The sequence below is a fragment of the Natrinema pallidum genome (assembly GCF_005890195.1).
In the GTDB taxonomy this organism is placed as follows: Archaea; Halobacteriota; Halobacteria; order Halobacteriales; family Natrialbaceae; genus Natrinema; species Natrinema pallidum.
Window position 1 is genome coordinate 845792 of sequence record NZ_CP040637.1, and the last position, 56005, is coordinate 901796.

Annotated in this window: 57 protein-coding genes (2 of these 57 cut by a window edge); 24 read left to right on the plus strand and 33 right to left on the minus strand. The window is 65.0% G+C overall.

Annotated features, from left to right (window positions below; all coding sequences use genetic code 11):
• On the minus strand, positions 1–229 hold the 5' end (the start) of the coding sequence (locus tag FGF80_RS04130; protein ID WP_138652360.1) for an alpha/beta hydrolase family protein. It extends 506 nt beyond the left edge of the window; 229 of the gene's 735 nt are visible here — the first part of the coding sequence; the start codon lies at positions 227–229; its stop codon lies beyond the left edge, outside the window.
• A 309-nt stretch (positions 230–538) separates the two neighbouring features.
• Here FGF80_RS04130 and FGF80_RS19015 point away from each other — a divergent pair, with 309 nt between their 5' ends.
• The 3 genes from FGF80_RS19015 (at position 539) to FGF80_RS04140 (ending at position 3363) form a co-directional block, all read left to right on the plus strand.
• Entirely contained in the window at positions 539–703 is a 165-nt protein-coding gene (locus tag FGF80_RS19015) for a hypothetical protein (protein WP_006184487.1), read from the plus strand.
• Positions 704–951: 248 nt separating this feature from the next.
• Complete coding sequence (locus tag FGF80_RS04135; RefSeq protein ID WP_138652362.1) at positions 952–2022, plus strand: glycerophosphodiester phosphodiesterase; 1071 nt, start codon at positions 952–954, stop codon at positions 2020–2022.
• A 222-nt stretch (positions 2023–2244) separates the two neighbouring features.
• Positions 2245–3363 (plus strand): tyrosine-type recombinase/integrase, encoded by a 1119-nt coding sequence (locus FGF80_RS04140; protein WP_138652364.1) that lies wholly within the window; start codon positions 2245–2247, stop codon positions 3361–3363.
• Positions 3364–3405: 42 nt separating this feature from the next.
• Here the strand turns inward: FGF80_RS04140 and FGF80_RS04145 are convergent, their stop codons facing one another.
• The 9 genes from FGF80_RS04145 to FGF80_RS04185 are packed head-to-tail and all read right to left on the minus strand — an operon-like array spanning position 3406 to position 11843.
• Positions 3406–5244, minus strand: a complete 1839-nt coding sequence (locus tag FGF80_RS04145) for a Na(+)/H(+) antiporter subunit D (protein ID WP_138652366.1) — start codon at positions 5242–5244, stop codon at positions 3406–3408.
• A complete protein-coding gene (locus tag FGF80_RS04150) occupies positions 5244–7148 on the minus strand; it encodes a proton-conducting transporter transmembrane domain-containing protein (RefSeq protein WP_138652368.1) in 1905 nt (634 codons plus the stop codon). Before FGF80_RS04150 ends, FGF80_RS04145 begins: the two co-directional genes overlap by 1 nt.
• Entirely contained in the window at positions 7148–8743 is a 1596-nt protein-coding gene (locus FGF80_RS04155) for a proton-conducting transporter transmembrane domain-containing protein (RefSeq protein ID WP_138652370.1), read from the minus strand. Before FGF80_RS04155 ends, FGF80_RS04150 begins: the two co-directional genes overlap by 1 nt.
• A complete protein-coding gene (locus FGF80_RS04160; protein WP_138652372.1) occupies positions 8736–9113 on the minus strand; it encodes a cation:proton antiporter subunit C in 378 nt (125 codons plus the stop codon). Before FGF80_RS04160 ends, FGF80_RS04155 begins: the two co-directional genes overlap by 8 nt.
• Complete coding sequence (locus tag FGF80_RS04165; protein WP_138652374.1) at positions 9106–9633, minus strand: MnhB domain-containing protein; 528 nt, start codon at positions 9631–9633, stop codon at positions 9106–9108. Before FGF80_RS04165 ends, FGF80_RS04160 begins: the two co-directional genes overlap by 8 nt.
• On the minus strand, positions 9633–10172 hold the full coding sequence (locus FGF80_RS04170; RefSeq protein ID WP_138652376.1) for a DUF4040 domain-containing protein: 540 nt from the start codon (positions 10170–10172) through the stop codon (positions 9633–9635). The genes FGF80_RS04165 and FGF80_RS04170 overlap by 1 nt, the downstream gene beginning before the upstream one ends.
• Positions 10169–10534: a monovalent cation/H(+) antiporter subunit G gene (mnhG, locus tag FGF80_RS04175; protein WP_006184478.1), complete on the minus strand. Its 366-nt coding sequence runs from the start codon at positions 10532–10534 to the stop codon at positions 10169–10171. The genes FGF80_RS04170 and mnhG overlap by 4 nt, the downstream gene beginning before the upstream one ends.
• The gene (locus FGF80_RS04180; protein WP_006184477.1) at positions 10531–10809 is read right to left on the minus strand and encodes a cation:proton antiporter; all 279 of its coding nucleotides are present in this window, start codon (positions 10807–10809) and stop codon (positions 10531–10533) included. The genes mnhG and FGF80_RS04180 overlap by 4 nt, the downstream gene beginning before the upstream one ends.
• A complete protein-coding gene (locus tag FGF80_RS04185; protein WP_006184476.1) occupies positions 10809–11843 on the minus strand; it encodes a monovalent cation/H+ antiporter subunit E in 1035 nt (344 codons plus the stop codon). Before FGF80_RS04185 ends, FGF80_RS04180 begins: the two co-directional genes overlap by 1 nt.
• 246 nt (positions 11844–12089) lie before the next feature.
• On the opposite strand from FGF80_RS04185, the gene FGF80_RS04190 reads away from it, so the two are divergent.
• The 4 genes from FGF80_RS04190 to FGF80_RS04205 all read left to right on the plus strand — a co-directional run bounded on the left by FGF80_RS04190 (position 12090) and on the right by FGF80_RS04205 (position 14544).
• Positions 12090–12275, plus strand: coding sequence for a CbtB domain-containing protein (locus FGF80_RS04190; protein ID WP_006184475.1), 186 nt, complete (start codon positions 12090–12092; stop codon positions 12273–12275).
• The gene (locus FGF80_RS04195) at positions 12275–13057 is read left to right on the plus strand and encodes a CbtA family protein (protein ID WP_006184474.1); all 783 of its coding nucleotides are present in this window, start codon (positions 12275–12277) and stop codon (positions 13055–13057) included. The genes FGF80_RS04190 and FGF80_RS04195 overlap by 1 nt, the downstream gene beginning before the upstream one ends.
• Entirely contained in the window at positions 13054–13386 is a 333-nt protein-coding gene (locus tag FGF80_RS04200) for a (2Fe-2S) ferredoxin domain-containing protein (RefSeq protein WP_006184473.1), read from the plus strand. The genes FGF80_RS04195 and FGF80_RS04200 overlap by 4 nt, the downstream gene beginning before the upstream one ends.
• 87 nt (positions 13387–13473) lie before the next feature.
• Entirely contained in the window at positions 13474–14544 is a 1071-nt protein-coding gene (locus FGF80_RS04205; protein WP_006184472.1) for a quinone-dependent dihydroorotate dehydrogenase, read from the plus strand.
• A 38-nt stretch (positions 14545–14582) separates the two neighbouring features.
• On the opposite strand, the gene FGF80_RS04210 is transcribed toward FGF80_RS04205, so the two are convergent.
• From FGF80_RS04210 to FGF80_RS04240, 8 genes are all read right to left on the minus strand, one after another.
• Entirely contained in the window at positions 14583–16190 is a 1608-nt protein-coding gene (locus tag FGF80_RS04210; protein WP_238705343.1) for a hypothetical protein, read from the minus strand.
• Positions 16191–16192: 2 nt separating this feature from the next.
• Positions 16193–16951, minus strand: coding sequence for an ABC transporter ATP-binding protein (locus FGF80_RS04215; protein WP_138652380.1), 759 nt, complete (start codon positions 16949–16951; stop codon positions 16193–16195).
• Between the two features lie 142 nt (positions 16952–17093).
• Positions 17094–17978, minus strand: coding sequence for a hypothetical protein (locus FGF80_RS04220; protein WP_175416977.1), 885 nt, complete (start codon positions 17976–17978; stop codon positions 17094–17096).
• The gene (locus tag FGF80_RS04225; RefSeq protein ID WP_138652384.1) at positions 17975–18715 is read right to left on the minus strand and encodes a hypothetical protein; all 741 of its coding nucleotides are present in this window, start codon (positions 18713–18715) and stop codon (positions 17975–17977) included. The genes FGF80_RS04220 and FGF80_RS04225 overlap by 4 nt, the downstream gene beginning before the upstream one ends.
• Positions 18712–19572: a hypothetical protein gene (locus FGF80_RS04230; RefSeq protein WP_138652386.1), complete on the minus strand. Its 861-nt coding sequence runs from the start codon at positions 19570–19572 to the stop codon at positions 18712–18714. The genes FGF80_RS04225 and FGF80_RS04230 overlap by 4 nt, the downstream gene beginning before the upstream one ends.
• A 15-nt stretch (positions 19573–19587) precedes the next feature.
• Positions 19588–19719 carry a hypothetical protein gene (locus FGF80_RS19745; RefSeq protein ID WP_269150343.1) on the minus strand — a complete coding sequence of 44 codons (132 nt, stop codon included), beginning with the start codon at positions 19717–19719 and terminating at the stop codon, positions 19588–19590.
• The gene (locus FGF80_RS04235; protein WP_138652388.1) at positions 19709–20164 is read right to left on the minus strand and encodes a hypothetical protein; all 456 of its coding nucleotides are present in this window, start codon (positions 20162–20164) and stop codon (positions 19709–19711) included. Before FGF80_RS04235 ends, FGF80_RS19745 begins: the two co-directional genes overlap by 11 nt.
• Positions 20164–20568 (minus strand): hypothetical protein, encoded by a 405-nt coding sequence (locus tag FGF80_RS04240; RefSeq protein ID WP_238705344.1) that lies wholly within the window; start codon positions 20566–20568, stop codon positions 20164–20166. Before FGF80_RS04240 ends, FGF80_RS04235 begins: the two co-directional genes overlap by 1 nt.
• A 112-nt stretch (positions 20569–20680) precedes the next feature.
• On the opposite strand from FGF80_RS04240, the gene FGF80_RS04245 reads away from it, so the two are divergent.
• Both FGF80_RS04245 and FGF80_RS04250 read left to right on the plus strand, forming a co-directional pair.
• Positions 20681–20884, plus strand: a complete 204-nt coding sequence (locus tag FGF80_RS04245; RefSeq protein WP_138652390.1) for a hypothetical protein — start codon at positions 20681–20683, stop codon at positions 20882–20884.
• 15 nt (positions 20885–20899) lie between these two features.
• On the plus strand, positions 20900–22750 hold the full coding sequence (locus FGF80_RS04250) for a DUF4365 domain-containing protein (protein ID WP_138652392.1): 1851 nt from the start codon (positions 20900–20902) through the stop codon (positions 22748–22750).
• 455 nt (positions 22751–23205) lie between these two features.
• Here FGF80_RS04250 and FGF80_RS04255 read toward each other — a convergent pair whose 3' ends face one another.
• From FGF80_RS04255 to FGF80_RS04265, 3 genes are all read right to left on the minus strand, one after another.
• On the minus strand, positions 23206–23445 hold the full coding sequence (locus tag FGF80_RS04255; protein ID WP_006184468.1) for a hypothetical protein: 240 nt from the start codon (positions 23443–23445) through the stop codon (positions 23206–23208).
• A gap of 180 nt (positions 23446–23625) precedes the next feature.
• On the minus strand, positions 23626–24993 hold the full coding sequence (gene allB / locus FGF80_RS04260; protein WP_138652394.1) for an allantoinase AllB: 1368 nt from the start codon (positions 24991–24993) through the stop codon (positions 23626–23628).
• A gap of 136 nt (positions 24994–25129) precedes the next feature.
• Positions 25130–25510: a hypothetical protein gene (locus FGF80_RS04265; protein WP_138652396.1), complete on the minus strand. Its 381-nt coding sequence runs from the start codon at positions 25508–25510 to the stop codon at positions 25130–25132.
• A gap of 149 nt (positions 25511–25659) precedes the next feature.
• Between FGF80_RS04265 and FGF80_RS04270 the strand changes: the two genes are divergently transcribed.
• The 3 genes from FGF80_RS04270 (at position 25660) to FGF80_RS04280 (ending at position 29772) form a co-directional block, all read left to right on the plus strand.
• Complete coding sequence (locus FGF80_RS04270) at positions 25660–26649, plus strand: NAD-dependent epimerase/dehydratase family protein (RefSeq protein ID WP_138652398.1); 990 nt, start codon at positions 25660–25662, stop codon at positions 26647–26649.
• Between the two features lie 491 nt (positions 26650–27140).
• On the plus strand, positions 27141–27638 hold the full coding sequence (locus FGF80_RS04275; protein WP_138652400.1) for a helix-turn-helix transcriptional regulator: 498 nt from the start codon (positions 27141–27143) through the stop codon (positions 27636–27638).
• A gap of 226 nt (positions 27639–27864) precedes the next feature.
• Positions 27865–29772 (plus strand): DUF7282 domain-containing protein, encoded by a 1908-nt coding sequence (locus FGF80_RS04280; RefSeq protein ID WP_138652402.1) that lies wholly within the window; start codon positions 27865–27867, stop codon positions 29770–29772.
• Between the two features lie 152 nt (positions 29773–29924).
• Here the strand turns inward: FGF80_RS04280 and FGF80_RS04285 are convergent, their stop codons facing one another.
• Entirely contained in the window at positions 29925–30428 is a 504-nt protein-coding gene (locus FGF80_RS04285) for a DUF7344 domain-containing protein (RefSeq protein WP_006184461.1), read from the minus strand.
• 348 nt (positions 30429–30776) lie between these two features.
• Positions 30777–30938 (minus strand): DUF7563 family protein, encoded by a 162-nt coding sequence (locus tag FGF80_RS19970; RefSeq protein ID WP_007109247.1) that lies wholly within the window; start codon positions 30936–30938, stop codon positions 30777–30779.
• A gap of 603 nt (positions 30939–31541) precedes the next feature.
• Between FGF80_RS19970 and FGF80_RS04295 the strand changes: the two genes are divergently transcribed.
• The 3 genes from FGF80_RS04295 to FGF80_RS04305 all read left to right on the plus strand — a co-directional run bounded on the left by FGF80_RS04295 (position 31542) and on the right by FGF80_RS04305 (position 33558).
• Positions 31542–31874: a winged helix-turn-helix domain-containing protein gene (locus FGF80_RS04295; protein ID WP_138652404.1), complete on the plus strand. Its 333-nt coding sequence runs from the start codon at positions 31542–31544 to the stop codon at positions 31872–31874.
• A gap of 220 nt (positions 31875–32094) precedes the next feature.
• A complete protein-coding gene (locus FGF80_RS04300) occupies positions 32095–32370 on the plus strand; it encodes a PadR family transcriptional regulator (protein WP_006184458.1) in 276 nt (91 codons plus the stop codon).
• Positions 32371–33558 carry a DUF1616 domain-containing protein gene (locus FGF80_RS04305; protein WP_138652406.1) on the plus strand — a complete coding sequence of 396 codons (1188 nt, stop codon included), beginning with the start codon at positions 32371–32373 and terminating at the stop codon, positions 33556–33558.
• Between the two features lie 216 nt (positions 33559–33774).
• Here the strand turns inward: FGF80_RS04305 and FGF80_RS04310 are convergent, their stop codons facing one another.
• The gene (locus tag FGF80_RS04310; RefSeq protein ID WP_006184456.1) at positions 33775–34311 is read right to left on the minus strand and encodes a DUF7344 domain-containing protein; all 537 of its coding nucleotides are present in this window, start codon (positions 34309–34311) and stop codon (positions 33775–33777) included.
• Positions 34312–34781: 470 nt separating this feature from the next.
• On the opposite strand from FGF80_RS04310, the gene FGF80_RS04315 reads away from it, so the two are divergent.
• Genes FGF80_RS04315 through FGF80_RS04335 form a run of 5 tightly spaced genes read left to right on the plus strand, consistent with a single transcriptional unit; the run spans position 34782 to position 40176 of the window.
• The gene (locus FGF80_RS04315) at positions 34782–35372 is read left to right on the plus strand and encodes an acyltransferase (RefSeq protein WP_138652408.1); all 591 of its coding nucleotides are present in this window, start codon (positions 34782–34784) and stop codon (positions 35370–35372) included.
• Complete coding sequence (locus tag FGF80_RS04320; RefSeq protein WP_138652410.1) at positions 35369–36592, plus strand: DegT/DnrJ/EryC1/StrS family aminotransferase; 1224 nt, start codon at positions 35369–35371, stop codon at positions 36590–36592. The genes FGF80_RS04315 and FGF80_RS04320 overlap by 4 nt, the downstream gene beginning before the upstream one ends.
• On the plus strand, positions 36589–37614 hold the full coding sequence (locus tag FGF80_RS04325; RefSeq protein WP_138652412.1) for a Gfo/Idh/MocA family protein: 1026 nt from the start codon (positions 36589–36591) through the stop codon (positions 37612–37614). Before FGF80_RS04320 ends, FGF80_RS04325 begins: the two co-directional genes overlap by 4 nt.
• A complete protein-coding gene (locus FGF80_RS04330) occupies positions 37614–39104 on the plus strand; it encodes a nucleotide sugar dehydrogenase (protein ID WP_138652414.1) in 1491 nt (496 codons plus the stop codon). The genes FGF80_RS04325 and FGF80_RS04330 overlap by 1 nt, the downstream gene beginning before the upstream one ends.
• A complete protein-coding gene (locus FGF80_RS04335) occupies positions 39097–40176 on the plus strand; it encodes a glycosyltransferase family 2 protein (RefSeq protein WP_006184451.1) in 1080 nt (359 codons plus the stop codon). The genes FGF80_RS04330 and FGF80_RS04335 overlap by 8 nt, the downstream gene beginning before the upstream one ends.
• A gap of 97 nt (positions 40177–40273) precedes the next feature.
• On the opposite strand, the gene FGF80_RS04340 is transcribed toward FGF80_RS04335, so the two are convergent.
• Positions 40274–40480, minus strand: coding sequence for a hypothetical protein (locus FGF80_RS04340; RefSeq protein ID WP_006184450.1), 207 nt, complete (start codon positions 40478–40480; stop codon positions 40274–40276).
• A gap of 107 nt (positions 40481–40587) precedes the next feature.
• Positions 40588–41688, minus strand: coding sequence for a DUF354 domain-containing protein (locus tag FGF80_RS04345; protein ID WP_006184449.1), 1101 nt, complete (start codon positions 41686–41688; stop codon positions 40588–40590).
• A gap of 162 nt (positions 41689–41850) precedes the next feature.
• On the opposite strand from FGF80_RS04345, the gene FGF80_RS04350 reads away from it, so the two are divergent.
• Complete coding sequence (locus FGF80_RS04350; protein WP_138652416.1) at positions 41851–42843, plus strand: glycosyltransferase; 993 nt, start codon at positions 41851–41853, stop codon at positions 42841–42843.
• Positions 42844–42931: 88 nt separating this feature from the next.
• Here FGF80_RS04350 and FGF80_RS04355 read toward each other — a convergent pair whose 3' ends face one another.
• The 4 genes from FGF80_RS04355 to FGF80_RS04370 form a co-directional block, all read right to left on the minus strand.
• Positions 42932–43912 carry an NAD-dependent epimerase/dehydratase family protein gene (locus FGF80_RS04355; protein WP_006184447.1) on the minus strand — a complete coding sequence of 327 codons (981 nt, stop codon included), beginning with the start codon at positions 43910–43912 and terminating at the stop codon, positions 42932–42934.
• The gene (locus tag FGF80_RS04360) at positions 43909–44838 is read right to left on the minus strand and encodes a DUF362 domain-containing protein (protein ID WP_138652418.1); all 930 of its coding nucleotides are present in this window, start codon (positions 44836–44838) and stop codon (positions 43909–43911) included. Before FGF80_RS04360 ends, FGF80_RS04355 begins: the two co-directional genes overlap by 4 nt.
• On the minus strand, positions 44835–45950 hold the full coding sequence (locus FGF80_RS04365) for a Gfo/Idh/MocA family protein (RefSeq protein ID WP_138652420.1): 1116 nt from the start codon (positions 45948–45950) through the stop codon (positions 44835–44837). Before FGF80_RS04365 ends, FGF80_RS04360 begins: the two co-directional genes overlap by 4 nt.
• A 109-nt stretch (positions 45951–46059) precedes the next feature.
• A complete protein-coding gene (locus FGF80_RS04370) occupies positions 46060–46992 on the minus strand; it encodes a polysaccharide deacetylase family protein (protein ID WP_049907900.1) in 933 nt (310 codons plus the stop codon).
• Positions 46993–47261: 269 nt separating this feature from the next.
• Between FGF80_RS04370 and FGF80_RS04375 the strand changes: the two genes are divergently transcribed.
• Positions 47262–48854 carry an alkaline phosphatase family protein gene (locus FGF80_RS04375; RefSeq protein WP_138652422.1) on the plus strand — a complete coding sequence of 531 codons (1593 nt, stop codon included), beginning with the start codon at positions 47262–47264 and terminating at the stop codon, positions 48852–48854.
• Here FGF80_RS04375 and FGF80_RS04380 read toward each other — a convergent pair whose 3' ends face one another.
• On the minus strand, positions 48855–50249 hold the full coding sequence (locus FGF80_RS04380) for a PAS domain-containing sensor histidine kinase (RefSeq protein ID WP_138652424.1): 1395 nt from the start codon (positions 50247–50249) through the stop codon (positions 48855–48857).
• A gap of 116 nt (positions 50250–50365) precedes the next feature.
• The gene (locus FGF80_RS04385) at positions 50366–51673 is read right to left on the minus strand and encodes a hypothetical protein (protein WP_138652426.1); all 1308 of its coding nucleotides are present in this window, start codon (positions 51671–51673) and stop codon (positions 50366–50368) included.
• Positions 51674–52032: 359 nt separating this feature from the next.
• Between FGF80_RS04385 and FGF80_RS04390 the strand changes: the two genes are divergently transcribed.
• The gene (locus FGF80_RS04390) at positions 52033–53826 is read left to right on the plus strand and encodes a hypothetical protein (protein WP_006184440.1); all 1794 of its coding nucleotides are present in this window, start codon (positions 52033–52035) and stop codon (positions 53824–53826) included.
• A gap of 559 nt (positions 53827–54385) precedes the next feature.
• Positions 54386–55336, plus strand: coding sequence for a hypothetical protein (locus FGF80_RS04395; RefSeq protein ID WP_138652428.1), 951 nt, complete (start codon positions 54386–54388; stop codon positions 55334–55336).
• Between the two features lie 614 nt (positions 55337–55950).
• Here the strand turns inward: FGF80_RS04395 and FGF80_RS04405 are convergent.
• Positions 55951–56005: the 3' end of a right-handed parallel beta-helix repeat-containing protein gene (locus FGF80_RS04405; protein WP_138652430.1), read on the minus strand. Its footprint extends 2015 nt past the window's final position; 55 of the gene's 2070 nt are visible here — the last part of the coding sequence; the start codon falls outside the window, past its right edge; its stop codon occupies positions 55951–55953.

Below are 56005 nucleotides of genomic sequence, written 5' to 3' on the forward strand. Positions count from 1 at the left end.
CGAACTGGCCGTCGGACTCGCCACAGCCCCTGGCATCGAATCGGACGGCGTTGTACCCCGCTTCGCTGGCCCGGCGACACCGAGCCTCGTAACTCCCGGATTTGTCGCTGCGCAGGCCATGGCACCAGACGAGCCAGTCGTCGGAGTCTGCCTCGTGGTGGACGGCGGCGACGGTCGGAGCGGCGTCCGTCGTCGCGTTGCCGACCGGAATACGGTGTGCCTCGGGCATCTCGTATCCCGGCAGACGCCTGCCGGGGCCTTGATAGCTGCGTCCCGACGGTTGCTCGAGGCCGGTCCATCGTCGACGCCGAAATACCGCGGCGGTCGGTCCGAAGCGATCCCGGGATGTCCTCATGAACGGACAGCCCCCCGGTAGGTGGGTCAAGACCCGTTCGACGGGCTTCGCGGCATCTGGACGAACGATTCCGGAAGGAGACGACAGAGTCGGTCCCGGCGCGCTGTCACACTCGAGGCCACGGACCTGCGACCGGTGTCCTCCGGCGAACCGTTTATCGCTCACCGGCGGGTTGGGTCGTGCATGACCCGCACGACCTATCGGTGTCCGTGTGGCGCACGCATCGAGTTCAAACAGGACCTCGAGAAGGAACCCGGCGTCCCGACGCCGGACTGGAAGTGCAAGGACTGCGGGACGCCGGTCCCGGGAATGACGGCCGAGAAGATCAGGCATCAACATCCCTCCTGAATCGCCGCGCTGAAATCGTGCCCGACGCTGCTGCAGTATATATCAAATAGCGGTATATGAAATAACAGCACGGGAACTAGCGACTCCGAACGGCGCATCGCTCTCGAGAACTGTCGCCGACGGCCAGCCGGACGGAGCGGCCGTGTAGAGACGTATGCTGCGAACCGTTTGCACGGATAGTCGGCCACCGTACTATACAGAGGTATTATAATTCGTTTTCCCAGTCGTCCCGCTCTGCCGACCTGTAGATGTCCGAGACACACGACGACGACGAGCGACGAACCGACCACCCGGACACGTCCAGCGGCGCGCTTCGCCGCCGATCGTTTATCGTCGCGGCCGGCGCATCGGCGACCGGAATCGGCGGCGCTGCGGGGGCAACACCCGGTCGCGGGAGCGATGACGACGCTCCCGATAACCGCCGACACGACGAGTCGAAACGGAGCCACTCCATCGGTCGCGACGGCGATCCGGACCTGATCGCCCACCGTGGCTTCGCCGGCCTCTATCCCGAGAACACCGTCGGCGCGGTCGACGCGGCTTCCCGCGGCGGACAGTCCGCCATCGCCCCCTCACGCGGTGCCGACATGATCGAAATCGACGTCGTTCCGACCGCGGAAAACGACGTCGTCGTGTTCCACGATAGCCGACTCGCCGGTCGCGACGACGGCGAGCGCGGCCTCACCGACACCGAGGGCGTTGTCTGGGAGACCGACACGGCGACCGTCACGAACGCCGAGGTCCTCGCAAGCGGCGAAACCGTCCCCCGGTTGCGGTCCGTCCTCGAGGCGATTCCGCCCCACGTCGGCGTCAACGTCGAACTGAAGAACCCGGGGTCGTTCGACGTGGCCTTCGCCGAATCGCTGCCGCGGGCGGAACTCGAGGACCGGAAGCAACGCTGGCAGCCCTTCGTCGCGCGGGTGCTCGACGTGGTCGACGACTTCCACCACGAGTACCTCTTCTCGTCGTTTTACGAGGCGGCGCTGGCGACGACCCGCGACGCGTCCGACTACGCCGTCGCGCCGCTGCTCTGGAACTCCGTTCGGGACGGTGTCGAAATCGCGCGACGCTACGACTCCGAGGCGATTCACCCGCCCTACCACATGATTCAGGGAACGCCGTTTTACGCTGATCAGCGCTACGAGGACGGAGCCGGCTGGTCTGACATCGATCTCCTCGCCGTCGCACACGAGGAGGGTCGAGACGTGAACGTCTTCACCCTCGCGACGTGGTACCAGGGCGAACAGCTCGCAGCGGCCGGCGTCGACGGACTCATCAGCGACCACGCGGACGTGCTCCGGTTCGGCGCGACGCGGTAACCCGAGAGACACGGACGCTTCGGATCGGATCGCGGCCGGGTCACACTTTTCCGATCCGTGAGACCGAAACACGGATTTAGGATCGTGGAACAGTATCCAACGAGTAATGATCCGTGGCGTTCCCCGCACGATCCGTTCTTGCCGCGGTGATACCCGCCACGAGCGGCGACGCGGAGGCTCGCGATCGCGTCTCCGTCCGATACCGGGGCGGGTGATCGCGTCGTGACCGAAGTGGCGATCGCCGACGCGGTCGACGCCTATCTCCAGCGAAAGGCCGTCGGCGACCCCGACGGCTCGGGCGCGGGAGCCTACGCGTCCAACGCGGAATCGATCCTCCGGCGGTGGGCCACCTGGCTCGAGGAAGAGCACGATCGCACGTCGCTGTTCGCGCTCGAGGTCGACCACATGCGCGCTTACGCCGAGGAACTCCGCCGACGGACGGAGCGCGGGGAGTACACTGCCTCGACCGCTGGCACCTACTACGCGGTGGTCCGCGCGTTCCTCTCGTGGTGTGTTCGCGGCGGCGTCCTCGAGCGAAACCCCGCGGCGACCGACCGCGCCGAAGCCGCATTGCCGACCGCCGACACGCGGCCATCCGACGACTCCTGGACGGCCGATCAGCGGCGCGCACTCGAGCGCCACGTCCGCGAGCGGGTGCTCGAGGCCGACGCCCAGTCGACGAGCGAGCGCCGCACTCGGCTGCGCGAGTACGCGATGGTCGCCGTCCTCGCTCACTCGACGGTCCGCGGCGCGGAGCTGTTCCGGGTCCCGGAGGACGACCGTCGTACGGGTGCGACCTGGGACGACGTCGACTTCTACACCGGGACGATCCGCGTGCTGGGGAAGTCCCAGCGCCTCGAAGACGTACCGCTTCCCGCCCGTGCGCGGACGCCGTTGCGGCGCTATCGAGTCGTGCTCGATCCGCCGTCGAACGACTGGCCGCTGTTTCCGACGGGGCATGCGCCGTCGATCGCCGCGCGAGTCCGGTCGGTGCTGGACGATCGCGGCCACGACGAGCGCGAGATCGAGGCGCTGCTCGAGGACGCGACGGCGATGGAACTCGCACGCGAGCGGTCGATCGCCCCGCCGGCGATCACTACTGAGGGCGCGCGGTCGATCCTGAAGCGACTCTGCGAGGCAGCCGTCGTCGATGTCGACGGGAACTACCTGACGCCGCGGGGTGTCCGCCGAGAGCACGACGACGTGTACCGACGCGAAGCGACGGCGTCGAAACCGACCCTGCGGGCGTCGGTCCTCGAGCAATCGATCGTGGTACAGGAAACGCAGCGGTCGCCCGAGACGGACGCGAAGCGGCGCGACGAGCAGTCGAAGACGGAGTAAACGCGCGGATTGTCCAGGTGACGGTCGATCCTCCGACGACGCTCAGACGACGAGGAGCCACAGGACCACCGTCAGGACGAGCGTCAACAGCAGGACGGTGGTCCCGATGCCGGTCCGGAGGTGGATCGTCGACGGGCGGCCGCCGTCGGTCGGCTGCCGTTCGTCGACGGCGACCAACCAGTCGGGCAACTGCCCCGCCGCCGCGTCGACGGCGAGAACGGGGTTGTTCCCGATCCAGTAACAGCGTTTGACCGCACCGACGACGGTCCGGTCGACGGCGGCGTAGGTTCCGGTGACGCCGAGCATCGTCCAGCGACTGACGGCGTAGGTCGCAGGGTAGACGACCATCGCCGGATCGCCGAGGTCGAGTTTCGAGAGCGGCTTCCGGACGACGACGAAGGTGGCGGCCGCGACGCCGGTCAGTACCCCCGCCGTCTGCAGGTGGCCCGAACTGTAGGGGTGGAGATGGCTGTGCCCGCCGTAATACTCGAACTCGAGGCCGTGGATCGTCGGCGCGAGGTCGGCCAGTCCCTGCCACCAGACGCCGAAGAGGAGACAGGCCCCGCCTAGCCCGAGCATCGCGACGGTCTGGCCGGGTTTGGCGTCCGCGACCTCGAGATCGCTCTCGCCGTGGAAGAAGACGTAGTAGCCGAGCTTGATAAAGGACAGCAGCGTCCCGATCGCGCCGAGCCAGAGCAGCCAGTACAGCGCCTGATACTCAGGCTGGCCGTAGTAGTGGGGGTCGGCTGCATCGAAGAGCATCCCTTTGCTGACGTATCCGTTGAAGCCCGGAATCGCGGTGATCGAGAGTGCGCCGAACCCGAACCCGATCGCGGTCAGGGGCATCTCGCGCCAGAGGCCGCCTAGCTTGTACAAGTCCTCCTCGCCGGTGCGATAGATGACGACGCCGACGGCCATGAACAGCAGGCTCTTGAACAGCACGTTGTTGAACAGGTGGCTCATCGCGCCGGCGGCGGCGAGATCCGACCCCATCGTGGCCATACCGATCCCGGCGACGATATAGCCCAGTTGGGCCTGAATGTGATAGGAGAGGAGCGCCCGCATGTCGTGTTGCAACAGGGCAAAGGTCGCGCCGTAGACGGCCATCAGCCCGCCCATGTACGCGATGTAAATGCCCAGATCGCTCCCGGCATCGACCGGGAACGCCCGGTAGAGGACGAACGCGCTCGTCTTCGTCGTGTACACCGAGAGGAAGACGGAGGCCGCGATGTGGGGTCGCGGGTAGGTGTCGGGGAGCCAGGTGTGGACCCCGATAAATGCGACGTTGACCCCCATCCCCAGCACCGCGAGCAGCGCCGGAATCCCGTTTGCGATCCCGGCCCCGTCGTAGACGAAGGTACCGGTCTGGACGTAGTGAACCGCGACTGCCATCATCACGAGCACGCCGCCGGTGCCGTGGAACAGCGCGTATCGGAAGCCAGCCCGAACCGCCTCGCCGCCGTAGTGCCAGACCACGAGCGTGCTGGTGACGGCCATCAACTCCCACATGAACAGGAGCACGAGCCAGTCGCCGGCGAAGGCCGCCCCGATCGACGAGGAGACGTAGACGAGCGCGAACGCGACCAGCGTCTTACTGGCCTCGCTCGAGTAGGCGTAGATGACGCTACAGACCCCGAGGAAGCCGAGGCCCAGCCCGACCATTCGGGAGAAGTCGTCGACGTAGAACGGGACGACATCGAACCCGAGGAAGGTCCCCGCGAGGTGCTGGCCCTCGGGCGCCACCAGCGAGATCGCAAGCACGGCTGCGAGACTGAGCGCGCCGACGGCGAAGCCGGCGATCCGCGGCAGGACGAGCACGAGCAGCGCCGCCGCGAAGACGATGAGCGGCGGGTAGGCCATCGACAGGAACTCGAGTGTCATCAGGTGGACACCTCCGTCACGAGTCGGTCGAACGGAACGGCAGTCAGCTCCTCGAAGGGCAGTCCGAAGACGCCCCCGACGATCTGTCTCGCCAGGTCGAGGAAGACGGCGTAGTCGGGGCCGACCCCGAGGATGACCGCGCCGGTCGCGATCACGGCGATGGGCGCGAGCATCAGCCACGTGGTCTCGGTACCCGGCGACCGACGCGGCCAGCCGTCGGCCGGCGGTCCGCCGGTCAGGTGGTCGTCGAAATCGCCGTGGTGGTCGACGGAACTGACTTGCTCTCCGCCGGGAACCTCGGCGTCACTCGGGTATTCGTCGACGGCGTACTCGTCGGTCCCGTCCTCGTCCGCGTCGGCTCGCTCCGGATCGGATCGGTCGGCTTCGCCATCGGTCGGCTGCCCGCCGTCGGCGGCGACATCCGCGTCGGACCGGTCGGCGTACGATTCGACCAGCCCGCCCCGTGGGAACTCGAGGAGGGGTTTGGCGTCGTGGCGATCCTCGCTCTCGAAGAACGCGGTGTAGACGACCGGCCAGAAGTACGCGACGTTGAGGACGGCCGAGAGCAACAGTGCGGCGGCGAACAGCCAGTATTCGCCGCCCATGGAGCCGGCACCGAGCAGCATGTAGAACTTGCTGACGAAGCCGGCGACCGGCGGGAGACCGGCCATGCCGGCCGCACCGACCGTGAAAGCGGTCATCGTTAGCGGCATCCGCTTGCCGATGCCGGCCATCTCGCTGATGTAGTCGGTGTGGGTCTCGACGTGGATCGATCCCGCACAGAAGAACAGCGTGAGCTTCGCGAACGCGTGGGCGGGAATGTGAAACAGCGCGCCGACCATCGCGTACGGATGCAGCATCGAGAGCCCGAGCACGATGTAGGACAGCTGTGCCGTCGTCGAGTACGCCAGCCGGCGCTTGAGGTGGTCCTTCCGCATCGCGATGATGCTCGCCGCGGTCAGCGTGAACGCGGCGACGATGGCAACGGGGATGTTCAATCCGACGGTGCCGATGCCGGGCACGTCAAGCGGTAGGTCGTGGATCAGCCCGGGACCGTAGACCTCGAGAATGACCCGGGCGATGCCGAACGCACCGGATTTGACGACCGCCACGGCGTGGAGCAATCCGGAAACGGGCGTCGGGGCGACCATCGCGTCGGCGAGCCAGGAGTGAAGCGGCATCAAGGCGGCCTTGACGCCGAAGCCGGCGATGAGCAGGAAGAAGGCGGCCTGCGCGTAGACCGGCTCGGCCTGTGCGGCCGCGGCGAGCGCGTCCATCCCGCCCGCTTCGAAGGCGAGCGTCGGCCCGCTGCGGACCAGACTCGTCAACCAGTAGATCATGGCGGTCCCGGCGAGCAGAAAGACGCCGCCGCCGAAGAAGGTGTACGTGATGTACTTTCGGCCGGCGATTCGCGCCTCGGAGTCCTCGTTGTGGGCGACTAGCGGGTACGTGACAAGCGAGAGCAGTTCGTAGAAGACGAAGATCGTCACCAGATTCGCCGCAAAGGCGATCCCGACGGCGGCTGAAAGGCTGGCCGCGAAGGAGGCGAAAAAGCGCGTCTGGGAGTGCTCGTCGAGCCCGCGCATGTAGCCGATGGCGTAAAAGGACGTGAAGATCCAGAGGAAACTCGCGAGGAGGGCAAAGAAGATTCCCAGGGGATCGGCTCGAAGGGCGAAATCGATACCCGAGAGGAACTGAATCCCGGTGCTCTCTCGGAGGCTCCACGCGAAGACGGTCCCGTCCATAACCGCGGGAAGCATGCTGACGATGATTCCGAACTTCGCGAGGGCGGCGACGACCGACCAGCCTTCGCGGAGGTTCGGACGACGATGCGACGCGACGATCAGGACGATGGCGACCGCTGACACCAACACGGCGGCGAGCGGTCGAATATCTGCAACCATTAGTTGATCACCTCGGTGAGGAACGGATCGAGTAGTTCGGCGATCGTTCCCCCCGCGAAGCCGAGGGCAACGGCGCCGAGCGCGGCGAGGACGACGATCGCGACCATGCCGGTCGAAACGGGAGCCTCCGATCGGTCGCCGCGAATGGCGGCGATGGCGGCTCCGGGTTCGTCACGTGCGGGTTCGGCACCGGAATCGTCGGGTCCGGCATCACCGCCGTCCGTCGCGACCGGAGCCGGCGCGTGGGGCCGTTCGGCCGTCGCGGACGGCGTGAAGTACATCTTCTCGAGCAGGCGAGCGGCGTAGGCGAGGGTGAGCATGGTACTGAGGAAGATCACGGCGGCGACGGGCCACAGTTCGGACTGGACGGCACCGAGCGCGATGTACCACTTTCCGACGAAACCGACGCCCGGTGGGACGCCGACGAGCGAGAGCAAGAGCACGGCGATCGCGCCGGCGGCGATCGGTCGCGATTTGGCGAGGCCGGCATACTCGTCGACGGTGCGGGCGTCGTAACTCCGCGCGACGAGTGCAACCCCCAGGAAGAGACCGGCCTTCACCAGACCGTGACCGACGAGATGGATCGCGGCACCGATGAAAGCCGTTTCGGAGCGCCCGGCGATGACGACGCCGTAGGCGGCGATCACGAGTCCGAACTGCGAGACCGACGAGTACGCGAGCATCCGCTTGACCTCGGTCTGGATGACAGCCAGTATCGTTCCTGCGAGGACGCTCACGCAGCCGATGGTGAGGACGACCGCAGCCGCGTTCGGCATCGCGGTGAGGTACTCGACGCCGAAGACGGTCACGATCAGCCGGCCGAACGCGTACGCGGAGGCAGTTGAGACGAGCGCGGCGATCAGCGGCGTCACGCCGTCGGGAGCCTGCTGGTAGGCGCTCGGTTGCCAGGTGTGCAGCGGCCACTGAGCGACCTTCACGGCGAAGCCGACGACGATGAACGCGACGCCGGTATGGATCAGCGTCTGACTCTCCGCGGCGGGAATCGCGTCGGCGAGTTCGAGCATGTTCAGCGTCCCCGTCGCCATGAAGACGAACGCGACGCCGATCAGGTACATCGACGCGGCGATCGTGCCCAGGATCAGGTACTTCAGGGAGGCGACCGCCGCTTCGGGACCGTCGCCGCTGGCGACCAGCGCGTAGGTCGCCAGGCTCGTGATCTCGAGGAAGACGAACAGGTTGAACACGTCGCCGGTCAGCGAGATGCCGAGCAGCCCGGCGGTCAGCAGCAGGTAGGCGGTGTAGAACGTGTTTCCGCGCGGGCCGCCCCGGCGCGTGTACGCGAGGACGCCGGTGGCGACGGCGGTCACGAGCAGGACGATCAGCATCGAGAACTGATCGGCGACGAGTTCGATCCCAAACTCGCGGGAGTAGCCGCCGAGCGTGTGGGTGACGTCCGCGCCGCGAGTGTAGACGATGCTCGCGAGAGCGGTCGCCCCGATGAAGAGCGCGCTCGTCGTGAGTGTGGCGACAGTCCAGCCCGTTCGGTCGAGCCACAGGCCCAGCGCGATCGGGAGCGTCGCCGCGAGGATCGGTACGGCGATCAGCAGCGGAAGGAGCAGATCGACGCTACTCATCGGCACGCACCTCCCGAAGCGTGTCCTCGCGGAGCGTCCCGTACTCCGCGTAGATGCGGATGATCAGCGCCAGTCCGACCGCCGTCAGCGCGATCCCGACGACGATAGCGGTCAGCACGATCACCTGGGGCAGCGGGCTCGCAACCATGACGTTCAGGGGAACGCCGCCTTCGGGGACGATCGGTGCCGACGCACCCTCGGCGTCGATATAGGCCATCGAGATGAAAAACAGGAAGATAGCCGTCTGGAAGAGGTTCACCCCGATCAGTTTCTTCACGAGGTTCTCGCTGGCGATCACCATGTAGATCCCGATACCCAGCAGAACGAACACCAGCACGTACGTATAGTGGCTAAAGATGGACTCAATCATCGTCACTCACCACCTCATCCGCCGACTCGCCGCGCTCGTTGCGCTCGTTGCGGCCGCCGGTCCCGCTCGGTCGCTCGGGCGAGAACCCGGCTGCCATCGTAAAGAAGAGACTAATGATGGTTCCCGTGACGATCAGCGAGATGCCGCCGATCTCGATGGCCTCGAGTCCCCACTTCGGCTTGATGTGGAACACCTCCTTGAGCATGGTGAACTCGAGGAAGTGCCCGCCCAGTGCGATCATCGCGAGGCCGATAGCCCCGAAGATGACGACGCCGCCGGTGATGATACCGACGAGGAAGGAATTACGAAGCCACCGGCGGGTCGGCTCGATGCCGAACGCGAAGGCGAGCATGAGGACGGTGACGCCGACGACGGTCCCTCCCTGGAACCCCCCGCCGGGGGCGTCGCCCCCATGGAAGGTCATGAACAGCCCGTACGTGAGCGTAAACGGTGCGATGATCTTGACGGCGGTCATGATCACCTGACTCTCGGTGTAGGTATCGTCGACGGATTGCGACATTAGGCGAACACCTCGCGTTTCAGGACGAGCAGGGTCGAGACGCCGGCGGCGAAGACGACGACCGCCTCGCCGAAGGTGTCGAACCCACGGTAGGCGGCGAGCACGGCTGTGACCGCGTTCTTGACGCCAGTTTCGTGATACGTCTCGGTGATGTAGTGTTGGGTGACCTCGAGATTCGACCAGACGGGCGTGTCCGTGCCACCGACTGCGTACATTTCGGGCAGAACGACGCTACAGAGCAGGAGTACGAACGCACCGACGACGACGACCGCCGGGACGTGAATCCGTTCGCTAAGCCGGTCGGTCGACGGGCGCGTCGTCCGTGCGATCGTCAGCAACAGCAACAGCGTCGTGACGCCGGCCCCGATGGCGGCCTCGGTCATCGCCACGTCGGGAGCCAACAGGAACGTATAGAGGATCGCCATGCCGAGGCTGTAGGCCCCGAAGACGATGATCACGGACAGAATATCGCGAAACAGCGCCGTCGCGAGGGCCGTCGCGAGAATAAACGCCACGAGGGTGTACGCGAACAGACTCATCGCGACTCACCGTCCGTCTCGGCGTCGCGATCGGTTTCGTCCCCGTCTTCGCCCTCCTCGGCGAGGACCGGCGCGACCCCCGTCTCGGCCGCCGATCGGGAGATCGCGTGGGCCGCCGTCGGATTCGTGATGAACACGAAAAACAGCAGGAGGACAGTGTAGACCGCCGCGTGCTGCCAGCCGAACGCGACCGCGACGCCGGCGAGCGCAAAGCCCGCCCCGAGCGTGTCGGTCTGGGAGGCGGTGTGGGCCCGCGAGTAGACGTCCGGCAGACGGATAACGCCGACCGTCGAGACGAACGTAAAGAGCACGCCCAACCCCAGCAGGGCGACGATCACCCAAAAGCGGAGCGTCTCGATCACAGCACACCACCTCGCTCGACGGTGAACTTCGAGATGGCGATCGACATCAGGAAGTTCAACAGGGCATAGATCAGCGCCACGTCGAGGAACCACGACTGGTCGAGCCCCGCCGCGAGCAGGGCGAGGATGACGACCGTGTTCGTCCCCAGTACGTTGACTGCCAGCAGGCGGTCCTGCGTCGTCGGCCCGACGACGGCGCGATAGAACATCATGATCGCGAGAATGACGAACAGCGCCGCCGCAGCGAGGAACACGTCCTTGAGCGGGACCGGCATCACAGCTCGTCACCCCCGACGATTTCGGCGTCGTCGCGTTCGCGCGGCGAGGCGATCGCCGCCGACTTGCGGCCGTAAAAGACGAAGCGAATCCCTCGCTCGAGGCCGCCGTCGAAGAGGTCGTCGCGGGCACCCGGGATCAGCGTGTGAACGAGCAGTTGCTGGTTGTTGGCTCGGACCGTTAGCGTCCCCGGCGTGAGCGTGATACTGTTCGCCAGCGCGGTCAGCGGCAGGCCGCTTCGGACGCGGGAGTTGACCCGCGTTAGCGTCGGCTCGATCGGCATCGACGGCCGGAGGATGACGAGCGAGACCGCGATATTGGCCTTGACGATCTCCCAGAGTAGATACGGGATGTAGAGGGCAAACCGGACGACTCGGAGCGGCGACTGCACGCGATCGAGCGGGACGGTAAACGTCACCTGCGCGAGCGAGACGGCGACGATACCGGCGACCGCCGCGCCGGTAACGAGATCGAACCAGTAGGTCGGATCCCCGAGGAGGAGATAGAAACCGTAGGAGATCAGAAAGGTCGCGAACAGGCGGTCGAAGCCCTCCGCACCGCCGTCGAGACGGCCGCGTCGGGCCGGCCGATCGACGGGCGCTTCGTCGTAGGCCAGCCCGATGCGATCGAGTTCGCGCTCGAGGGGCTGGAGCAACTGTGCGGTGACGCCGGGCTGATACTCGGGATCGAGGACGACGCGATCGATCCCGTGTTCGTCGGCGTAGGCGTCGAAGATTTCGGCGTAGTCGCGGGGGCCGAACAGGTACTCGTCGGCACCGAGCGTTGTCGTCTCGATCGTCACGTCGGCCCCGCCGGCGTCTTCTTCGACCCAGTTTTGTGCCCGCGAGAGCAGCCTCTCGGCGTCATCGCTGTACCGATCGCTCTCCGGGACATCGGCGTCGTATGGCATCGCGACGACGAGATGACACTCGAGCGAGTCGGCTGCCTCGAGACCGGACTGGACGGCGTAGCCAACCGTCTGTCGAACGGTCACCGTGTCCGACAGCGGAACGAGCAGGCGTTCAACCGCCACGGCGTCTCCCCCCTGGCGACCGTCGTTGGATACTCATGACTCTCGTTGTTAGTCGAACCAAGCGGTAGCCGTAGGAAAACGATTTCGTTATTCAGTAGCAACCGTCCGTTCCGACGGGTATATCCCAGTTATTCGTGATATTTATCCTGCGTGCTTCCCGAGCCGTCGGGAGGAGTGGCGCTCGTGGCCGCCGCGGGACGATCGGTAGTTTTACAATTGCAGTTTCAGTAGGGAAAACTGACTTGCATGACGACGACTGAAACCGTTCACGATCGGATCGGGACCGCACGCGACGAACTCACAACTGGCCAGTTGCTGGCCGTCTTCGCGTTCGTCGCAGCACTGACGTTCGTGCTGCTGTTCCTCCAGGAGCCGCTGGCCCACGACTCGATGCACAACTTCCGACACGCCGTCGGCGTCACCTGTCACTGATGCTCGTCGACTATCTCGAGCGGGGCGTGCTCGCCGGGGTAATCGCGGGACTCGCGTACGGCCTTTACATGGCGCTGGTCGCGAACCCGTTGCTCGGCTACATGGAGACGGTCGCCGAGGGTGGCGAGCACGGTGACCACGCTTCCGCCGGCGAGCACGCCCATGCCGCCGGCGAGCACGCACACGAGGCGGGTGAGCACGCCCACGCCGTCAGCGAAGCGACGACCGCCGCCGTGAGCATCGGCGGCGGCGTCCTCTGGGGAATCCTCCTCGGTGGCGTCTTCGCGCTCGCCTTCTACTTCCTCGAGCCGGCGCTGCCCGGCCGCGGGCGGGTCAAGACCTACGTGCTTGCCGGAGCCGGCTTTCTCGCCGTTTCCCTCGCCCCGTGGCTGGTGCTGCCGCCGACGACGCCGGGTGCCGAACAGGCGTTCGATCCCACGTTCCGGAGCGCACTCTACGCAGGCATGATGGCCGTCGGCGCGGTCGTCGCCGCCGGATCGATCTACGGCTACCGGCGCGTTTCGGCTCGGAGCCGGCCGATCGGAGTCGTGACGGCTGCAGTCCCGATCGTGGCGCTCGTCGCGATCACCGCGGTCGCAGCGCCGACGATCGTCGAGATCGGCGCGATGCCGGCGGAGTTAGTCGCCGCGTTCCGCGGGATAACCGTGCTGAGTCAGGCCGCGCTCTGGGCGCTCGTCGCCGGCTGTTTCGGCTGGCTCCAGACGCGAGCCGGCGTACGACCGGCCGCGGAGCGACGCGACGACCTACTCACGAGTCCATGAAGGATCGAACCGAAGAACACCGCGACCGCCTCGACGCGCACGTTTTCGTCTGTACCAACGACCGCGACGGCGAGTACGCGAGCTGTGGCGCGGTCGGTGCCGAGGAGACGGTCACGGCGGTTAAAGACTGGCTGCGGGAGCGCGACGCCTTCTGGACCGCGGTCTCCGTCAGCGAAACCTCGTGTCTCGGGTTGTGCAGCGAGGGTGGAACCGCGATTTCGATCCAGCCGCGAAACACGTGGTACTCGGACGTGACACCCGAGACCGTTCCCGACCTGCTCGAGTCGGAGTTCGGTCCGGACGCGGACCGAGTTCGCGACGAGGGGTAACCGGCGGCGAGGGGCGGCGGTGGCCGGTCGGACCCGGCCTCGAGCGCTTCGGGACGTTTACCTGTCGCCCGCCCCCATGTCCCGGCAATGACGCTGTACTCGCGGGTTCGCCCCCTCGCGTTCAAGCTGCCGGCCGAGACGGCCCACGAGCTGGGCAAACGGACGCTCCGGGCGGCCCAGTCGACGTGGCCGACGCGAACGGCATTAGCCTACGCCTACGGATACGACGATCCGGCCCTCGAAGTCGACCTGTTCGGCACGACGTTTCCGAACCCGGTCGGCGTCGCCGCCGGTTTCGATAAGAACGCCGAAGTGACCCACGCGCTCGCGGCGCTTGGCTTCGGCTTCGTCGAGATCGGCACCGTCACGCCGTATCCGCAGGCGGGCAACGATCGCCCTCGACTCTTCCGGCTGCGCGAGGATGAGGCGATGATCAACCGAATGGGGTTCAACGGCCAGGGGATGGACCGCGTCAAATCCCGGCTCGAAGCCGACGGCACGCCAACTATGCCGCTCGGAGTCAACGTCGGGAAGATGAACTCCTCGAGCGAGCGGGAGGCGATCGAGGACTACCGGCGTGTTTTCGATCGGCTCTCGCCGTTCGCCGACTACGTCGTCGTGAACGTCTCCTGCCCGAACACGCCCGACGAGTTCGACGAGGGATCGCCCGAGCATCTGCGGGCGATCTTCGAGACGCTCGAGGCGGAAAACGACCGAAACGTGCCGATCCTGGTCAAGATCGGCCCCGACGAACCCGCGGAATCCGTATTCGATCTCGTGGACATCGTCCAGGAGTTCGACCTCGACGGCATCGTCGCGACGAACACCTCGACGAGCCGCGAGGGACTCACGTCCCCCCGACGGGAGGAATGGGGCGGACTCAGCGGAAAGCCACTCGCGGACCCCTCGACGGCCGTTATTCGGTCGCTCGCGGACTACACCGACGGGGACCTCCCGATTATCGGCGTCGGCGGGGTCGACTCGGCCGAAAGCGCCTACGAAAAGATCCGCGCCGGTGCCTCCCTGGTCCAGTTGTATACCGGGTTCGTCTACCAGGGCCCGTCGACCGCGACGCGGATCAACCGGGGGCTGGCAGCGCTGCTCGAGCGCGACGGCTTCTCGTCGGTCGAGGACGCGGTCGGTGCGGGCCTCGAGTGAGCGGCCCCGCCGTCGAATCTCGTGTCCGCGTAGCGCCGTCAATCGAAGTGGAACTCCTCGACGCGACGGACCGCGTAGGCTGCCGAGAGCAGGCCGACGATCGCTGCGAGCGTACACGACGCGATCGTTCCGCCGATGCGGACGACGGCCTGCGACGGGCCGATGGCCGACGCGATCGCGCCGGCGACGAGAGAGTTGTGGGCGGCGAGCGTCGGCATCGCGACGAGGAAGACGACCAGCGAGTAGGCCGAAAACGCCAGCGTGCTCGGGACGATCGCCTCGGTGCTCCGGGAGACGCTGACCTCCTCGAAACGGGGGAATAGCGCGCCGATCCCGGTGGCGATCGGACCCGCGAAAACGGTGAGTACGAGCGCACTCACGGCAAGCGTGACGACTGCCCCCATCGAGTGGGGACTCGCTATCCCGAGTCCGACGACCGTCACGAGAGTCACCGGCCCCACGAGGAGCATACCGGCCACGACGTGTCCGACGACGAGCGCTTTGCCGGGGGCCCTACTCAGGAGCGTCGCCGGGAGGGCGGCCCCTTCGTTCCCGACGACGTTGAGCGCGAAGAGCGCGCCGGCGATCCAGGGACCGAAGCAGACGATCCAGATCGGGAGCCCCCGGCCGATCGTTCCCGTCTGGACGGCGTTCATAATCGGGTTGATCAACAGAAAGAGTGGGTAGAACGCGAACGTCAGCGTGATCGGGGCCCGCCGCGCCCGCTTCCAATCCGCTGTCGCGACACCCAGTACCGGCTGTGGAAGGAGTCCCGAAAGTCGACTCGCCGTGGACGACGATCCGGGCTCCGCTTTGTGCTCGATGTGAACGCCGTCGGCGTACCAAATCCCGGCCGCGAGTCGCGGCAACGCGGCGGCGTTCACCAACAGGAACGCGCCACTCGCGAGCAGCGCTCCGGCACTCCGACCGATCGACGCCGCCGACACTGAACCGACGAGCGCGAGGTCGCCGTACCAGCCGATCGGCGTCGACTCGAGGAGCCGAGACAGCGGCTCGAGCACGGACGCGAACGAGTGCGTGAAGATGACGCCGAAGTAGGCGATCACGAGCAGCCCGAACACGACCGACCGGAGTCGGGTCAGCAGTGTCGATCGAACGCCGGCGTTTCTGATGACAAGCGAGACGAGGAAGCCAGTCGTAAGCGCCGTCGCCAGCGTCGTGCAAACGGTGAGAAAGAAGGGTGGTGCCGACAGCACCGATCCGGTCCCCGCAGCGAACAGGAGTGACCCACCCACGGCGATCAGGATGGCAGGAGCTCCCCAGACGACGCATTCTGCCAGCAGCAGGCCGGCAAGCAGCTCCCGGTGAGAGACGGTCGTCAGATAGCCCTCGAGGCGGTCCGGGCGGAGCGCCGTCGCGTACGCCCGATAACCGCCGAAGCCGGCGACGAACAGCCATGCGTAGACGAATCCGAGCCGGGTCAGCGACAGCGGCGTTTCGATCTCTCCGGACGCGACCCGCGAACCGAAGAGGTAGATCCCGAACAGCCCACCGAGTCCCAGCGGGATCAAGAACAGAACCGAAATCCAGATCCCGATCAACTGGGCCGTGTTTCCGGACAGGACCCGCCAGCGGCGACTGAGTTCGAGGCGGCCGATCGTAACGACGTGTTCTCGCGTGCCCATCGTCACTGTACCGCCGCGCCGTGATCAGTCGTGACCGCGAGGAAGACGTCCTCGAGCGTCGAGTCGGACTCGCTCTCGACCTGCCGAGTCAGGGTCTCGGGAGCCCCCTCGGCGACGATTCGGCCGTCGGAGAGCACACCGACCGTATCGGCGAGTTCCTCGACGACGGGGAGGATGTGCGTCGAGAGGAAGACGGTGTGACCCTCGGCGGCCATCTCCGCGATGGCGTCCATGACCGTTCGGGCGGCTCGCGGGTCGAGTCCGCTCGTCGGCTCGTCGAGGAAGAGCACGTCGGGTTCGTGCAACAGCGCCTGGACGAGTCCGATCTTCTGGCGCATCCCCTTGGAGTACTCGTCGATCCGTTTCCCGGCATCGCCGTCCAGGTCGAAGCGCTCGAGCCACGCGTCGATCCGCTGCTTCGCCGCCGAAGCGGGGATATCGCGAAGCCGTGCGAAGTACTCGAGCTGTTCGTATCCGGTCAGTTCGTCGAACACGGGCGGGTCCTCGGGCAGGTAGCCGATCGCGTCGCGGACTCCGTCGCGGTCGGTCACGGGGATGCCCACGATCCTCGCCTCGCCCGCGGACGGCCGAGTGAGGGTCGTCAGCATCCGCATCGTGGTCGTCTTGCCCGCTCCGTTCGGGCCGAGAAAGCCGTAGACGGTCCCCCGCTCGACGGCGAAGTCGACGCTCTCGACGGCGAGCGTGTTGCCGAATCGTTTCCGTAAATCGGTTGCCTCGATCGCTAACTGGGTGGCGGACATCGGGTTATCTCCGTCATGTTATCAGTTGTTGGTAATACGATTTCTTTATTCAGTCTGCACCGCGAATGTTTGTCGGGCGATTCATCGTCATTTGTGTATTTACTCACGGGCGTAACTAGTTCTTTCTATCTGTTTCCTGATACTATTCTTCGAGCGGTTTCACCCGGAGTTCGCCGAAGCCGTATCGGGAGTGCGACCCGACCCGCGTGAGGCCGTTCTTCGCGGTCTCGACCGGGCGGTCGCCGAGGTACTTCACGACCTGTCCGTGGTCCACCGTCACGAGGTCGAAGACTTCGCGTTGCTCCAGTATCTTCTCTTCGCGGAACCGGAGATCGTCGCGGTTCTCGGCCCACCACCACGGGACAGGACGGTCGTTCGTCTCCGGGTACTCCGACTCCAGCACGAACGGCGTCACCAACTCGATGAGGTACGTCTCCGCGCCTTCGAGCCGCGAGTAGTCCAGTTCCTCGAGGTCAACCATCTGTGTGTCCTTCAACTCGACCTCGCCGTAGCCGTAGTTGCGCTTCCCGCCGAACTGGATGCCCTCCAGCACGTCCTCGCCGAGCGAGAGAACCGTCGGGTCATCAGCGTGCAGGTAGGCGTGAACGTACCACTTCGTCGTCTGCTGTTGCTTCCGCTGGTCTTCCCGGCGGCCCATGATGGTCTCGTGAGCCAGCGCCGGGTGGCCACCGTGGACGCGGAGATCGTGCGTGTTCAGCGCGTCCCGAGCGCGGGTGTCCAGCATCCACGGGTGCATCGCCTCCCGCTGGAGAAACAGGTCGTCGTAGGCCTCCACGTCCGGCAGGCCGCTCCCGAGGTACGGGCGGATACCCGACTGACTGTGTTCCTCGGGGAACGTTCCGAACTGACCGGGAACGAACACTCCGTGACTCACCGACAGCGCCCCGTGCGTTTCTACGTCGAGATGCTGGCCGAGGGCGTGCAGGATGGCGTTCCCGCTCACGTAGTACGGGTGGCCGATGTAGTCCATCCGCAGTTCCCAGAGGACTTGCTGAATCTCCGTCATCGGTCTGGCCTCCACTCGGCGTAGTCCTCGATGTACTGGAGTGCGGTACTCCACGACTTGATACGGCGGAGATTGGCGTCGAGCGTCATGTCGTACTTGTCGCGGTCGGTATCGAGTGGATGCTCGATCAGCCGGTTCCACGCCGACGCCCACGACCGCCACGGGCGGCTCCCGAGCCGGGCCGACGGTCGTCCGCTGTGGTCCGCTCCGATGCGGAGTGCGAACCGCTCGCCGTCGAAGACGGTGCGGAAGGGGACGACCTCGCCCGCCTGATCAACGATGAGCCGGAGGTCGGCGAACTCGTGGTCAGCGCGGTAGTTGTCGAGGAGCGCCGCCACGAGGAGCGTGTGGTATTTGAGGCTCGTGTACGGGTAATAGACCGACTCGTTGAAGGCGGCGGCCACGTCGGACGCCAGCCACCGCTCGTGCGCGGTCTGAGCGTCCTCGATGCCGATGAGGTCCGACACTTCGCTCTCGATGGTCGCCCGCGAAAACTCACCAGGGTCGTAGGCCGTCTCGCCGGTGAGCAGGGAGATCCGGTAGTGGTCGTCGTGGGTCGGGACGGTCTGCTCCTGCTTCTGCTGAGGCCGCGAGAGCGCCGCGGCATCGCCGTCCGCGCCCTCGGGTACCGACTGGTTTACGGGCACGCCAGCGAACTCCTTGCGGGCGTCCTCGTGGCTTTCGCCGGTGAACTTGTGCGCGTCGTGCCGGAAGGCGGCGAGCATCACGTTGCTCATGGTCCCTCCTTGATCCGCTCGGCGAGCGCACCCTCGAACTCGTGGAGATGGTTGTTCTCCCACTTCTCGTTCTTCTCCTCCATCTTCTGCGTCTCGCCCTTGCCTCGGTCGAAGACGCGGCGGAGTTCGGTCTCGTTGTAGAGCGGGTTCACGAGTTCGCAGTCCACGATTCCGCCGCCGAAGTTCCGAGCGCCGCCCAGCTGGTGCATGAAGTCCGTCTGGTGCGCGTCGAGGTAGTCGATAGCTTCGGCGAGCAGGGCGATGAACTCGGGTTTGGTCTCTCGGAAGGAGAGGTGCCAGCACCCGTCGAGGTTTGCCACGGCGTCTACCTCAGCGTTCCTGAGCGGCTCGCGGTTATCCCCCCGATTTCGGGAAACGATGTTCCGGTTCAGCCGCCGGTAGTGGCCTTCAGCCTGCCCTCGCGTGTAGTCCACGCTGGAGCGCACCGGCGAGAACTTGATGGGCCGCCGCATCACCTTGCCGGGACGGTTCCCGAACCCTCCGAAGAGGTCGAGAATCACGCACCCGTTGCCGTCTTCGTCTTCGAGACAGTCACCCTTCGGGTGATACCCGGCATCGAGATCGCGGGAATACACGTCGTCCTTGCGGAAGTTGGCGTTGGACTCGCCGGGGTGACAAGCGGTGCCGTCCCGTTCTTGCACGACTTTCTCCATCCCGTGGCGAAGCCAGCCCGACAGCGAGAACGCGGGGATGATGCCCCCGATCTGGTTCTGCGGGTCGTCATCCTCGTAGTTGCCGTTGCTGGCGTGATGACGGTCGGTCATGATGCTGTCGTCGATGATGAGCAGGTCCGAGCGGATTCGGACAAACACGTCGCGGAAGTCGGATTCCTTCATTTGTGGGTAGTATCGTCAGCGTGCTTCGAGCGCAGACTCCAGCGTCTCGATGGAGCCATAGGCGACCGCGCCGAGGCGATACTCCTTGTAGGTCTCCCCGTCGCCCGTGCGGACGATGCGGGCAGTCGCGCGGGCGTTACTCGTCATCGTCGTCCTCCTCGATGTCCTCGTCACTCGCGTTCTCGTATTCTTCCTCCAGCTCGTCGAGGAGATCTTCGGCGTCTGCAAGGATGTCTCGGGCGTACTCGAAGTCCGAGCGTCCAAGCCCTTCACCGACGGTTCCCTCCTCGATGGAGTCACCGAGAGTGAGGAACGAGGAATGGATGAACCGGACTGTGCGGAAGAGTTGCATCTTCGGATTCTGGTTGTCGAGGACGCCGATCCGCTGGAGACCGTCCCCAACATGTTCGACGTACTCATCGAACCGCGTGACCATCAGCCAGAAATCGTCTTTCACGGCTTCGTCGTTCTCGATTGCGTAGCTGATTCGGTGAGCGTGCGGAGCGACCTCTTCGGTGAAGAACGACTGGGTGTTGATAGACATCTCCTGTCTGGCGATCCGCTCCCAGTTCGGGCCGTTGTCGCCAGACATCAGGCGGACACCCCCGTTTTGATGATGCGTGCGAGCACCTCGAACGGGTTTTCGTCGTCTGCGTAGTAGTGGTGGTCCGCCCAGTCACGGTCATCCACTTCGTCACGGACGAATTTCACGTACTCATCGACGGAGCGCCCGTTCAGATCGAATCGCTGGACGAGTTCTCCGTTCTGGACGCCAAGAACCGTCTCGTCGAACGTGCGGTAGACATGAGATGCACCGGCAGTGTCCTCGCCCAGCTCGATGTAGTCTGGGCGAACACAACTCCGTTTGAGAGCGATGCCTTCAATTGAGTTCGGATTTGTATTCTTCATGCTTCGGTTGGTCCCGAAGCGCGGTCGGGCGTGCACCAACACGCCCCGGCCAACTTCTGACCGGTGTTCCGCGCTTCTCAGATACATCTCAATACGCTATCCACTTAATACTTAGCATCATAGCAAACTATTTGCTATGGTGCAAATTTAAATTGCTATGATGCTAACGTAGAAGTACATGGTCTCTGAATCACTGGATATGAGCAAATACCGCGCCATTATGACAACGACCGACCGGGAGAGGATTACCGGTAAGGCTGATGTGTCTGATGAAAAAAGATACCAAGCAATCCATCGCGTCCGTAGTAGAATCGAAGAATTAGAGACAGATGTTGAGGTTCTTTCAGAACATCACCCAGAACTCCTCAAAGAGCTACGAGAGGTCGTGTGTGACAAGGAATGATGTACCACTTTATCTATGACAAAACGTAGTGATAACCAACGGCTCGATAAGCGTGGAGAAGCACACCTAAATCTACAGTTTGAGCAGTACGTTGTCAACGCATACGAGAATGACTTCGGCATCGATTTCGAGGTTAACCTAACGACTGAAGACAATGTTGAAGACGAGGATCTCCAACGAGTCACTGGAGAACACTTCTTTATTCAACTAAAATCATCAGAAGGCTTCGACAGTGACGATTCCGTTTTCACGGACCTGAAAACCACTCACATTCAGCAGTACTTGGACCAACCTCTTCCGGTTGTCCTCGCTATATACGACGACGAACACGAGGAAATCTACTGGCGGATCGTACAAGAGTTCGTCTGGGACCAACTGTCTCAAGAGAACGAGAGTTGGAGAGAACAGAAGACCGTCCGTATTCGAATTCCACGATCACAGAAACTCACCGACTACGACCGCCTCGAAACCGCCATCCAGCGGACACAAAACCGGATTATTCGAAGTCAGTCACGAGATTTGTCTCTCGGTGAAGGGCTCTCATTCTCCCCCGATGATTTCACTGAGCTTGAACGACAGCGAGAGAATGACCGGTTAAGCTACCGCGGGCTGACACTCCTCAAAGCGCGGCAGCACCTCAAGCGCGGTGACTTTGACCAGGCCGAACAGTCTATCAGTGAAATCTCCGAGTCAGACCATGATGATCAAGCGAAGGTGAAGGCCCTGTTCATGGAAATGATGCGTCGGAACCCGGCGCACGCCGATGAGGCACTCGAAATCGTAGAGTATGCACAAAAGGCAGAGGAGCTCGCGCAAGAACTTGATTTAGAAGTCGATGAACTCATAGCAACTGTGCATAAGCACGTTGCTGGACTCTTTGTCATCCTCGAAAAGCGCGAGGAAATGATGTTCACTGATGCTGTTCAGAGTCTGGACGGGTTCGGGGTCTCGGATTACGATCTTTTACGCGATATGGAATCCCGAGACCTGCTCATTGGAGAGATGCGCGCAGTTGGAGCAATCAATCGCGCACTCGCTACGTTGCTTGAGAATGATTACTATTACGAATATGCAGTTTCTCTCTCGCCAATTATTGACTATCTGTCCAACCGTGTCATGGTAAATACACTATCTCCGAAAGAAGAGTCCGGCGGCGACAACGAGTTGAATCCACTCGTTGATCAGGCCGTCCAACTTGCGGACTACATTCCTGAACCAGAAACTGAGTTTAATCTCCGAAAATCTGCTGCCATATACTACTATCATACGAATAATCCAGATACCGCAAAGGAACTGCTGAAAGATGCCCGGGATCTCGCTGAAGAAATTGACGATCACGTTCTGGTGGAGGACACAAAGGAACTGCTACAACGAATTGAGGACCAGCCAGACCCTTACGAACATTCTGATAACGGTGATGACAGGGACTCAGTCAAAGACCGAGAGGAAGCAGCGAAGCAGATTCTCGAACTACAAGGCATCGACGTAGATCTTGATAGTGACTCAGACACCGGTGAGTATGACCCGATGGAAACAGCTGCTCGACTCGGTATTGAGGATGCCGACCCGGAAAGGTACTATCGACATTGCGAGCATCTTCACTTGGCCTATAGTCCGAGTTATTTCGGGAGACTGACGGGCGTCGGCTCGATCGGGACGAAAACGCTCTGGTGTGAACATGGCGGCGGGATGTCAAGTACAAGCCTCACGCGTATGTTTTCAGCTTTTCAAGAGGAATATTGCGAAGGATGTGAGTATCACTGCCCGAGACCCGAAGATTGGGAATTCACAGATGAGTTCGCTGATCAACAAGTTAATGACCCCGAGTTTCAGGAATTCATTGAAGCAAGAGATGGAAAATATTGACGAGTTCTTACTTTGGCGGACGGGATACGACAAGAGTTTCCCGATATGGGGTTACAGTGAACGGGAATACTGGGCCTTCTACTTTGACAATTATCGTGATAACGGAGAATGGGAAGAGGCACTCGAAAAGGCCGTAGAGAAGGATATCGTGACCATATACATCAGCGAACGATTTAATGACAAGTCTCACCTCTGAAACTTAGCTGAGAACCGATAGAGCAGAGTGTGCCGTCTGCCCGACAATATCAACTAAGACACCCACGCGACTCCCAGCTCTCAACCCAATTAACATAAATCAGACAATTATTCGTCGATGTTCTAAAGGGTAGTTTGAGTGCCTCAGACATTGACTGATTACCGAGGTGCGTTGCTGAATAGAATCGGCGTGTTTTCAACTACTGTTATGGAACTCGTTACTCGTCGAATCGGTCCGCATGTCGTTGACGACGATCCGATCAGCCCGGCTCTGGATCGTCGATCGCGTCGTCGAGTCCGTGGTGTTCCGCGGGGCCGACGACCTCGTCGGTCCGCTCCTCGCCTCGCAGTTCTCGCGTGCGCGGTCCCTCTCGTTGGGGTTCGACGACGGAGTCCGCCTCGCCGCCGGTGACCGAAAGAAACACCGACCGGAGCTGTTCGGTCTTGTCCGTTTCGTGCGTTTCGTCGTCCTCGTCGGCCTCGGTTCGTTCGTTACTCATGACTGCCGTTCCCTACTGGGACCGGAGGGTCGGGGTGTGAATATAAACCGGCTGCCACTTTCACGACCTGAAAACGCGCGTGGGCGACGGTTCCCGAACGGGCCGACACCCCGAGACTTGCCGACGGATTCCGTGAACGGAACGCCGTCCGCGGCCGATGAGCAGCGACGAGACGCCCGTTCAGTCGACGTCGACGCGCGTTCCGTACCCGGACTCGCCGACGACCGTCCCGTCCTCGGCCACGACGTCACCGCGGACGACCGTCGCGATCGCTTTGCCGGTAAACGTCTCACCCTCGAACGGCGTCACGCAGTTTTTCGAGTGCAGTTCCGTGCGGTCCGCGAGCGTCCACTCCCGGTCGGGGTCGACGATCGTGAAATCGGCGTCGGTCCCGACCTGGAGCGATCCTTTCTGCGGGTACATCCCCCAGACCTGGGCCGGCCGCGTCGAGTGGCGTCGCACCCACTCCTCGAGCGTGAGCCGTCCTTGATCGACGAACGAGAGCATGACCGGAATCTCGGTCTCGAGGCCGACGAACCCCGAGATCGCGTCCCAGGTGTTGCCGAAGGGGTCGTCGACTTTCTTCTCCGTCGGGGTGTGGGGCGCGTGATCGGTCGCGATACAGTCGATCGCACCCTGATCGATGCCGACATCCCAGAGCGTTTCGCGTTCCTCGGCGTCCCGGATCGGCGGCTGAACGCGCGCGACGTTGCCCTTCTCATGCATGACGTCCTCGGTGAACCAGAGGTAGTGGGGGGTCGTCTCGGCGGTGACGTCGACACCCTGGTCCTTGCCGCGGGCGACGGCCTCGGCGGCCGAGCCGGAGGAGACGTGGAACATGTGGATTTTCGCGTCCGTCTCCTCGGCAAAGGTGATCATCCGCTCGACGGCCTCCTGCTCGGCGATTACGGGCCGCGAGTGGGAGTGATCGATCGGCTCGTTTCTCCCGTCGGCTTTGAACCGCTTCGTGTAGTGCTCGATGATCTCGCCGTTCTCCTCGTGGAAACCCAGCCGCTTGCCCGTCTCGCCGATTCGCTCCATCGCCTCAAGGATCTCGCCGTCGTTCGGCGGCGGTACGTCGCCGACGGTCGACCCGAGGAAGATTTTGAACCCGAGCGCGCCGGTTTCGTCGATCTCGGGGATCAGATCGAGGTTCTCCGAGGTGACGACGGCGTAGCTCTGGAAGTCGACGTGAGCCGACGCCTCGCCGCGCTCGAATTTGAGCTCGAGATGGTCGGGCCGGTCGATCACCGGGTCCGTGTTCGGCATCCCGACGACGGTCGTCACACCGCCGGCCGCCGCCGCGCGCGTCGCGGACTCCCAGTCTTCCTTGTACTCGAGACCGGGTTCGCGGTTGTGAATGTGACAGTCGACGATGCCGGGAACCAGCACGTTCCCCTCGGCGTCGAGGACGCGGTCGGCCTCGGGAAGCCGATCGCTCCGACCGACGGCGACGATGGTGTCGTCCTCGACGGCGACGCCCGCGTCGGGTGTCCGTCCCGCGGGCGTGACGACGGTACAGTTGCGTACGACGAGGTCCACGGTCATTACCGTGGGGTTGCCGAGGACCGCGCATATAGCTTCCCCAAACGGACCGCTCCATGGTAGCCCTCGCAGCCGGAACGTGTCCGCGTGGTCCGCGTCCGGTTTGCGAGTGTCGGATGTGAGACCGCTCCGAATTCCCTCAGTCGGTCGATTCGGACGGCAACTGCTCCTGATAGGCGGCTCTGACCGATGCCGGGGCGCGATAGTCACGCCGTTCCGCGAGGGCCGTCGCAACGATCAACAACGCGAGTAACACGGCGGCTATCGACTTCGAATCGGTCGGATCGACCCGGTCCCACGTGCGGTGGAGCCAGAAGAGATCCGTCAGTACGGACGTTCGATGGAGTTCGGACAGTCGCTCCGCAGCTATCGGACTGATCCAGTGAACGTCGGGGAGCATCGCCCACCCTCCCCCTAGTAGAATCACCGTTCGCGGATACCGGTCGGTCGGAACGAGATACGTGACGACCAGCGTCGTCATCGCCGCTCCGAACGCGAAATGGCCGATGGCGATCGACATCTATCGGAGGTGTCGGCCGTCGGACGGATACGTTTTGCCGATCGGCGTCGACATCGGGGCCGTAAGCGATCATTTCTCCTCGAGCAAGCACTCGCACGACGGCGGTACGAGTGCGATACTAAACAGCGGGGGACTGGTCGTGAGTGGCAATGGACTCGAACGCGATCCGTGACAGCACGGTCCTCGTGACCGGCGGTGCGGGCTTCATCGGAAGTCACCTCGTCGAGGCTCTGGCCCCCCACAACGAAGTCAGAGTGCTCGACGACTTCACGACCGGCGATCGCGCCCACCTGCCCGACGATGTAACCGTCGTCGAAGGCGACGTTCGTGACCCGATCGCCCTCCAGAAGGCGGCCCGCGGCGTCGAGGTGATCTTCCATCACGCCGCGCTCGTCAGCGTCACCCAAAGCGTCGACGACCCCCGCCGGAGCAACCGGACGAACCTCGAGGCGAGCCTGTTGGTCCTCGAGCAGGCCCGCCAGGAGGACGCGCGGGTCGTCGTCGCCTCGAGCGCGGCCGTGTACGGCCACCCCGAAACGCTGCCGGTGCCGGAGACGGCATCGACGACGCCGACATCACCGTACGGCGTCCAGAAGCTCGCGGTCGACCAGTACGCTCGCCTCTACGAGGACCTGTACGGGCTCGAGACCGTCGCGCTGCGGTATTTCAACGTCTACGGACCGCGACAGCGCGGGCCCTACAGCGGGGTGATTTCGACGTTCCTCGAGCAGGCGCGGGCGGACGAGCCGATCACGGTCGAGGGCGACGGTCGACAGAGTCGCGATTTCGTCCACGTCAGCGACGTCGTCCGAGCGAACCTGCGGGCGGCCACGACCGACGCGATCGGTGAGGCGTACAACATCGGGACGGGGCAGCGAACGACGATTCTGGACCTCGCCGAGACGATACGGACGGTCACGGGCACCGACTCGACGATCGTCCACCGCGAGCCCCGCTCCGGCGATATCAGACACAGTGGCGCGGATACGTCGAAAGCGACCCACCAACTCGGGTTCGACGCCACGGTCGGTATCGAATCGGGTATCCGGTCGCTGGTCGGCGACGATCGATCCGACCCGGCCGACGCGGCGACCGACATCGCCCTCGAGTCAAACCGAAGCGACGGGTCGTATCGCTGACACGGGCGACCGGTACGCTCGTGGCCGGCGGTCGCGCTCGACTGGGTCGCAGTACTTACGCGTCTCGTCCGTTGCCGACGGGCGACGCGCAAACACCGACGCAAGCGGCACCGGACCGGCGAGTCGCTCGGTCGTGTCCGATCTGGAGAGAATCACGCCAACGTTTTTTTACCGGCTAAATCCGGAGTGAATCCGCGCTAACCGTTCCAAACGTCCGGTTGCGTTTATTCAGTCTGTCGAGCAAAGGCCGCCTATACCATGCCCGGCGAGTGTTACAGCAGTCGGTCCTTGCATCGTGCCGGCGTTCCGCCGCCGCGCGAGGCTGCCCGTTTCGGATCGACGGCGGAAACCGACACGTTGGTTGCGTTGAACTCACGGGTGTCGTGAGATACCGGAAACATGCTAACAGAATATGTATTATAAAAAACAATTTGTGGACCGATCACGACGGTACAGGACATGAATCACGTGACGATAGACTGTTCACAGCCATGAGCAGCCGACGACGGGGTTCCATGCTCCGCGACGCATACTGGTCGTCGTGCGGTGGTGCAGTCGCGTCCACGATCGCCGCGAGTTCGTGGGCCGGGGTTCTCCCGGGAGTGGGTCGGCCGCTCCAACTGGATGGGGATGCCCATCTCGCGGCCATAGCCGGTATGATCGCGCTCGCAGTGCTCGGGGGAATACTCGTCGCTCGCAACCGATACGAGGAGCCGACCTCGGCGGCGGCGGACTCGGAGCCGAGCCGCGAGGAGTTCGTAACCGACCGGGAGCGGGTACAGCAACTCCTTCGGGAAAACGGGGGGCGGATGAAACAGTCGCAGATCGTCGATTCGGTCGACTGGTCGAAAGCCAAGGTCAGCCGCCTGCTCGCCGATCTCGAGGACGACGGCCGGATTACGAAACTGCGGCTCGGACGGGAGAACCTGGTCTGTCTCCCGGGTCACGAACCGACGGCGTCGAAGTCACCCGAACAGGTGAACGACTAGCGTCGGCACCGGTCCGACTACCCTTGGGGCGAGATCGACCGACGGCGGTCCGGCATCCGGCGGTCGGCAGGAGGCGAAAACGAGGGCGCGGCCGTTCCTATCAGCAATCGTTGGTTTCCGCTCGCGAAGAGGCCGATGGTGGGCCGTAGTATTCGATTTCGGAGCGTAATGGTTCTGCTGGTTTATCCGCCGAAGGAACGACGGGATGGATGCCTTCACGGCAACTATGAACGCACGCAATCAGTTACTCGTCGTACTTACCGCGCTGATGGTCGTCAGCTCTGGCGGGGCGATGGTGGCAGCCGCAACGGGCGGTGACACCGTCGAACAGGGCGACAACGTCAGCGAGGACGAGTACGAGGAGACAGACATCGAATCGGCGGACGAATCAGTAGCCGAGAGCGAGAACCGATCGGACACGGCGACCGGACTGCAGGACAACGCGTCCGAGGACGGTGAGATCGAGCCGGATACCGAATCCGACGATCAGCAGGCCGCGTACGTGACGTTTAATGACCAGGAGATCGACAACGATACGGTCGTCGTCGAGAACGCCACGCTCGCGAGCGGCGGCTTCGTGGCGATCCACGACAGCAGCCTCCTCGTCGGCAACGTCGTCGATAGCGTGATCGGCGTCTCGACGTACCTCGAGGCAGGCACGCACGAGAACATCGAAATCACGCTCGACGAGCCGCTCGAGGAAGACGAGACCCTGATCGCGATGCCGCATCGCGACACGAACGACAACGAGACGTACGACTTCGTCGAGACCGAAGGACAGGCAGACGGGCCATACCTCACGGCCGATAACGAACCGGTGACCGACGATGCGGAGATCACCGTCGATGGCGTGGAGGACGAAGCGCCCGTCGACGAGGAACCAGTCGACAACGAGACCGACGAGGAACCGGTCGAAGAAGAGCCGGTTGACGAGGAGCCGGTCGACAACGAGACCGATGACGAACTCCCCGTCGAAGAGGAGCCAGTCGACGAGGAGCCGATCGACAACGAGACCGACGACGAGCCGGTCATAGAAGAGCCGGTTGACGAGGAGCCGATCGACAACGAGACCGACGAGGAACCGGTCGAAGAAGAGCCGGTTGATGAGGAGCCGGTCGACAACGAGACCGACGACGAGCCGGTCATAGAAGAGCCGGTTGATGAGGAGCCGGTCGACAACGAGACCGACGACGAGCCGGTCATAGAAGAGCCGGTTGATGAGGAGCCGGTCGACAACGAGACCGACGACGAGCCGGTCATAGAAGAGCCGGTTGACGAGGAGCCGATGGATCAGCTGCCCGTCGATGCCGATGACCGTCCGGTCTTCGTCACGGTCGAGAACCTCACGGTCGAGGACCTAAACGCCGAGAACACGTCCGTTTATGTTCTCGTCCTAAGTGACGATATCGATACCGACAACCTGCCGGACGAGATCGACAACATCACCGAGGAGCCAATCGATAACGAGACCGACGACGAAATTGACGAGGAGGAAGCTGACGACGAACTGCTCGACAACGAGACCGACGACGAAGCTGATGACGAAACCGACGACGGACTATTCGACAACGAGACCGACGACGAAGCTGATGACGAAACCGACGACGACGAAACTGACGACGGACTGTTCGACGACGAGACTGACAACGAAACTGATGACGACGAAGCTGATGACGACGACGTGACGGCCGAGTCCTTCGAGGTGAGTGATCTCGAGGCCCCCGAGAGTGCCACGGTCGGTGAGACCATCACGGTGACGGCGACCGTCGAGAACCCGAGCGACGAGGAACGCACCGAGACCGTCCAGTTCCGGCTCGAGGGTGACCTGGTCGCCGAGCAGAACGTGACCCTCGACAGCGGCGAGAGTGACGATGTCGAGTTCGAGGTCGAGACGAGCGCGCTGCAGGCAGGGTCGTACATCCACATGATCCTCGCCGATCAGTCCGGTGAAGTCGCGATACTCGAACTGACTGAAGAGATCGACACTGACGAGGATGACGTGGACAGTATCGATGACGAAACCGACGACGAACTCAACGAGACGGACGAGACCGATGAGGACGATCTCGACGACACGGACGAGATCGATGACGACAACGAGACGAACGACACCGACGACGGCTTGACGGCCTAACCGAGGAGACTCCAACGGACAGCGCGTCTTTTCGCGCCGTCGCAGGCGATACGGCGGCGGTGTGCGTCGACCGGTAGTCTATTTCTTCGCCGCTCGTGCTGCTCCTCGAGTGCCGCGGCAGTTCTCACGGGACGCGAACACAGCTGTGAGGCTCACCCGAGCAATCGGTAGAGACTGCTCGCGGCGACGGCAAGGAAGACGAGTACGCTCGAGAGCACTGGATCAACGCTCGAGATGACGGGGAGATCGAGTCCTGCCAGCGCGATGATGGCGAGGCCGAACACGCAGAGTCCGAGGTGGAACTGTAAGACCCGCGAGTGATCGGTGGTGTGGCCGTCGACGTACCGCAGGACTCCCTCGAAGTGACGGCCGGACTGAATCGTCTTCGCGTCGGAATCGTACTCGATGACGGCGTCCTCCTCGAGTTGGGGCAGATGCGTTTGTTGGAGGGAAACGTAGACGCTCTTGTAGAGGTTGTTCGGCACGGGCGTCGTATCGGATTCGGTGGCGGCGATCTCGGTTGCGACATCGGAGACATCGATCTGCCCACCCTCTTCCGCAAGCAGTTGTACGATCGCGCGTCGTCTGTCGTTGCCGAGGATGTGAAACACGTCGCTCTCCTCGAGCGGATCAGTTCTGTCCGTTTGGACTGACATCGATCAGGGAAAAGGGACGGGAGTGTTCGAGGGGCAATCCACCGCCTGTGACCATGTCTCCCCAGTTCACTCACCACTAACTTTAACTTTTGCAGGTTACGTAGTCGGTCGGTGCGAGCCGCGAGCACGAGTGGCGCGGCCGTCCGGGTAGGGAGCGGATACAGTCCGCGACGGCGCTCTCTCGAGAGCGGTGTCTCCCGCGGCTGGAGACGGATGTCGCTGGAACGAGCGAGGAGCGTGGACGATCGAGACCAGCAGCCATGCTACCGGGTCGGTGTCGATGAGATGGAGCAAAAGGCCGGATCAATCGGCGTCGGAACGTCGGCACCAAACGGCCGATAGCGGTGGTCAATCACCCGGGAGGTGCCCGCCGGACTGCATCTCCCGATACGTCGTACAGGACGGACAGCCGTGAACGATGTCGCCGTTGTCACCGAAAACGCGAGCGAACTGCTGTGTGACGTGTGTCCCGCAGTTTCGACAGCGGGCACCGGCTGTCGACGATTCCATGGGCTTCCAGTCGTGTTGTGTGGCGTTCATGGGTTGTGGGGGTGTGTACTCGGACGAGTCGCGCTCGAGCGGGCTGCCGGTCGGGACCGATCCGTGTCGCCCGTGGTCCCGGCGGCCGGCGCTGTCGCCGATCCGTCGCGATACCCGTCCGGGCATCATCGAACCAAGGGGAGCAAACGCGAATAAAGGACACAGACCGTTCACCCTGAACGCGGGCTCGAGAACCGAGAAAGCACTTCTTTATGCCCGGTACAAGGGCTCATACCCCTCGAAACGCGCGTTCGAGAAATCGATCGACAAGTCGTATCAACCCCAGTTCAGCCGTGTTAGGCGGCAGTCGGCTCTCAAACAGGGATTGATCCGTCCAGGGACGGGCCGAAAGTCGTAGTTTCCCGATCGAAATACGATTTTACGTCGTGCAGCCGAATGGCGACAGGGGATAAGGTACATCGTTATAAAATACCACTATCGCTTACCGATTTTCGTGCCGGAATGTAATGGTGGAATCCCCGACAGTGGTGGCCCGACCGCCGCCCGTCTCGTATCGTCACCTCTCGCGCAGAGCGAACGGACCCTGCCCGTCCTGGACGGGTGACCACGACTATGTCAACGCAAGCGAGTAACACGCGATCGGAGTCGACTGCCGACCACGCGGCCCAGCTCGACGTCCTCGGGGACGACTGTGCCCGGACGATCCTCATCGCGACGAGCGAGGGCCCGAAGACGGCGAAGGAACTGACCAAACGAACGGATAGCTCCTCGGCGACCGTCTACCGACGAATCAACAATCTCCTCGAGAGCGACCTCATTGCGGAGTGCGTGCGGTTCGATGACGACGGCTCACATACGACCGCCTACGAGGCGACCGTCGATGTCCTCCGCGTCCGGATCGACGCCGACGGGATCGATGTTGCAGTGTCGGACGGCGACGAGTAATCCGCGACGGATCGAGGTGACATCGCTCGGCCCGTAAACGTACGCCGGTCGATCACGCTACGGTGTCGCTCGAGCGCGGCGACGATCCGATGGACAACAGCGCGACCGGTCGTCGAACGAGTACTTTCGCTCGAGTAAGCCCGTTTAAATCCAAACGGTGACGCCTGTATGATACGGATAACAAATATCTACTCAGTAGAACGGTCAGTGTGATTGAGCAATGCACGATCTGACCGGCTTCCAGCGCGATCTGTTGTACGTGATCGCAGGTGCTGACCGACCGTCGGGCCAGACCGTTAAAGACGAAGTCGAGAAGTACTACAGTTCGGAGATCAATCACGGGCGGCTGTATCCGAACCTGGACACACTCGTCAACAAGGAGTTGGTCGAGAAGGGACAACTCGACAGACGAACGAACTACTACGCGATCACCGAATCCGGTCGGCAGCGGATTCAGGAGCGCCGGGAGTGGGAATCACAGTACGTCGACTTCTAGGTGCTCGAGTGCGATCGGAGCGGTCCAGCGCCGGCCCGACGGAGCGCCCTGCTCGTCGTCCAACCTCGAGCCGAGCAGCAGCCGGTTGCGATCGGTAGCACGGCCATAACAAAGAACCGGAAAGTGGTTGGATCCGACGAGAATGCCACGTGTACTGTTCGTGCGGAGATCAAACGCCAACCAGCGGCCAGTGGATCGTCGATGAGCCACGAAACGAGTCCCTGGACTCGGTTCGGAGTCGTTCGTCGCTATCCCGTCGACCTCGCGGTCGTCTCGATCGGTGCGGTCATCGCCTACGTGCTGGTGACGGTGGTGGCGAGCGAGAGCAGCCTCCGGCTGTTCGTAACCGTTCCACTCGCCCTGTTTCTCCCGGGCTATGCGCTCGTCTCGGTCCTCTTTCCGGCCGACAAGCGGGAGGCACGCGAGACAGCAGCGACGGCCGCCGAGCGCCGACCACGTGGGATCGACGGGACCGAACGCGTGGGGCTGGCGTTCGTCCTTTCGCTAGCGGTCGTGCCCCTGATCATCTTGCTGCTGCCGGTCCTTGGACTCGGACTGACGACGACATCGATCGCCGCAGCTCTCGGGTTCGGAACGGTCGCCGTCGCACAGATCGGCGTCGTCCGGCGACTTCGGGTGCCGGACGGCGACCGGTTTACCGTGTCACCGCTCGCGAGTTTCGTGACGAGTCGTGGCGACGGACCGACCGCGACGGCGTCGTCGATACTGCTCGTGCTGGCGATCGGGACGGCGGTCAGCGCATTGCTCGTCGCGTTCCTGCTTCCCGTAGCGGCGGGCGGGTTCACCGAACTCGCGCTCTACAGCGAGGACGAGGACGGCGAAGTCGTCGCCGGCGAACTCCCCGACGAGATCGAGCCCGGCGAGTCGATTCCGCTGACGATCGCCATCGAGAACCAAGAGGGTGCCGAGCGGGACTACACGGCCGTCGTTCAGCAACAGACCCTCGAGGACGGGACGGTCGTCGACCGGACGGAGGTACGCCGGATCGACGCGACCGTCTCGGACGGGGCGACGGGGACCGGGGAGCGGACGATAACGCCGACGGCGGCGGCGGGCGAAACGGTTCGAATCAGCGTCTTGCTCTACGAGGGCGAACCGCCGGCGACGACGACGAACGGGAACGCCGACGAAGAGACCCACTTCTGGGTCACGGTGACCGAGGAGTGAACCGCGTTTCGGGATTGGCACCCGTAGCGGAGCCGCGAGCGTCCCGTCGGAACCGGGTCCGGACTCGAGGGGGGATGAGTGGGTCGCCGGTCCTCGGCTCGAGCGCGGGGACAGTGACTGAGGGGGAAAAGCAGGTCACGACGAGCGGGGACGACGGTATCGTCCCGACAACGAGAGGGTGACGGCTACTGCGTGGAGAGCGGACACTGACGTTGGTTAACGGCTCGGACGCCCGATCGGGAGATCGAGTCCCGGGCGACGCGAGACGTACTGTGCTGCCGAGAGCCCGAGAACGACGACGCAGACTCCCAGTGCGACGACCGGTGCGATGGACGTCGTTAGCGGGCCGATCGCGAGCGCGGAGAGCGCGAACGCGACGAGGCCGACCGTCGCGACGGCCGCGTAGAGCCGGTGCCACGACCGCCGGTCCTCGAGATGCCGGTCGAGGTAGGGTTCGAAACGGTCCCCGCTCGGCAGGAGTTCGATCTCGTGGCCGTCCGGGTCCCAGTCGACGATGCCGTGATCCTCGAGCATCGGCAGGTGGGTCTGGTACAGCGAAATGTAGACCCGCCGGCGCTGTGTACGGGTCACGTCGTCGGGGTCGGCGTCGTTCTCCCAGGCAGCCACCTGCTCGACGAGCGGTGCGAGATCGCAGGTCCCGCCCTGTCGGTTCAGGTACTGGACCGTTCGCCGTCTGCGCGCATTGCTGAACACGTCGAACAGTTTCGCTTGCGTGAGTTCGCTGTCAGCCATGTGTACCCTCCTCGTATCGGATCGGATCCCGGTCCCGTCTGACGGGTGGAGTCGGATTCCTCACAGCACACGATGCCAGACTGTGCCACTTTACTATCGCTCTGCTACCCGCCCGAAATGGTATTGTACCAGTTAGCGGCCGTGACTGACGCCTTATTCGACGGTTCGCGGATCGACACCGGTTCGAGCGGCCGGTCGCGATCCCACGGAGCAGGGGTCCGCCGACCGTCGATTGGCCGTCTCGTCGACGCTGTAGTTCGGGGCTACGAGGCCTGCAGGCCGGGGATAACAAAGCCTCGTTACCGGCTGTTTGAGCACGATTGCCCACGCGGGTATCGATTCACTATGACAGGAATACGCGACCGATCACGATCTCGAGTAGCGGATCGAACGGACACGGCGCTGCGCTGCCGTCACGTTCGCTCGAGCGACGGCTGGGGCGGCCCCCGTTCGAACGGAGGGGAGCAGCGATGAGCGAAGCAGTACACGACATCGTCAGCGGGGACGGGTGTACGATCGACGACGGGGCAACGGTCGGCTACGGTGAGTTCGAGGAGCCGACCCGGTTCGGTGACGGGGCGACGGTCAGAACGGGCTCGATCGTCTACGGCGACGTGACGATCGGCGACGAGTTCGCGACGGGCCACGACGTCCTGATTCGCGAAGGGACGACGATCGGCGACGACGTACTCGTCGGGACCAAGACGGTCATCGACGGACGGACGACGATCGGCTCACACGTCAGCCTGCAGACGAACGTCTACGTGCCGACCGAGACGACGATCGGCGACAATGTCTTCGTCGGCCCGGGAGCCGTGCTGACCAACGACGAGTACCCCGTTCGAACCGACGACGGGCTCGAGGGACCGACGATCGAGGACGGCGCGTCGATCGGCGCGAACGCGACGGTGTTGCCGAGCGTGACGATCGGCGAGAACGCCTTCGTCGCGGCCGGGGCCGTCGTCACGGCTGACGTGCCGGCGGAGTGCCTGGCCGTCGGGACGCCGGCGAGCGTTCGGGAACTACCGGCACCGCTCGAGGGGGGCAACCGGCTCGCATGACCGACACCGAACCCAACCCCGAGGGCGATGCGAGCGTCGAAGCGGCCACCAGCGTCGGCGCGGGAACGGAAGCGGTCGATGCCGACCCCGAACTCGACCGCGACGGCGCGTCGACGCCGGTTCCGATCGCCGACCCCGAACTCAGCGCCGACGCCATCGAGCGCGTCGCGTCGATCCTCGAAGCGGGGCGACTCGCCGACGGCCCCGAAGTCAGGGCCTTCGAGGAGGAGTTCGCGGACTACTGCGGGACCGCTGCTGCGGTCGCGACCGCCAACGGAACCACCGCCCTCCACGCGGCGCTCGAGGCGATCGGACTCGAAGCGGGCGACGCGGTGATCACCTCGCCGTTTTCCTTCGTGGCGAGCGCAAACGCGATTCGGCTGGCGGGCGGGACGCCCGTTTTCGCCGATATCGATCCCGAGACGTACACCCTGGACCCGGCGGACGTGGAACGCGTCCTCAACGAGCGGAACGATATCGTCGGGCTCCTTCCCGTTCACCTCTACGGGCTCCCCGCGGACATGCCGGCGCTGTGCGAGCTGGCCGCTGCACACGACCTGTTCGTCGTCGAGGATGCCTGTCAGGCCCACGGGGCGAAGATCGACGGCCGGCGCGTCGGCGAGTTCGGCGATGCCGCGTGTTTCTCGTTTTATCCGACGAAGAACATGACTACCGGCGAGGGTGGCATGATCGTCACCGACCGCGACGACATCGCCGCGCGGGCGGCGAGCTACGTCAACCACGGTCGGGAGACGGACGGGACCGGCGGCTACGAACACGTCGCCCTCGGCCACAACTACCGGCTGACGAGCGTGGCGGCGGCGATCGGTCGCACCCAACTCGAGCGCCTCCCGGCGTGTAACCGCGCCAGGCGCGAACACGCGGCGTACTACGACGACCGGCTCGCCGACCTCCCCCTCCAGACGCCGACGGAACCGGCGAACGCCCGGCACGTCTACCACCAGTATACGGTTCGGACCGACGATCGGGACGCCCTCGAGTCGACCCTCAGCGATCGGGAGGTCCAGACCGGCGTCTACTACGAGACACCCATCCACCGCCAGCCGGCCTACGAAACGGTCAGCACGGCCGCCGCGTCGTTACCGCAGGCGGAACGGGCCGCCGCCGATGTCCTGTCCCTGCCCGTCCATCCCGGGCTGACCGAGCGCGACCGACGGACCGTCGCCGAAGCAGTACGCGATCACTTCACCACCCAATGAGTACGGACCACCGAACGAACGCGACGAGGGAGGAACCGATCCGGGCCGGCGTCGTCGGCGTCGGCTCCATGGGCGAAAACCACGCGCGCGTCTACGGCGAACTCGCCGGCGTCGACCTCGCCGGCGTCACCGACCGCGACGACGACATCGCTGCGGAAATGGCAACGCGATACGGAACCGAGGCGCTCGCGCTCGAGACGCTGTGTGACCGCTGCGATGTCGTGACGGTCGCCGTCCCGACGCCCGTCCATTACGAGACGGTGTCGACCTGTCTCGAGGCGGGTGTCCACGTGCTGGTCGAGAAGCCGATCGCGGAGACCGTCGAGCAGGGCCACGCGCTGGCCGAGCAGGCCCGCGAGGCGGGGTTGGTCCTCCAGGTCGGCCACATCGAACGGTTCAACCCGGCAGTGCAAACGGTCGCGGAACTGATCAACGATCTAGACGTGATCAGCGTCGAGGCCGAACGCCTCGGACCGCCGATCGATCGGACGGCCCCGGGCAACGTGGTCTTCGACCTGATGGTCCACGACGTCGATATCGTCGGCTCGCTGCTCGACGACACACCACACTCGCTGGCCGCGATGGGGACCGACAACGGGCAGTACGCCACCGCGACCATCGAGTACGACGACGTCATCGCGACGGTGACGGCGAGCCGCCTCACGCAGAAGAAGGTCCGAGCGCTTACCGTCACCGCCCGCGAGTGTCTCGTCGAGGTCGACTACCTCGAGCAGTCGGTGTTGATCCACCGCGATTCCTATCCCGAGTACGTCGCGGACGACGGCCAGCCCCGCTACCGCCACGAGAGCGTCGTCGAGCGACCCCACGTCGACAGCGGCGAACCGCTTCGTAACGAACTCGAGTCGTTCATCGAGGCCGTTCGCACCGGGTCGACGCCGACAGTCACCGCCGAAGACGGGATCGCGGCCCTCGAGACGGTCAAAGTGATCGATCGGCTCGCGACGGGACCGTCGGAAGGGACGGACGACACCCCGCCGAAAGAACGTGAGGTGGAGGTCTGATGGCGGAGCGGTCGATCGACGGGGAGCCGACGCGCCGAGCCGGGAGTCCCGGCGGGCGGGCGACCGGCGGGCTCTACGGCTCGAGTCACCCGCCGGAGCGACAGCGCGATCGGGTGACCAGCGGCGAGGTACCGGTCGCCGTCTACGGGCTCGGCAAGATGGGGCTCCCGCTCGCGGCGGTGTACGCCGAGACGACGGGCAACGTGACCGGTGTCGATGTCGACCCCGCAGTCGTCGACACGATCGCCGGCGGCGGGAACCACGTCGTCGGCGAACCCGGTCTCGACGACCTCGTCGCCGCCCAGGTCGACGCCGGCCGGCTCGAGGCGACGACCGACGGCAAGGCGGCGGCCGCCGCGGCGCGGATTCACGTCGTCATCGTCCCGACGCTGCTGGACGACGAGAACGAGCCGGACCTGACGACCGTCGAGTCGGTCGCCGACGATATCGCCGCTGGACTCGCCCCTGGAGACCTGGTGATCGCCGAGTCGACGCTGCCGCCGGGGACCTGCCGCGACGTCCTCCAGCCCCACCTCGCGAGCGAGAGCGGGCTTGCGCCCGACGAGTTCGGACTCGCGTTCTGTCCGGAACGCACGTCCTCGGGGACGGCGCTGCGGGACATCCGCGGCCAGTACCCCAAGGTCGTCGGCGGCGTCGACGCCGAGAGCACTCGGGCCGCAGCGATCGTCTACGACGAACTCTCGGACAACGACGTCCACCCGGTTTCGGACGCGACGACCGCGGAAGCGGTCAAAGTGTTCGAAGGACTCTACCGTGACGTAAACGTCGGCCTGGCGAACGAACTCGGCCGTCTCGCGGACGAGTTCGGGATTTCCGTTCGCGAGGCGATCGACACGGCAAACGACTTGCCCATGTGTCAGTTGCACGATCCCGGTCCGGGCGTCGGCGGGCACTGTATTCCGTACTATCCGCACTTCCTGCTCGGCCGAACCGACGAGCCGCTGGCCGTGACTGGAACTGCTCGCCGCGTCAACGACGAGATGCCGTCGGTCGTCGCCGACCGCCTCGAGCGGGAACTCGAGCGGGCCGGGACGGCCCTCGCGGACGCGTCGGTCGTCGTCCTCGGGCTCACGTACCGCCCCGGCGTCGAGGAGACCCGTGCCTCGCCCGCGCTGGGTCTCATCGACGCCCTCGACGAGCGCGGTGCGGACGTCGCCGGCGTCGACCCGCTCGTCGATCCGGCCGACTACGGCGCGCGACCGGTCGCGATCGACGGGCTGGCCGCGGAGTCGTTCGACGCCGCCGTGATCGTCACGCCCCACGCGGCGTTCGATCGGATCGACTGGGATGCACTCGAGCCGATGACGGTCGTCGACGGCCGGGACGCGGTCGACCTCTCGGAGACGGCTCATCGGGAGTACGACCTGGCTGGCTCGAGCGACGGACGGCCGCCGAGCGGAGCGCGCGGCGACTCGGGGAGCCACCGTGAAGCGTCGCGGGCGACGCCGGGCGGAGAGAACGATGTATAAGGGGCACCGGATCGGCGTCGTCGTCACGGCATACGACGAGGCGTCGTTCGTCGGCCGCGTCATCGAGACGGTGCCCGACTTCGTCGACCGGATCTACGCCGTCGACGACCGATCGCCCGACGACAGTTGGGCGGTCATCAGGCGGGTCGCCGAGCGGGTCAACGAGGACGCCGAGGGCGAACCACTGCCGGACGTCGCGGTGGCCGACGGCGGCGACGACCGGCGCGTCGTCCCGATCCGCCACGAGGAGAACCGCGGTTACGGCGCGGCGGTCAAGACGGGCTACCGCCGCGCCGCCGAGGACGGGATGGACGTCGTCGCCGTGATGAACGGCGACGGGCAGATGGACCCCGCCATCCTCGATCGGATCGTCGACCCAGTCGTCACCGGCGAGGTCGAGTACGCCAAGGGCAACCGGCTGCTCCGGCCCGAGGATCGCGATGGCATGTCGACGTTTCGCTTCGTCGGCAACGCCATGCTCACCGGCCTCTCGAAGTTCGCCTCGGGCTACTGGTCGATCGGCGACCCCCAGAACGGCTACACCGCTATCTCGCGGACCGCGATCGAGGACCTCGATCTCGAGGCGATCACCGATCAGTACGGGTTCCTCAATCACCTGTTGACACACCTCAACGTGGCCGGCTTCCGCGTCGCGGATGTCCCCATGTCGGCCGTCTACGGCGAGGAGGAGAGCAGCATCGAGTACGTGTCGTTCGTGCGGTTCGTCTCCCTCCTCTTGCTCCGGAGCTTCTGCTGGCGGCTCGCGAACCGGTACGTGATCCGGTCGTTCAATCCGGCCGTCGTCTACTACGGTGCCGGCACGATCGGCCTGGCCGGCGGCCTGACCGGGCTCGTCGGCTCGGCCGTTCGGACGGCTCGAGGCAAGGACGGCGTCACGGGGGCGATCGCCGCGAGCATCGCCGCGCTACTCGGACTCCTCGCGCTCGGTACCGCCATCCGACTCGACGCCGAGGCGAACGCGGACCTCGAGCGCCCGTGTCCCGAGCGGGCGATGGCGAACCGGGAGCGGGAGCGAGACGGGCGAGCGCCGGCACGGGACGGCTCGAGGTAACCGCGCCGGGCGACGCGGCTTTCGATGCGGAACGCGGGCGCGCTCGTGGTCGGCTCTCGGGGCGAGACCCGCGGGCCGACCACGAACCGGCCGGCAGCTACTCGATCGAATACGTCACGATGTCCTCGCTCTCACAGGCGGGACAACGGGTCGTTCCGTCCGAGACGTTCGTCCCGCAGTCGCGGCACTCGTGGACGACCGTAACCGACGGGGCGTTGTCGCCGCTCTCGCGGGGAGCATCGGGGGAGTCAGTCGCGGACTCAGTCCCGGAGAGCAGGTGATCGAGGAGTGTGGAGAGGCTCATAGAACAGGGAGCGTATCGGCTCTTTTCCGGAGATGAATAAAAGTGTTTTGTGTACCCTAATAGGACACTATAGTTCGTGAAGAACCAGGACTGAGAGTCGAGACACGTCACATCGACCGCGAACGAGGCTGCAGGACGCGCTTGGTCGACCGGTCGAGTCGCTTCAGTTCCCCGCGGGACTGCGCTACGTCGACGAGCAGTTCGGTGAGGTTGACGAGGTCGGCCGTGTACTCGCGTCGCCGCGCTCGCCAGCGGTCGCTCGCACCGTCGTCGGCGAGGATCTCGAGGGAACGCGTCCGAACCGCGTCGTACTCGTCGAACTGTTCGGCCAGGCCGGCGCGCTCAAGTTCCCGGAACTCGCCGTACTCGTGGTCGTCGGTCCCACGGTAGCGAAAGGCGGGCGTTCCGAGCAGGGCGGCTTCGTTGACCATCGTTCCGGTGTCGGCAACCAGCAGCGAGGCCTCGGCCATGGCGTCGTGGATCAACGCGGGGTGGAGGTCATAAGACCGAGCGGGGAGGTCCCGGAGGGTCATCTCGTCGCCCTCGTCGGAGACGAAGACGGTCGCCACCTCGCTCAGCCGTTCGACTAGATCCCGTCGCTGTTCGGGACGGAACCCCTCGAGATCGGCGTCGTGGAGCGCGTCGAGCGCGTTGAATCGGACGATGACGTACGGTTCGTCCGGATCGACGTCGAGGTACTCGCGAACGTCGTCGTTCGCCTCGAAAACGTCGGGGTGGAGATAGGCACATTCCTTGAAGCCGTCGAAGGTATAGTGGGCGTCGCCGAGATCGCGACGCGTCACGGCCGGGGAGATGATACAGTCGGCGAACGGTCGCGACACGGTGTGGTTGAAATCGCCGGGTTCGTCGTCGAGGACGAGAACGACCGGTGTCCGCGAAACCGTGCCGGCGTAGGCGGCGTAGGGACCCCGACCGAAGACGACATCCGGATCGAACCGGATCGCTTCGATCCCGATCGTCAGGAACTGGCCACCCAGTTCGCGGGCGAACCCTACCCGCGAGTAGCCTTCGGTTTCGTGGTCGCCGTACACTCGGTAGGGCATGTCGAAATAGTCGAGTAGATCGGTCGTACAGGCGTACTCCCGAGTCAACACGAGCACGTCGTGTCCCGCCCGCTCGAGGCGGTCGACGGCGTGTCGATACAGGTGCACGTGTGCGGGCGTATTGGCCAAGACGAGGAGCCGCATCGACGCCGACTACCGGGCCTCGACCCTTTGTAATAGCATCGCTACGGGGGCAGTCGGTCCGAAGTCACCGTCTACGGACGGTTCGTCTAGCTGTACGTGAAGAAAACTCGCGTGCCTGCACGGATAACAAAGCGGCCCCGCTGCGTCGAGTCGGCCACCGAGATGCACGTCCTCACGCTCACCACGAACGCCGACGCTCCCTTCATGACCCAGCAGCTGGCGGCGCTTGAGGAGCGGGGCGTTTCCGGGACCACGATATCGGTGGCCGGCGAGGTCGATGCCGATACCGATCGGTCGCCGGCGGATTACGTGCGGACCGTTCCGCGGGTCATCCGAGAGGCCCGAAACGGCTACGACCTGATCCACGCCCACTACGGGCTGACGGCACCGATGGCGCTCGCACAGCTCCGGCAGCCGGTCGTCCTCTCGCTGTGGGGATCGGACGTGTACGGACCCGCCGCCCCCGTCAGCCGGCTCTCCGCGCCGTTCTGCGACGCGGTCGTCGTCATGTCCGAGGGGATGCGCACCGCCCTGGGCCGCGAGTGTACGGTGATCCCCGACGGGGTCGACCTCGAGAAGTTCCGGCCGGAGCCACAGGACCGAGCGAAAAAACGGGTCGGCTGGGACGCCGACGCGGACGCGTATGAAATATTGTTTCCGTACTCGCCCGCACGAGAGGTGAAAAATTATACTCGCGCAGAGCGCGTCGTGACCGTCGTCGACAACCTCCTCGAGCGCCCGGTGCGGCTCCGAACCGTCTACGGCGTCGACCACGACGCCGTGTCGGACTACATGAACGCCGCCGACGCGCTCCTGTTGACCTCCGACAGCGAGGGGTCACCGAACTCGGTGAAGGAGGCCCTGGCCTGCAACCTCCCCGTCGTCGCCGTCGATGTCGGCGACGTTCGGGAGCGCCTGGCCGGCGTCACCCCCTCGCACGTCGCAGCGACCGACGAGGACCTGATCCGCGGGTTGATCGACGTCCTCGAGCGCGGGGAGCGATCGAACGGCCGCGAGGCCGCCCGCGAGGTAAGCATCGACCGGACCGCGGACCGACTGCTCGCGGTCTACGAGCGGGTCGCCGGCACGACGAGCGAGACCGAGGCCGGCGGCGAGACGCGACACACGGGGGGAGCCGCGGGCCGAATCGAGTGAGTGCCCGAACGGGATCGCGTGGTACGGACGGTCGAAAGCGTCTGCCGAGACCGATCGGCCGACCCGCACTTCGATCGAACGCGATCGACTACCCGACTGCCGTTCGATACCACGCCATGGTCTCGGGCAGGTGGGCCTCGAGCGGCCGGTACTCGTACCCCAGTTCCTCGCTGGCTTTCTTCGAACTGTAGAACAGCCGCCGGGTTGCGAGGCGGGCCATGTCCCGATCGAACGGAAACACGCGCCGATCGGCGACGGCGTCGACGACCTCGGCGACGGGGCCAGCGGCGTGGATCGCCGTCGCAGGAACGCGGATTCGAGCGGGCGAGCCGTCGACGGCGTTGGCGATCCGGGAGACGGCGCTGTCGTAGGTGAGGTTCTCGCCGCCGAGGATGTAGTGATCGCCGCTAGTTCCGCGGTCGTACGCGGCCAGGAGGCCGTCGACGACGTCCGAGACGCCGACGATGCTCAGGCCCCCGGGGAGGTAGACGGGCATCGTCATATCGACGCCCATCGAAAGCAGTTGAGCGGTGAACGCCTCGTCCCCGGGGCCGAAGATCGAGGTCGGGTGAACGGTCACGGCATCCCCGTCAGCGTCAGCATACCGATCGACCAGGGCCGCCGCCTCGGCTTTCGCGGCCTGATAGGCCCCGATCGGCTCGGCCACGTCCGTCTCGTCCGCAACGCTGTCGTCTCCCTGCGGACGGCGCGTCCCGGCAGTACTGGTGAACACCACCCGTCCCACGTCGCCGTCACGACAGGCCTCGAGCACCCGTTCCGTCCCGTCACGGTTGACCGCCCAGACGGTCTCGGGGTCGGCGCTCCAGAGGCCGACCCCGGCGAGGTGGAAGACGGCGTCGGCCCCGTCGACGAGTTCCCGCAGCGTCTCGCCGTCGAAGATATCGCCGACGAACCAGTCGACGCCACAGCGGTCGCCCCGATCCGAGGTCGGCCGGCTGAGTCCGCGAACCGTCCAGCCCTCCTCGAGCAGGCGCTCACAGAGCCGTGAGCCGAGGAACCCGGTCGCTCCGGTGACCGCCGCCGTCCCCGGTTCGATCCCCCCGGTCATCGGTCGCCCTCGAGTTGCGGCGGGACGGCGTCGCCGGCCACCGCCGCGTAGACGCGGTAGGCAGTCGACACGGCGGGATGGGTGTCGTCCGCCGGGGGGAGCTCGCCGTCGGGGATTCGCGCTCGCAGCGCCTCGAAGTCGGCGTCGCCCGTGACGGAGATCGGCCCGCGGTCGCCGCGTGCGGTCTCGAGCGCCCCGTCGGCCGCGAGCGAGCGGCCGAGCAAGGTGGTCGCAACGGCGTCGACGGCGGGGGCCGAGCCCGCGAACAGCGCGTTCCCCGCGACGGGGTCGCCGCCGTAGGCGGTCGTCGCATCGAGGACGGCGACCGCGGGATCGATCGCCCGCGTCGCCGCGACGGGGGCTCGATCGGGTCCCGTGTCACAGTCGACGAGAGCAGCGAGCGTCCGCATCGCACCCGCGACCGGCCCGTTCTCGGTCGGCCGGAGCGACGGAACCACGACCACGGCCCCCTCGGCGAGGCGGTTGGGGACCGAGAGCGCGATCGGCTCGTCCGCGACCGCACAGACGTCACCAGTGTGCGAATCGTCGGCAAGATCGACGAGCGACGCCTCGAACCGCTCGAGAAGACTCTCGTAGCCGAGGTACCGCGCCGTCCGGTCGAACGAGATGCGGTCGTCGCTCGCGCCGGCGACCGCGATGTCGGCGTCCGTCTCCCGCTCGAGACGGGCGACGACCGCGCCGACGACGGCGGGATCGGTGACCATGCCCGACGACGGGTGGAAGGGGTAGTGTGCGTCGGGAACGAGCGTCACCCGGTCGGCCTCGGCGAGCGTCTCGAAGGCGGGCTCTAGAACGGTTCGAACCGGCGACTGGAGCGCGGCCATGCGGGCGTCGACATCGGGAATCCAACCGCCGCGGCGTTCGGCGGCGTCGACGGCGGCCGCGCGGACCGGTGCGGTGCTCACGGGGACACCTCCGGGGTTTCGAGGCCGTCGATATCGCCTGCGTCGTCGCCCTCTGCGGCGAGGTCGTAGGCCGTTTCCGCGAGTGCGATCGCTCGCCGGCCGTCCGTACCATCGACCGGCGGCCGCTGGCCCTCCCGAATCGCGTCACAGAAACCAGCCAGGGCGTCGTAGTGGGCCTGCAGGTAGAAGGTCGGACCGAAGACGTCCGGCTCGTCGCTCGTGAGCCGGCTCGCGACGTTCGACAGCGCGGCCGTCGCCGCGCCGGCGTAGAAGTTCGCCGGCAGATGCTCCCGATTGCTGATCGTTCCCGTCACGCCCTCGAGACGCAGCCGGGTGTTGACTTCCGGGAGCTGTTCCCACTGGTAGGTACCACAGTGGAGCGTGATCGTCGTGCCCGTCTCCGGCGCGTCCATGAGCACGGTGGCGGCGTCCTCGGCCTCGGTCTCGAGCGTCCGCCCCATCGAGGCGTCCCTGACCTCGAGGTCGCCGAACAGCCACTCGAGGACGTCGAAGCAGTGGACGCCGAGTTCGACGAGGGAGCCGCCGCCGGCGGCGTCGGGGTCCATGGGCCACTCCGGCGGCGCGTCACCGGCCGGGGGCCGACCGAGTGGATGGTCGTTGAGCCGCGTGATCGAGGCGTATGGAACGTGCCCCACGCTGCCCTCGTCGTAGGCCTCCTTGACACCCATCATATCCGGCTGGTAGCGCAGCGTGTGGTCGACGCCGACGGCGATCCCGGCCTCGCGGGCGGTCTCGAGCAGCCGATCGGCCTCCGCCGTCGAGCGCGCGAGCGGTTTCTCGACGAAGACGTCGACACCGGCCTCGGCGGCCCGCTCGACGGCGTCGGCGTGGAGGAAAGGCGGCAAGGCGACGACGGCCGCGTCGAGGGTTTCTGCGTCGAGCAACGCCTCGTAGTCGTCGTAGGTGCGGGAAACGCCGGCGCTCCGGGCTCGAGCGCGATTCTCCGGCCGTACGTCGGCGGCCGCGACGACCTCGACGGCCGGCATCGCGACCGCCGATTTCAGGTGTACCATGCCGATGTTGCCGACCCCGAGGAGGCCCAGCGAGAGGGCATCCGAATCGGTCCATCGATGTAAAAACGGTCGTGCCATCTGCCCGCATTCGGCGGGCTGCGGGCTTTGTTATCGTCGCCGTACCCGCCCGAGCGGACGAGTAGCGGACGCATTCGGCCGCCTGCGGGCACCGTCGACTGGGCCGCGATTACCGTCGGCTCGCCGTCGCCCGCTCGGCGCTACTCCGGGGACCCGCGACGCGACTGGCGACATCGGCCATCGTCTCGACGGTGAGGTCGGTCGCCGACCGCTGGCGATCGAGGTACGACAGGATCGCCCGCATGCGGCGGTCGTCCCGCTCGTGGGTCAGGTTGTTCGGATGGAGCCACATGTGAAAGAGCCCGTCAGTGCGCGCCGCCTCGTCGATTCCGCGGCGAGCCAGGGCGACCATCGGGTCCGCCCAGATCGACTCGGCGACGGTCCGCGCCGGCCCCTCGAACCCGAAGAGGAACATCGAGGCCGGCACGTTGACCAGACCGTACTCGTCGACGGTCGGCTCGACCAGCATCGAACGGTCGCGAATCGTCGAGTCGAAGACGCCCCGAACGCCGTCCCTGGTCGGCGACCGCCCACGGTAGGCCGTCACACCGTGGTCGGCCAACACGTCTCGGTGTCCCACGTCGTTGCGCGGATAGACGAACGAGTCGATCGACTGGTTCCAGTCGGCCGCGAGGTCGCGGCTGCGCTCGAGTTCGGCGTCGGCGAGTTCGCGGTCCGTCTCCGGGTGGCCGAACAAGACGTGCGAAAAGGAGTGGCTGGCGAACTCGTGGCCGGCGTCGGACGCGAGTACGTCGGCGACGAGGGCAGGACCGAACCGGAGGTCTTCGCGGTCGGCCCACGCGTTCCGTTCGCGCTCGAACCAGCCGTCGGGGGCCGGATGATCGGCGTGGGTCCCATCACAGGACTCGAGCATGAGGTGGCCGACGACGGCCCACGTCGCCGGGACATCGAACTCCTCGAGCAAGTCAATCATGACCGACCAGCCGCGGCGGCCGGCTTCGACGCGGTCCGCCGGCGGCGTGGCAAAATCGTGAAAGCCCCAGCCGAGTTCCGCGTCGAGCGACATTACGACGCTACCCACGGATCCCACCACGATTGCATGCGTCTCATATCCGGACCGTCGTGGGCGGGTGGCTTTGTTATGGATGTCCTGTTTGGCCGGCGGCTGACGACCGCGAGCCGTGCGAGGCGAGCGAGGGTCAACGAGACCGCCTCGCACACGAACCGACGAGTTAACGCCACCGAACAGCGACGGCTCGAGGCGGCCGTTGGCTGAAACCGCTCTATAACAAAGCGCTCACTCGGCAACCGCCCGGACAACAGGCGTCTTCGACGTCTCATACAACAAGCATGAGCGGATCTACGACTTCCTCCGAGCGAGCGTTCGTGCTCGGACTCGACGGCGTGCCGTGGAGACTCATCGAGCAATGGAGCGACGAGGGTATCCTCCCGAACTTCGCTCGGATGCGCGAAGCGGGTGCATCCGGAACGCTCGACAGCACTCGTCCGCCGACGACGCCGCTCGCGTGGCCGTCGATCGCCACGGGCGTGTGGCCGGACAAACACGGAATTTACGGCTTCCAGAACCTCTCGTCCGAATACAGCCACGAGATGTATACGAGCCGCGATCTCGCACAGCCGGCCCTCTGGGATCAACTCGGGCCGGCCCACGTCGGAAACGTCCCGATGACGTATCCGGCCCGCGAGATCGACGGCACCATGGTCACGGGGATGATGACGCCCTCGACGGACCGGGAGTTTACCCATCCGCCGGAGCTGCAAGCCGAGATCGACTCCCGGATCCCGAACTACGAGATCAGCCTCGACTATCCCGAGTACGCCGACCGGCCGGACGACTTCGAGGACGCCGTCGACGATGTCCTCGCGAAACGCCGCGACCTCATGGAGATCCAGATGGACCGCGCCGGCGACGACTGGCAGCTGTTCTTCTTCGTTTACACCGCGCCCGACCGGTTCCAGCACCTCATCTGGGACATGGACCGACTGCGCGCCCACTACGCGCAACTCGACGAGATACTCGGCGATGTCATGGCGTACACGGACGCCCACGACGCGGACCTCTACGTCGTCTCCGACCACGGTTTCGGCCCGATCGAGGGACTCGTCTACGTCAACCGCATCCTGGAGCAGGAGGGGTACCTGTTCCGGCGCGAGGACGAGGGCACCCGCGGGGCGCTCGCGAGCCTCGGCATCTCTCGCGACGCCATCACCGGGGCGCTCAACCGGGTCGGCATCACCGAGGAGACCCTCGTCCAGTCGCTGCCCCGGCGGCTGGTCGACTCCGTCGCCGAGCAGATTCCCGGCGATCACGCCCTCTACGACGTCGACTACGACCGTACCGTCGCCTTCGTCCACGACACGGGCAACTGCTATATCAACGACACGGAGCGTTTCGACAGCGGCATCGTCTCGCCGAGCGAAGTGCCGGAGATAAAGGCCGATCTCAGGGCCGCGTTCGAGTCGGCCACCGACGACGACGGCGATCCGCTGCTGGTCGTCCACGACGGGGACGATCTGTTCCCGACGGACGAGGGATCGCCGGATCTGGTGGTCTGTGGCCGCGGTGTTTACGAATCCCGCAGCGGGATGGCAACCGAGGTCCGTGGCGAGACGGGGACCTACGACGCGAGCCATCGCAACGACGGGATCGTCCTCTGTCGCGGCCCGTCGATCGCGTCCGGCGCGACCCTGCGCGGGGCTCGAGTGGTCGACATCGCGCCGACGCTGCTACACGGGATCGGCGAGCCAGTACCGGACAACGCGGACGGGCGGGTGCTCTTCGACGCCTTCGACGACGAGAGCGCGCCGTCCGCGACCAAGGTCGAGCGGACGACAGTGGGTCGGGTCGAGAGCGACGAGGCGGTCGACGAGGACTTCGACGACGTGGCGGACCGGCTGAAGGGACTTGGCTATATGGAGTGATCAGGACCGACTGCGCGGCACCGTCACGGTGATCGTGTTGCCGTTCTCGGCTCGGTCGAAGGCGATACGGCCCCCGGAGAGATCGACGGTCCAGTAGACGAGCCACAGCCCCAGTCCGGACGTGTGATAGACGTCGTTCATCTTCCAGTCGCCAGTCAGGACGCGAAACTCGACCTCCGGAATCGGCGGGCAGTTGTCTCGAACGACGACAGCGACCGTTTCCGGGGTGGAGCGGACGGTAACGGACAGCTCCGGCTGACCGTCGGGTTCGTGCCGGGCGGCGTTCTCGAGGAGTTCCGCCACGGCCAACTCGATCTCGTGGAGGGTGGTCGCGGTCGCCGACGCCGGCAGCGTCGTTTCGATCGTCGCGGTCGGATACCGCTCCCGGATCGTCTCGACCGCGTCAGTGACGACCGCGACGAGATCGATCGGCTCCGGCACGGCCCGGTCGGTGAGTAGTTCGATGATGTCGCGTTGTTTGTCCGCGCTCTCGAGGAGATTCCGGCCCTGGGTGCGGATGATCTCCGCCCGCCCACGAGACGCCGTATCGCCCTCCCGGGCGATACACTCGGCGTTGCCGAGGATGACGGCCATGTCGTTGCGCAGGTTGTGCCGGAGCAGGTTGTCCATGACCGCGAGCTGGCGTTCCCGTCGCCGCCGGTCGGTGATGTCTCGGGAAAAGCCGACGATGCGGACGACCTCGCCGTCCTCGATGATCGGTTCGGAGCGGACCCAGACCCAGTGGCTGTACTCCGCATCCGGGTTGACGCGATACTCCACGTCGACGGATTCGCCGGCCGAGGCGCGATCCATCGCCTCTCGGACGCACGGGATGTCGTCGGGATGAACGACCTCGAGGAACTGCCGGGGGTCGGCCTCGAGGTCGGCGACCGGCTGACCGAAGACGTCCTCGTAGGCCGGGTTAACGAACAGCAGTTCCGACCAGTCGCCGTCGAACATCCACAGCACGTCGCCGACGGTGCCGGCGATCGTTCGCAGTCTGCTCTCGGCGTCGCGGCGTTCCTGCTCCGCGGTCACCTGATCGGAGATATCCCGCGAACTGACGACGTAGCCGTCGAGCGCCGCGTCCGGCAGGTTCGTCACGCGACTCTCCAGCCACACCCACTCGCCGTCCGCGGTCGCGTGGCGATAGCGAACCGTCGCCGACGCGCCCGTCGCACTGACCTGCTCGAGCCGATCCGCGACGGCCCGCCGGTCGTCGGGGTGGATGTACGCCGCGGACTGCTCGCCGACGAGGTCCGCCGGCTCGTAGCCGAGGATCGGGTCGCTCGCCGCGTTGAGGTAGACGTAGGTGCCGTCCGTATCGACGATGGCGAGTTTGTCTTGGGCGTGCTCGAGCAGGACGGAAGCCATATCGCCGAGTTCGACGGTCATCGCGATACTGTGGGACAGTTTCCCGTAGCGAAGCAAAAGCGTGGTGGGAGTGCGACCGGACGCAGGCGGAACGACGCGGCTCGAGCGGGTGCCCGATCGAGGCGGCGAAGCCGACGCTATCGATCCGAACGGACGCGTTGCAGGCCGGTTTTCGCCGCCACCCAGGCCGGGTACACGGTGTTGTAGACGGGTGGGGGGGCGTTTCTCGCGCCAGCACGGAGGAGCCGATGGGTGAGCGGCGGTTCGGAGGCCGAAATCAGGTCGTCCAGATCGACGCCAGCGAGCCACTCGAAGAAGGCCCGTTCGGCCGGCGTGGCCGGGTCCGTGTCGCGGGCACGCTCGCGGATGTCCGCCCACATGTGACGCTCGTCCTGGCCGAGCACCCACTCGCCACGCTCGAGCGACCGCCGGAGCCGACAGTAGTCCCCCTCGGCGAACGGATAGCCGTGATCGGCCGGCTCGAGGCCCGAAAGGCGAAGCCCGACAGCGGTGCGGTAACACTTTTCACACTCGCCGCAGTTTCCGTCCATGCGGTCGTTACAGGTCTGGAGTCGCAGCGTCGGCTCCTCGCTGCGGACGTAGTCGGCGATGACATCGAGGCGCTCCTGTCGGGTGAGTTCGTAGCCGTCGTGGTGACACCGCGTCCCGGTCCACCGGACGCGCTCGTCGATATCGGGGCGTGAGCCCCATTCGAGGTCGATGCCGTCCCAGTGAGTCGCGGCGACGTAGAGATCCGTCAGCCCCCGCGCGTAGGCCATCGGGGCACAGAGACCGAGCAGCCCCAACCCGTGGCCGACGGAACTGTACCAGCCGCCGTCGACGTGCCGTTTGTAATGGGCCAACAGCATCGCATGGTCGAGAAACGAAAGCATGTTCGACTCGACGAACGCGGTCTCACAGTCGTGATCATCAGCGAACCGCGAAACGCGCGTTCGCAGCGCGTCCCATTTCCCGTCGTCGTCGGGGCTGGGGGTAATCGTCCAGCCCCGAATGCTGATCAACGTCGGCGACTCCTCGCGGTGGCGGACGTACGAACACGTCGAGTCGACGCCGCCGGTAAAGAGCAGTCCGCTCCCGTCGCTCGGCTCCGGTTCCGGGTCGATGGTCCGCCGCGCGTAGAGGGTCCCACCGTCGAGGAAGTCGTGCATCTCACACAGGGTCGTCTTCACGTCCGCGAGGGCGCGCGCGAACGTCGCGTCGACCTCGTCGACGTAGATATCGGCCCCGTTGGCCCACGCGACGGGACAGACCTGCGCGAGGACCGGGATCGCGAGCACGCCGTCCGGAACGGCCGCGATCGGGACGTCGTAGTCGGTTCGGAACGATTCGTCGGTGAAGAACCGCTCGAGGTCTGACGTGGCTCGAATCGAGCACTCGAGGGTTCCACTGTCGGCCGTCAGTCGGTCGATAAGGATCGATGACATAGTGAAGACATCTCGCGCTCGAGTGAGCGGACCACGACCGACTACAAAAACGACCGGAACCGTTGATCGATCAGCGCTCGAGAAATGCATCCATAGCTGACTGTCCCGACTCGATAGGGACGGAATACTTCGGCTGCGGCGGTCCCCGCTCGCCCCGTTTGCAGCCGAACGAACGCGGCGCACGCGCTCGAGAGGGGTCTGCAGGGCAAACGTCCGGGCGGGACGCCGGCCGTACGGCGTGGAGCTCGCCTCCCGATATGGTTTCGAGGGTAGGTGCCGGATAACAAACCCCGACAGCGTCGACGACTGGCTCGAGAGATGCGTACCGAGACTGGCCCGGACGAGCGCGGTGGGATGAAATGAGACGATCGACGCTCAACGTGACGGTCGCGGTCGGGTTTCTCGCAGTCGCGGTCGGCACCCTGATCGCGAGAGCGAACCCGGCGACGGCCTACGAATCCTCGGTTTACGTGGGCTCGCCGACGATCACCTGGGTCGTGTTCGCGTTCGCGCTCGCAATCGCAGTCGGGACGACCCTGTCCTGTCGGGGTCGCCGACAGGGGTACGGGATCGTGCTGGGCGGGACGACGGTGATCGCCATCGTGAGTCTCCCGGTGATCCGGAACTATCGCTTCGCCGGGATGGGCGACGCGATGACGCATCTGGGCTGGACCCGAGACATCGTGTCCGGGGGAACCGCGCCCCACGAACTGTTCTATCCGGGGTTACACGCCATTGCAACGGTGTTTCACGTCGTCGGCGGCGTCCCGATCGAACGCGGGCTCCTGATCGCGATGGTCGTGCTCTTCGTTCCGTTCGTCGTCTTCGTTCCGCTCGCCGTCCGCGATATTGCGGGCAGCGGACTGGCGGTCGGACTGTCCGCGATCGTCTCCTGGATGGTCCTCCCAGTTAACAACATCGCGACGTTCATGGGCGTTCATACCAACTCGAACGCACTCTTTCTGGTTCCGCCCGTCGTCTTCGCGCTCGTCGCCTACCTCCGGCGTCGGTCGATGGTCGAACGACTCCCGCTCGGGCTATCGCCGTTCAGCGTCCTCGTCTATCTGACCGGCCTCACGCTCCTGTTGGTCCACCCCCAGCAGATGTTCAATATCATCGTCCTCGTCGCCGCGATCAGCGGCGTTCAGTTCCTCGCTCGCCGACGGTTCGACGAGCACCCGATGCTCGAGCACCCGACGACGTACACACACACGATCGTCCTCGGTGGAATGTTCGGGCTCTGGGCGCTCGGGAACGAACGGTTTAGAAGCGCCGCGTCCGGGCTAGTGTACGGGCTGCTCTCGCAGGACGTCGGTGCCGGGGCCGAGGTCGACCAGCGAGGATCGTCGCTGACCGACATCGGCGGGAGCCTCGCCGAGCTCTTCGTGAAGATGTTCCTCGATGCCGCGATCATCGGACTTCTCGTCGGCCTATTCATCCTGGCCGTCTGGCTCGGTCGGACGAGCCTCGACGCCGAGAACAGATCCTTCGTCAACTACGTCAGCTTCGGACTCATTCCCTTGGGCGGCCTGTTCGGGGTGTACTTCGTCGGAACGCCCACGATGGCGTTCCGACAGGTCGGCTTCATCTACGTCCTCCTGACGATCCTTGCCGGAATCGCGCTGGCACAGGTTACCGGCGGGCTCTCGAGCGTGCTCACGAGACCGGGAGCGAACGCGGTCACCGCGCTGGTGCTCGGCTGCTGTCTGGTGCTCGGGTTGCTCACGGTGTTCGCGTCGCCGCTGATCTACAACCCGGGCCAGCACGTGACTCCCGAAATGATGAGCGGCTACGAGGACGGTCTGGATCACGGGGCCGAGGGCGTTCCCTACGCGGGTATGGGGTACGACCCCTACCGGTACGATCACGCGATCAACGGTATCCCGGGCGGCGGCGAGACCGTTGGTGGCGCGTCGGCGGCCACGGGAACCGTCAACGCGACCGTGTTCTCGGCGGGCAACTACAGCGGGGCCTATCCGACCGACGAGTACTACTTCGTCTTCACGGAGTGGGACAGAACGAAAGAGATCGACGTCTATCAGGAACTCAACTACCGCGAAGCCGCACTCGAGGGGCTCGACACCGACCCGGCCGCGAACAAGGTCGTCTCGAACGACGAGTTCGAGATGTACGCTATCAGTAGCAGGCCGTAGCGACGCTCCCGTTCCGCAGGCCGCTGCTGCCACTGTTGACCGGGACGGGCGAGTTTCGGCCGCCGCCGACTCCCGGCCCCACGACGAACGAGATGTGCCGATTTCTCCTCGCGCACGCGAGCACGTTCGAGTCCTTCCCGTGACGGGACGCGCCGTCGACTCGAGACCGCTGTCGGCACTCCTCGCTGGTGGTCTCCGCTCCGTCGGGACTGACGCATCTCGTCCGAGCCCCCGAGACCGGTCGAAGCGGCCGGTAAGAACTGCTTACGACTCGAGAAAGACGATGCTGTCCGTCCGAAACGGTGTCGGCGATACCGAACGCCGCTTTCGTCTTCCCCGTCGGGTTCGAGGTCGAGAGCGCCTCTCCGCTCGACACGCGCTCGTTTCTTCGACAAAGAGTCGATTACGGCCACGGAAATTGTCGTCAATTCGTTCATAAGTTCGTGGATAAATATCGATAGATTGTGACTCCATACCCAGTGTTAGAAATATATTCTGTAAATTTAAGCCATATCTCCAAGAAAAAGTTTATGTGTGTAAGCCGGAGTTACGGACATGTATGGCGCAGAACCCCCGTACGTCCGAGACGGAATCCACTCCGACTGCAGGCCGTAACAGCGGATTAAGCCGCCGTAACTACGTTCGCTCGCTCGCCGCCGTGGCGACCGCAGCGACCGCGATCGGCGGGGCCGGCACGGCCGCCGCTCAGGACGACTACGAGGTCATCGAAGCCGAGGGACAGACGATCACCATCGACGCCGGTGAGACCTGGGAGAACAAACTCATCGATATGACGACCGGCCAGGACATCATCATTACCGCTCACAGCAGCGACTGGACGATCCGGAACGTCGGCTTCAAAGGCAAGAACACCTCCGGCACCGGGACCGCCACGTTCGGCATCTCCGATACGAGCGGCGGCACCTGTACCGTCGAGAACGTCTATCTCGGCGACGGCTCGAGCACCGGGAACGGGAACCCGAACGGCCACGGACAGACGGCCTTCTGGGTCGCGCCGGACCACAACGGCCACATCGACTTCGAGAACGTCAACATCCAAAAGTTCGCGGACAACGCGATCTACGGTTCCGCACCCGGCACCAAGGGTGGCGGAACGATCCACATCGACAGCAGTTTCGCCGCGAACTGTTACGTCTCGCACTTCCGACTGGCGACCGAAGGGAGCAAGGTCACGAACTCGAGCGTCTACGTCGACGGTAGTCACGGGTACGTCGGCCGCGGTATCTGGGGCTGGGCCCCGGGGACGATCGAGGTCGAGGACTGCCAGATCGAGATGAACGGACAGAACACCGCCATCGACGCCGGTGCGAACGGGAACCCGACCGAGATCGCCGTCACGAACACCGATTACGACGACGGGGCCGGCATCGCCGAACACGCCGGCTCGAACGTCCAACTCGGCGACGGCGTCGGGACCGACCCCGAGGCGTTCATCCCGCAGGGCGTCCCGACGAGCCCCGAAGAAGCCGCGTCCGGTTCACAGAAGTAACGACGCTGCCCGTTTTCGCGGAGCATCGACCCGCTGACGCGACCGATCCCGCCCTCCGACGCGTGTACGTCCCCCCTCACACGCCGTTTCGGTCCCCGCTGACGTGACGCTCTCCGCCACGTGACGCTCGGTGCGCGGACGCTATCCTCGCGACCGGTTTTCCAGTCTCGTTTTTCGGACCTGATTCGAGCGACACACTGACTAGCCGCGTCTCCCCACGGTCTCGCGGGACGACCGCGACAGCACGACGGGACATCCGACGCTCCAACGGCAGTGAGCCGTCGGCGTGCAGAGAGCGGACTCGAGAACGGATCGCTTCCGCATCGGTCGTGGCCGCTGCCGTCGGGTGCGGTCGGCAGCGACCGACGGACTGTGGCGATGTGGACCGAGCGACGGAGAACGACGATCCAGAGGGAGGACCGGCAGTAATACTGTGTTACCCGTGAGTGCGTACCGATCCGCGACGGCGACCGCGCGCCGGTTACGGCGGAGGGCCGTGGCTGGCGGGTTCTTGCGGCCCGAGAATCGAACCGGAACGAGCAAAACAAGTAGATCGCGCCGATCACAGGTGCCGCATCGCGACTCACTGACGCTGCGTCAGTGACCGATGCCGACTACTGTTCGCGCGCGTTGTACTGTACGTCGACCGTCGCGTCGCCGAGGATCCGG

What these genes read in the sequence shown, in the direction of transcription:
- FGF80_RS04350 (WP_138652416.1), top strand. Translation starts at nt 41,851, where the DNA reads ATGCACGTCCTCACGCTCACCACGAACGCCGACGCTCCCTTCATGACC.
- FGF80_RS19745 (WP_269150343.1), bottom strand. Translation starts at nt 19,719, where the DNA reads ATGACGAGTAACGCCCGCGCGACTGCCCGCATCGTCCGCACGGGCGAC.
- FGF80_RS04240 (WP_238705344.1), bottom strand. Translation starts at nt 20,568, where the DNA reads ATGTATCTGAGAAGCGCGGAACACCGGTCAGAAGTTGGCCGGGGCGTG.
- FGF80_RS04170 (WP_138652376.1), bottom strand. Translation starts at nt 10,172, where the DNA reads ATGAGTCTGTTCGCGTACACCCTCGTGGCGTTTATTCTCGCGACGGCC.
- FGF80_RS04220 (WP_175416977.1), bottom strand. Translation starts at nt 17,978, where the DNA reads ATGACGGAGATTCAGCAAGTCCTCTGGGAACTGCGGATGGACTACATC.
- FGF80_RS04365 (WP_138652420.1), bottom strand. Translation starts at nt 45,950, where the DNA reads ATGGCACGACCGTTTTTACATCGATGGACCGATTCGGATGCCCTCTCG.
- FGF80_RS04325 (WP_138652412.1), top strand. Translation starts at nt 36,589, where the DNA reads ATGAGTACGGACCACCGAACGAACGCGACGAGGGAGGAACCGATCCGG.
- FGF80_RS04195 (WP_006184474.1), top strand. Translation starts at nt 12,275, where the DNA reads ATGCTCGTCGACTATCTCGAGCGGGGCGTGCTCGCCGGGGTAATCGCG.
- FGF80_RS04135 (WP_138652362.1), top strand. Translation starts at nt 952, where the DNA reads ATGTCCGAGACACACGACGACGACGAGCGACGAACCGACCACCCGGAC.
- FGF80_RS04340 (WP_006184450.1), bottom strand. Translation starts at nt 40,480, where the DNA reads ATGAGCCTCTCCACACTCCTCGATCACCTGCTCTCCGGGACTGAGTCC.
- FGF80_RS04385 (WP_138652426.1), bottom strand. Translation starts at nt 51,673, where the DNA reads ATGTCATCGATCCTTATCGACCGACTGACGGCCGACAGTGGAACCCTC.
- FGF80_RS04210 (WP_238705343.1), bottom strand. Translation starts at nt 16,190, where the DNA reads ATGGGCACGCGAGAACACGTCGTTACGATCGGCCGCCTCGAACTCAGT.
- FGF80_RS04225 (WP_138652384.1), bottom strand. Translation starts at nt 18,715, where the DNA reads ATGAGCAACGTGATGCTCGCCGCCTTCCGGCACGACGCGCACAAGTTC.
- FGF80_RS04230 (WP_138652386.1), bottom strand. Translation starts at nt 19,572, where the DNA reads ATGAAGGAATCCGACTTCCGCGACGTGTTTGTCCGAATCCGCTCGGAC.
- FGF80_RS04330 (WP_138652414.1), top strand. Translation starts at nt 37,614, where the DNA reads ATGGCGGAGCGGTCGATCGACGGGGAGCCGACGCGCCGAGCCGGGAGT.
- FGF80_RS04355 (WP_006184447.1), bottom strand. Translation starts at nt 43,912, where the DNA reads ATGACCGGGGGGATCGAACCGGGGACGGCGGCGGTCACCGGAGCGACC.
- FGF80_RS04390 (WP_006184440.1), top strand. Translation starts at nt 52,033, where the DNA reads ATGAGACGATCGACGCTCAACGTGACGGTCGCGGTCGGGTTTCTCGCA.
- FGF80_RS19970 (WP_007109247.1), bottom strand. Translation starts at nt 30,938, where the DNA reads ATGGAATCGTCGACAGCCGGTGCCCGCTGTCGAAACTGCGGGACACAC.
- FGF80_RS04345 (WP_006184449.1), bottom strand. Translation starts at nt 41,688, where the DNA reads ATGCGGCTCCTCGTCTTGGCCAATACGCCCGCACACGTGCACCTGTAT.
- FGF80_RS04300 (WP_006184458.1), top strand. Translation starts at nt 32,095, where the DNA reads ATGCACGATCTGACCGGCTTCCAGCGCGATCTGTTGTACGTGATCGCA.
- FGF80_RS04395 (WP_138652428.1), top strand. Translation starts at nt 54,386, where the DNA reads ATGGCGCAGAACCCCCGTACGTCCGAGACGGAATCCACTCCGACTGCA.
- FGF80_RS04265 (WP_138652396.1), bottom strand. Translation starts at nt 25,510, where the DNA reads ATGTCGATCGCCATCGGCCATTTCGCGTTCGGAGCGGCGATGACGACG.
- FGF80_RS04255 (WP_006184468.1), bottom strand. Translation starts at nt 23,445, where the DNA reads ATGAGTAACGAACGAACCGAGGCCGACGAGGACGACGAAACGCACGAA.
- FGF80_RS04245 (WP_138652390.1), top strand. Translation starts at nt 20,681, where the DNA reads ATGAGCAAATACCGCGCCATTATGACAACGACCGACCGGGAGAGGATT.
- FGF80_RS19015 (WP_006184487.1), top strand. Translation starts at nt 539, where the DNA reads ATGACCCGCACGACCTATCGGTGTCCGTGTGGCGCACGCATCGAGTTC.
- FGF80_RS04200 (WP_006184473.1), top strand. Translation starts at nt 13,054, where the DNA reads ATGAAGGATCGAACCGAAGAACACCGCGACCGCCTCGACGCGCACGTT.
- FGF80_RS04315 (WP_138652408.1), top strand. Translation starts at nt 34,782, where the DNA reads ATGAGCGAAGCAGTACACGACATCGTCAGCGGGGACGGGTGTACGATC.
- FGF80_RS04375 (WP_138652422.1), top strand. Translation starts at nt 47,262, where the DNA reads ATGAGCGGATCTACGACTTCCTCCGAGCGAGCGTTCGTGCTCGGACTC.
- FGF80_RS04205 (WP_006184472.1), top strand. Translation starts at nt 13,474, where the DNA reads ATGACGCTGTACTCGCGGGTTCGCCCCCTCGCGTTCAAGCTGCCGGCC.
- FGF80_RS04335 (WP_006184451.1), top strand. Translation starts at nt 39,097, where the DNA reads ATGTATAAGGGGCACCGGATCGGCGTCGTCGTCACGGCATACGACGAG.
- FGF80_RS04250 (WP_138652392.1), top strand. Translation starts at nt 20,900, where the DNA reads ATGACAAAACGTAGTGATAACCAACGGCTCGATAAGCGTGGAGAAGCA.
- FGF80_RS04190 (WP_006184475.1), top strand. Translation starts at nt 12,090, where the DNA reads ATGACGACGACTGAAACCGTTCACGATCGGATCGGGACCGCACGCGAC.
- FGF80_RS04145 (WP_138652366.1), bottom strand. Translation starts at nt 5,244, where the DNA reads ATGACACTCGAGTTCCTGTCGATGGCCTACCCGCCGCTCATCGTCTTC.
- FGF80_RS04285 (WP_006184461.1), bottom strand. Translation starts at nt 30,428, where the DNA reads ATGTCAGTCCAAACGGACAGAACTGATCCGCTCGAGGAGAGCGACGTG.
- FGF80_RS04235 (WP_138652388.1), bottom strand. Translation starts at nt 20,164, where the DNA reads ATGTCTGGCGACAACGGCCCGAACTGGGAGCGGATCGCCAGACAGGAG.
- FGF80_RS04275 (WP_138652400.1), top strand. Translation starts at nt 27,141, where the DNA reads ATGAGCAGCCGACGACGGGGTTCCATGCTCCGCGACGCATACTGGTCG.
- FGF80_RS04310 (WP_006184456.1), bottom strand. Translation starts at nt 34,311, where the DNA reads ATGGCTGACAGCGAACTCACGCAAGCGAAACTGTTCGACGTGTTCAGC.
- FGF80_RS04215 (WP_138652380.1), bottom strand. Translation starts at nt 16,951, where the DNA reads ATGTCCGCCACCCAGTTAGCGATCGAGGCAACCGATTTACGGAAACGA.
- FGF80_RS04165 (WP_138652374.1), bottom strand. Translation starts at nt 9,633, where the DNA reads ATGTCGCAATCCGTCGACGATACCTACACCGAGAGTCAGGTGATCATG.
- FGF80_RS04270 (WP_138652398.1), top strand. Translation starts at nt 25,660, where the DNA reads ATGGACTCGAACGCGATCCGTGACAGCACGGTCCTCGTGACCGGCGGT.
- allB (WP_138652394.1), bottom strand. Translation starts at nt 24,993, where the DNA reads ATGACCGTGGACCTCGTCGTACGCAACTGTACCGTCGTCACGCCCGCG.
- FGF80_RS04380 (WP_138652424.1), bottom strand. Translation starts at nt 50,249, where the DNA reads ATGACCGTCGAACTCGGCGATATGGCTTCCGTCCTGCTCGAGCACGCC.
- FGF80_RS04320 (WP_138652410.1), top strand. Translation starts at nt 35,369, where the DNA reads ATGACCGACACCGAACCCAACCCCGAGGGCGATGCGAGCGTCGAAGCG.
- FGF80_RS04180 (WP_006184477.1), bottom strand. Translation starts at nt 10,809, where the DNA reads ATGCCGGTCCCGCTCAAGGACGTGTTCCTCGCTGCGGCGGCGCTGTTC.
- FGF80_RS04155 (WP_138652370.1), bottom strand. Translation starts at nt 8,743, where the DNA reads ATGAGTAGCGTCGATCTGCTCCTTCCGCTGCTGATCGCCGTACCGATC.
- FGF80_RS04160 (WP_138652372.1), bottom strand. Translation starts at nt 9,113, where the DNA reads ATGATTGAGTCCATCTTTAGCCACTATACGTACGTGCTGGTGTTCGTT.
- FGF80_RS04150 (WP_138652368.1), bottom strand. Translation starts at nt 7,148, where the DNA reads ATGGTTGCAGATATTCGACCGCTCGCCGCCGTGTTGGTGTCAGCGGTC.
- FGF80_RS04280 (WP_138652402.1), top strand. Translation starts at nt 27,865, where the DNA reads ATGAACGCACGCAATCAGTTACTCGTCGTACTTACCGCGCTGATGGTC.
- FGF80_RS04295 (WP_138652404.1), top strand. Translation starts at nt 31,542, where the DNA reads ATGTCAACGCAAGCGAGTAACACGCGATCGGAGTCGACTGCCGACCAC.